The following is a 56700-nucleotide window of genomic DNA, read 5'->3' on the forward strand; positions in this document are numbered from 1 at the left end:
CCTAGGGCGTGTTTCCTTAGTCCGGGCGTGGGGGGCTGATTTGCTGCTGACATGTCCCGTCAGAGATTGCTCAGCGACGCTCAATGGGAGCAGATCGCACCGTTGATGCCGTGTTCGGACGGGGTGAAGTCACGCCCCTTTCGCGACCACCGGCAGGTGGTCGAGGGAGTGATCTACCGGTTCCGTACCGGTGTCGCTTGGCGTGACCTGCCTGAATCGTTCGGTCCGTGGCAGACGGTCTGGAAGCGGCACCACCGGTTCTCGATCGATGGCACTTGGGACAAGATCCACGCCCGGTTGCTGGCCCAGGCCGACGCAGGCGGTGACATCGACTGGATGGTCAGCGTCGACTCCACGGTCAACCGCGCCCACCAGCACGCCACCAACACCCGCCGGGTCGAGCAGCCCGTCGGCGACTCTCGCGCCGCACGTTCGGCACGAGCCGCGGCCCGCACAGGGGGCTGAATCGAGTTACACAAACCCGTGGGACGAGCCGCCCGATCATGCGATCGGACGCTCCCGTGGAGGTTTGTCGACCAAGATCCACCAGCTCGTCGACGGGCGTGGCCGACCCTTGGTCATCGCACTCACCCCAGGGCAGGCCGGCGACTCCACGATGCTGCAGCCGCTGCTGGCCCAGCTCGCCGTGCGCCGGCTCGGTCGCGGACGGCCACGCACCCGACCGGTCGCGGTCATCGGTGACAAGGCCTACTCCTCACGCAGCAACCGAACGGCACTGAGCAACCGGGGAATCAAGGCGGTGATCCCCCAACCCTCCGACCAGATCGGGCACCGCAAGCGGCGCGGTTCGGCCGGCGGCAGGCCACCGGCGTTCAACGCCATGACGTACAAGGACCGCAACGTGGTCGAGCGTTCCTTCAACGACCACAAGCAATGGCGCGGCATCGCCACCCGCTACGACAAGCTCGCTGTCACCTACCGAGGCGCCGTCGTCCTACGCGCCATCACCATCTGGCTGATGACTTAGGAGACATGCCCTAGCGGTGCGACCCGGTTCCGCTGAGCGCGCAATCCGGATCAAGCGGGAATAGGTCCCGGTGGGCCACGATCGACCCATGAGGCTGGGCAATCCGGTGGGCGACCCGGTGGGCGGATCGGAGGCTGCGCCGGCGGACGGTTCGGCGGCTGCCGACACCTTCGCCGACTTCGTCGACCACCTCGCCGAGGCGCTCGACGAGACCGACAGCGCGGAGGAGCTGGCGGCGCGGTTCCACTTCTCGCGCTTCCACTTCGACCGGATGATCCGCAGCGTCGCCGGCGAGCCGCCGCAGGCGTTCCGTCGCCGGATCCTGCTGGAGCGCGCGGCGTACCGGATGGTCACGACGCGGGCGCCGCTCATCGACATCGCGGTGGAGGCGGGCTACGGCTCGCACGAGGCCTTCACCCGCGCCTTCACCCGGGCCTACGGCGTCGCGCCGGCGGCCTGGCGCAAGGCACCCGGCCGGATCCGGATCCCCGCGCCGAGCAACGTGCACTTCCACCCACCCGGCAGCCTGCGGCTGCCCTCACGAGACAAGGTGTCCCCGATGGACCTCATGACACGCATGGTCGAGCACCACATCTGGCTGACCGGCGAGATGGTGCGACTGGCCTCCCGGCTCACCGACCAGCAGCTCGACGCGCCCATCGGGGTCGACGTCGACGACGACGAGCAGACGATCCGCTCGCTGCTGTCGCGGCTGATCGGGCAGATGGGGATGTGGAACGCCGCGGTCGCCATGCGCGACTACGACTGGTCGGTCGAGGAGCACGAGTCGCTCTCCTCGATGCGCGAGCGGCTGGCCGCCGAGGGGCCGGCGTTCCTCACCCAGGTGCGCGACGTGGTCGAGCAGGACCGGCTCGACGACACCTTCGTGGACGCGCTGTGCGAGCCCGCCGAGGTCTTCACCTACGGCGGGATGATCGCCCACGTGCTGACCTTCGCGGCGCACCGGCGGACCCTCGTCGCGCTGTCGTTCGCCAAGCACGGCGTCGAGGAGCTCGGCTGGGGCGACCCGATGGTCTGGGTCGCGACGCCGACCGCGTGATCACGGCCTGAGCGCGCGGATCGCCTCGTCGAGCTCGCGGCGGCGGGACCGGTCGACGACGGCCTCGACGACCTCGATGCCGCCATTCGGCTCTGCTGGTCGGTACTGGGCGAGCGCGTGGTCGAGCTCGGCCGCGGAGCCGACCCGCCAGTGGGGCGTGCGGGTCGCCTGGCAGAGCGCGGCGAGGTCGACGTGGTGGGGAGTGCCGAAGAGGCGCTCGAACGCGTGCGCGTGGCCCTCGCCGCCCTGCTCGAGGGTCGCAAAGATCGAGCCGCCGTCGTCGTTGGCGACCACGATCGTGAGGTCGGGTCGCGGCTCGTCCGGGCCGATCACCAGCCCGGTGGCGTCGTGCAGGAACGTCACGTCACCCATCAGCGCGAGGTTGCGGTGGCCCTCACGGCGCGCGAGCGAGGCGCCGATCGCGGTCGACACGGTGCCGTCGATGCCGGACAGCCCGCGGCTGGCGACCACCTTGCGGCGGCTCCCGACGTCGTACGCCGTCGCCATCAGGTCGAGGTCGCGGATCGGGTTGGACGCCCCCACGACCAGGTGGCCACCGGGCGGCAGCGCCCGGCTGACCGCTCCCGCGACGTGGTACGCCGTGAACCCGGCACCGTCGACGAGCGCGTCGAGCTGGCGCGACACCGAGGCGTCGGCCTCCTGCCACGCGGCGAGCCAGGCCGGGTCGTCGGCGCCCTCCACCTCGACCGCGCCGACGGGCGTGACCGGGTAGGGGCGCGTCCACGAGCGGTCGGCGTCGAGCACCTCCACGCCGGCGCGCGACAGCAGACGCTGCACCGGCCGCGACAGCGTGGGGTGGCCGAAGACCACCACCCGCTCGACCCGCTCGCCGAGCTCGGTCGCCAGCAGCAGGCGGTAGGTGCGCAGCGCCGGGCCGGTGCGCGCGCCGCTCGACGGCTCGGCCAGCAGCGGCCAGCCCGCGGCGGCCGCGAGGCTGCGGGCCCGCGGCCCGGCGTCGTCGCCGGCGACCACCACCGTGCGCGGCCCGAGGTCGAGCCGCTCCGCGGGGAGGTCCGGCGGAGACGGTCGCTGCGCGACCTCCTCGACCACCGGTGGACGCCAGCGGTCGGCCGGCACCAGCGGGTCGTCGAGCTGGACGTTGAGGTGCACGACACCCGTGAGGTCCCAGCGCCCAGGGGCCGCGACGTCGAGCGTCGGGACCTGCGGGCCGAAGAGGCCGACCTGGTCGGTGGTCTGGTTGGCGTCGGTGCCGCGCAGCCGGGCCGGCCGGTCGGCGGTGACCACGACCAGCGGCACCCGCGCGTGGTGGGACTCGAGCACGGCTGGGTGCAGGTTCGCGGCCGCGGTGCCCGAGGTGCACATCACCGCGGCCCGCGAGCCACCCTTGGTCAGGCCGAGCGCGAGGAAGCCCGCGGTCCGCTCGTCGATGCGGGTGTGCAGCCGGAGCAGCCCCGCCTCGGCCGCGTCGTACGCCGCGAACGCGAGCGGTGCGTTGCGCGAGCCCGGTGCGAGCACCACCTCGCGGACCCCGCTCGCCACGAGCGCGGAGACCGCCGCACGGGCCAGCTCCGTGGCGCTCACCGTGCTCACAGCGCGCGCACCTCGGCCAGCCGCCGCTCCCAGTGCGCCACCCGGTCGGCGGTCGCGGCGAGCAGGTCGACGGCGTGCGGGTCGACGAGGGCGGCACCGACCGGCAGGTCGCCGTCGACGGGCAGCAGCGGCTGGGCGGCGACGTCGGCGGTCAGCAGCTGCACTGTCGCCAGGCCGCACGCGTGGGGCAGCTCGGGCAGCGCGCCGGCCAGCGCGAGCCCGGCGGCGATCCCGACCGAGGTCTCCAGCGCCGACGACACGACGACCGGCAGCCCGATCTCCTCGGCGATCCGCAGGCAGGCGCGCACCCCGCCGAGCGGCTGCACCTTGAGCACCGCGATGTCGGCCGCCTCGAGGTCGCGGACCCGGTAGGGGTCGGCCGCCCGGCGGATCGACTCGTCCGCCGCGATCGGCACGTCGACCGCGCGGCGCACCGCCGCGAGCTCCTCGACGCTCGCGCAGGGCTGCTCGACGTACTCCAGCCCGCCCGCGGCCCGGTCGAGCGCGCCGATGGCGGCGACCGCGTCGTCGACCGGCCACGCGCCGTTCGCGTCGACGCGGAGCAGTCCCGAGGGCCCGAGCGCGTCGCGCACCGCCTCCACCCTGGCCTCGTCGTCGGCGAGCGTCTGGCCGGGCTCGGCGACCTTGACCTTGGCGGTGGCGCACCCGCCGTCGAGCACGATCCGGTGCGCCTGGTCGGGCCCGACCGCGGGCACCGTCACGTTCACCGGCACCGCGTCACGCACCGGCGCGGGCCAGTCGCCCGCCGCCGCCTCCTCCGCGCAGCGGAGCCAGGGCTCGGCGACCTCGGGCGGGTACTCCAGGAACGGGCTCCACTCCCCCCACCCCGCCTCGCCGCGCAGCAGCAGGCCCTCACGGACCGTGATGCCGCGGAACCGGGTGCGCAGCGGGATCGCGAACACCCGCACGTCGGCCACGGGACAAACCTAGGGCGAGCGGAGAAGGGGCGTGACCCCGAGCCGCTGCTGAGCGATGATCCCCCGGTGACGCTGCTCCGCGACCCCGTCTGGCGGGGCAGCCTCTGGGTGCAGGTCCGGCACTACGCGGCGTACGCCGTGGCGCTCGCGTTCGGCTCCGCGGCGCTCGCCGTGTCGGTGCTGTCCGGCCGACCGTTCCTCGACGCCGCGGACGTCGCGCTGGTGCGCGGCCAGCTCGACTCGGTGCCGGCCACCGCGCCCGCCGACGAGCAGGGCCGGGTCCGCGCCGCGGTGACGGACGGGTCGCCGCCGCGGGTGGAGCGCGCGGTGACCCGGTTCATGGACGACCTCGACGGTGGTGGCCCGCCGCTGGAGATCCGTCGCCCGGTGAGCTACCTCAACCCCAAGTCGCAGCTCGCGCCGTACGTCGTGAACCCGGCCACCGGCGAGCGCGCCATCGGCGTGGTCTTCCAGGCGACCGGCGCGCTCGAGTCGCTGGTGGCCGCGCCCGGCTCCCCGGCGCCGACCGGCTCGGGCCTGTGGCTGCCCGACACCGTCGCCGACACCCTCCACCTGTCGGCCGGCGACCCCGTCGGGGTCCAGCTCGCCTTCCCGGGCGGCGACCCTCCCCCGACACCGGCGACGGTGACCGGCGTCTACGAGACCGACCCCGACGGTGCACCCGAGGACCCGACCGGGCTGTGGGACCGCCTCACCGACGAGCTGCCGATCTGGCCGAGCCACCTCGTGCCGACGACGACGAGCGTGCCGCTGGTGGTGGCCGACACCGACACCTACCGGGCGCTGGTCGACGGCATCCAGGAGCTCTCGGTGTCGACCTGGGACGTGGCACCGGGGGAGCCCGCCCGCATCGCCGACCTCGCGCGGCTCCACGACTCCACCGACGAGCTGCGCGAGGAGCTGAAGGACAGCGGGTCGGACCTCCGCAAGCAGGTCAGCCACCACGGCACCAACCCCGTCACCCTCTCGACCGGGCTGTCGAGCATGGTCGTCGAGACGCGGTCGGGGCTGATCGCGACCGACGAGGGCATCACCGCGGTGCGCGTGCTCGCCGCGGGCCTCTCCTGGCTCGTCGTCGCGCTGGCCGCGGTCGCGCTGCTCGTCCGCCGCCGCGGCGAGCGCCAGGTGCTGGTCGAGCAGGGGCGCTCGTCGGCCGAGCTCACGGTGCTGAGCCTCGTCGAGTCCGTGCTGCCGGTCGGGCTCGGCCTGCTCGCGGGCTGGTGGGCGAGCCCGCCCTTCGTGGCCGCCATCGTGGGCGACGACGGCGCGGCGCCTCGGCCGCGCGACGCGGTGCTGGTCGGGCTGGTCGTACTCGCCACTGTGGCGGTGGCCTCCGGCGCGGACGCGCTGGCCCGGCAGCGCCGCGCCTCCGGCCGCACGGTCGTCTCGGCCAGTCGGATCCCGTGGCGCAGCGCGGTCCTGGCGGTGGCCGCCGCCGGCGCGGTCAGCGCCTACCGCGGAGGCCGTGGGTTCGACGCGGTCACCGCCGCCTTCCCGCTGGCCGCGGTGGCCGCCGCGGCGATCGTGGTGTCGACGGTGGCCACGACGCTGCTGGAGCGGCTCGTGCGCCGCTGGCTGCCCCGCCGGCTGGGGCCGCGGCTCGTCGTGTCGCGGCTGGCCCGCGACCCCGCCTCGGCCGCGGCGTTCCTCGCCGCCACGGTCGCCTTCGGCGCCGCGGGCTACGGGCTGCTCGTGCACGCGTCCGCCGACGACGCGACCACCGACAAGATCGCCACGGCCGTCGGCGCCAACAGCGTGTTCGGCGTGAGCGACCCGGTGCCCGCCGCCGAGCTCGCGGCCGACGTGGGAGAGTCGACCGTGGTGCTGCGGACGGTCCCCCGCATCAACGACTTCACCGGCGACCGTCTCTACGCCGTCGACGCGGCGACGTTTGCCGAGGCCGCGAACTGGTCGCCGCGGTTCTCCGGCCGCGACGTCGACGACCTGCTCCGGCAGCTCCACGGCGGCGATGGCGACGCGGTGCCCGTGCTCCTCGCCGGCGACGACGCGCACGTGCCTGCGTCGGGCACGCTCGCGCGCGGAGACGAGTTCACCGTGCCCTACCGCGTGGTCGACCGCATCGCCGGCTTCGCGGGCTCGGGCCCGAGCCAGACCGTCCTGGTCGTCGACCAGGACGCGTTGCTCGCGATGGCGCCGTCCGGCGCGATCGACACGCTCGAGGCCGAGCTGTGGAGCGCCCGCGACGCCGACACGGTCGCCCGCGCGGCCCGCGCCGCCGGGCTGACGGTGTCGCTCCAGGACACTGCCGACGAGGTGCGCGCCGAGCACGCGACGCTCGTCGCCCGGTCGTGGGTGACGCAGTACCTCCAGGCGTTCATGGGGCTCGCGCTGGCGCTCGGGCTGCTCGTGCTCGCGGGGCTGCAGCGGCGCGACCGCGAGCAGCGGCGGCTCCAGGACCGGACGCTGGCCGACCTCGGGCACTCGCGGCAGGTGGTCTCGCGCGCGGCCGGCGCGGCCCTGTCGCTGGTCGCCCTCCTCGGAGCGGCGGCGGGCGGCGCGTCGGCGTACGCCGTCACCGCGTCGCTCGCGACGCGGCTCGACCCCGAGCCGACGCTGCGCCCGCCGCTCGCGGTGACCGGCACGGGCCAGCTCGTGCTCGCCGCGGTGGCCTTCGGGGCGGCCGCGCTCGTGCTCACCCTGGCCAGCGCGGCCGCCGACCAGTGGCTCGGCAGGTCCCGGTCCGTCAACGAGCTGCTGCACGATGAGTGAGCGCGTGAGCGGCCACCCGCGCCCCCGGGTCGTCGCCACCCAGGTGGTGAAGGTCTACCGCGGCCTCACCGAGGAGGTGCAGGCGGTCCGGGGCGTCGACGTCGTCCTCGAGCCGGGCAGCCTGACCGCGGTGCTCGGACCCTCCGGCAGCGGGAAGAGCACGCTCATCCGGTTGATCGCGGGTCTCGACAGGCCCTCCGCCGGGACGGTCGCCCACGGCGACACCGTGCTCACCGAGCTCAGCACCTCGCGGCTGCGGAGGTGGCGGCGCAGGAACGTCGCCTTCGTGCACCAGCGGCCCCGCAGCAACCTCGTCGAGCACCTCACGGCGACCGACCACCTCCGGATGGCGGGCGCGAGGGACACCGACGAGGTGCTCGCCTCGCTCGGGCTCGCGGAGCAGGCGCGGCACCGGGTCGACCAGCTGTCGGGCGGCGAGCAGCAGCGGCTCGCGCTGCTCACGGCGATGGCGGCGGGCCGCTCGCTGCTGGTCGCCGACGAGCCCACCGCGCACCTCGACGACGAGCGGGCGAGCCAGGTGCTCGAGCGGCTCCGCCGGGCGGCCGAGCGCGACGGCACCACCGTCGTCTACACCACCCACGACCCGCGGATCACCGAGCAGGCCGACCGGCTGCTCCACCTCGACCACGGCGTGCTCACGACCGAGCACGACGTGCGCGCAGCGACCCGCCTGGGCGTCATCGACGCGAGCGGGCGGGTGCAGCTGCCGGCCGAGGCGCGGGCGCTGTTCCCGACCAGCAGGGTCGCGATCGAGATCGAGGACGGCCGCGTCGTGCTGCACCCGCCGGAGGGAGGTCCCGGCGATGCCTGAGCCCGCGCGGGAGCCGCTGCTCGTCGCCCGCGACGTCTCGAGGTCCTACGACGTCCGCGGCCACGACGTCCTGGCGCTGCGCCCGACCAGCCTCGAGGTGCACGCGGGCGACGTGCTCGCGGTGACCGGACCGTCCGGCACCGGGAAGAGCACCCTCGTGTCGATCCTGGCCGGCTGGGACCGGCCCACCTCCGGCACGGTCGAGGGCACCGCGCGCACCGTGTTCGTGCCCCAGCGACTCGCGCTGCTGGACACGCTGACCGTGCTCGACAACATCGCCGTCGCCGCGATGGAGCGCGCCGACGAGGTGCCGTCACTGGCCGCGGCGCTCGGTGTCGACCACCTGCTCGACAGGTTCCCGGGCGAGACCTCGCTGGGCGAGCGCCAGCGCGTCGGGCTGGCGCGCGCGCTGCACGCGAGGGCAGCGGTCACGATCCTCGACGAGCCGACCGCGCACCAGGACGGCGACCACACCCGGCTCGTGCTCGACGCCCTCGCCGCGACGACCCAGGACCGCGCGCTCGTGATCGCCACCCACGACGCGGTGGTGGTCGGCGTGGCGACCGCCGTCGTTCACCTCGAGGCGGCAGTGGCGAGCTGAACCCGGTCGACCTTGCCGTTCGCGAGCATCGGCAGCGCGTCGAGCCGCACCAGCTGGCGTGGCGCCCACGACCGGGGGTGCGCCGCGCCGACCCAGTCGCGGGCGTCGTCCAGCGCGAGCTCGCCGACCACGAAGGCGACCAGCCGCATCCCCCACTCCTCGTCGGGGACGCCGAGCACCTCGACGTCGGTGACCGCGGGGTGCTCGCGCAGCCGGCGCGCGACCGCCGGCGCGGGGACGTTGACGCCGCCCGTCACGACCATGTCGTCGAGCCGCCCGAGCACCCGGAGCCGGCCGTCCTCGTCGATCCGCGCGGCGTCCTCGGTGCGGAACCAGCCGTCGACCAGCACCCGCGCGGTCAGCGCGGGGTCACCGTCGTAGCGGTCGAACAGCGTCGGCCCCGCCACCCGCAGCCGGCCGTCGGCCTCGGTGTCGAGGCGCACGCCGTCGAGCGGGACGCCGTCGTAGACGCAGCCGCCGGCGGTCTCCGCCGAGCCGTAGGTCGCCACGACGTGGACCCCTGCGTCCGCGGCCCGCCGCCGGAGGTCGGGTTCGATCGGACCGCCGCCCAGGAGGACCGTGCGCAGCGACCGCAGCGCCTCGGCGTCGGCGGCGGAGCCGAGCATCCGGTGCAGCTGGGTCGGCACCAGCGAGGCGTACGCCGGCCGGCCGGCCTCGACGGCCGCGGCCAGCGAGGGGTGGTCGTCGAGGAGTACCGGCGGCTCGCCGGCGGCGACCGACCGGCACACGACCTGCGCGCCGGCGACGTACGACGCGGGGAGGGCGAGCAGCCAGCGGCCCTCGCCGCCGAGCCGCCGCGCGGTCGCGGCCACCGACGCGAGCACGGCCCGGCGCGACAGCACCACCCGCTTCGGCGCGCCGGTCGAGCCCGACGTCTCGACCACGAGCGGCTCGTCGTCGGAAGCGCTCACCCACGCCCCGAGAGCGGCGACGACCTCGGTCGTCGTGCCGCCCAGCTCCACGCCCTCACGCTAGTCGTTGCCGGGGGCCTGCTTGAATCGCTGCTCGTGGCAACCCCTGGTGAGTGGCTGGCAGGCGCCCGCCCGCGCACCCTGCCCGCGGCCGTCTCGCCCGTCGTCGCCGGCACCGGCGTCGCGGCGTACGCCGACGGCGCGGTGTGGTGGAAGGCCCTGCTCGCGCTGGTCGTGAGCCTGGCCCTGCAGGTCGCGGTCAACTACGCCAACGACTACTCCGACGGCATCCGCGGCACCGATGCCGACCGGGTGGGCCCGATGCGGCTCGTCGGGTCGGGCGCCGCTGCGCCCGGGGCGGTGAAGCGCGCCGCGTTCCTCGCGTTCGGGGTCGCGGGCGTCGCCGGGCTGGTGCTCGCCGCGACGACCGCCTGGTGGCTGGTCGCCGTCGGCCTGGTGTCGGTGCTCGCGGCGTGGTTCTACACCGGGGGCTCGCGCCCCTACGGCTACCTCGGGCTCGGCGAGGTCATGGTCTTCGTGTTCTTCGGCCTGGTCGCGGTGGTCGGCACGACGTACGTCCAGACCGAGACGTTCGCGTCGGGCTCCTTCCTGCCTGCGGTGTACGCCGCCGTGGGGATCGGCGCGCTGGCGTGCGCGATCCTCGTGGTCAACAACCTGCGCGACATCCCTACCGACACCGTCGCCGGCAAGCGCACGCTCGCCGTCGTGCTCGGAGCCGACCGCACCCGGGCGCTCTACCTGCTGCTCGTGCTCGCCGCCGCCGTCGCCTGCGTCGCGGTCGCCGCAGCCACCACCTGGTGGGCGCTCGCCGGGCTCGGCTTCCTGGCCCCCGCCGTCCGGGGGGTGCGCACCGTGCTGTCGGGTGCCGTCGGCCCGGCGCTGGTGCCGGTGCTGCAGTCGACCGGGCTGGCGGAGCTCGCCTGGGCGGTGCTGGTGGCGGTGCCGCTGGTCGCCGCCGGCTGACCTGCTCCGCTGGCACGACCGACGTAGGCTCGCCGCATGCTGACGCTCCTCATCATCGTGGCGATCGTGGTCGTCGGGGTCGTCGTGTGGCGCCGCCGCGTGCCGCTCCTCGCGAAGCTCCTCGGCCAGTCCGAGTCGCGGGTCCGCCAGATCAACCGCCGTCGCTGACGCTCAGGCGCCGATCAGGCGCCGATCAGGCGCTACTCGGCGTCCTCGCGCGCCTTGCGCTCCTCGAAGGCCTTGGTGGCCCGCTCGGCACGCACCTCGACGCGCTGGGCGAGGGCCTCGCGCGGCCGGTTGAGCAGGAAGTAGGAACCGATGCCGCTCACGACGAACGCGACGACCACGGCCACGAAGAGGTTCGCCTCGTCGCCGACGAGGAGCCACACCCCGACGATGACCCCGAAGGTCGCGGCGAACATCAGCAGCCGCAGGCCGGTGTAGACGACGAACTCCTTCATGGCGACAGCCTAGGCGGGGGCATTGCGGCACGCTTTCACCAGGCGAGCCCTACGCTGGGAGCGTGCTGAAGGTCCTGCTGGTGGTGGTGCTGTTCGCCGTGGCCACCTACCTCCTCATCCGGGTCATCGAGCGCCGTGGCGTTGCTCGCCCGGTGCGCCGGCGGCCCGAGCCCCGGCCGCCCCAGCGGTCCACGGCGCCGGACGACGACGAGGAGTTCCTGCGCGACCTCGACCGCAAGCGCCGGCACCCCGAGGACCCCGACGCCGGGTGACCAGCGGGCTGACCGGCGACGGCCCGGCGCCCGCGGAGGGACTGTTACCCCTTCGTAGACCACGCGAGGGTCAGGTGTGCCTTGTCCCGACCTACCGTGACTCTCGGAGCCGGTCCCACGGGGGTGGTTGGCTCCGGTGGAAGCTGGCTCGGCCGTCTTCGGGGGTTGACGTCGGAGCCGCCCACTCAGGAGCCCGCCGGACGTGTTCAGGGACACGGCCAGCGGGTTCTTCTGTGTCCGGACCCCGACGGCCTCAGCGCGGCCGGGCTCAGGAGGTCTTCGCGTGCGGGCCCTTGCCCGGGACCCGCACCCAGTCGCGGGCCTTGCCCGGCTCGACCAGCGTGCCGCCGGCGTACTGGCAGCGCACGCGGTAGCGGCCGGGGGTGACGCCCACGAAGCGCGCGACGGCCTTCCCGTTCTTCACCGTCACCGTGCGCTTGCGGCTGCCGACCTTGATCACGACGGTGCCGTCCGGCTGCGCGACGCCCGGGGCGGTGAGCTCGAAGTGGATGATCACCTTCCCGCCCTTCTTGCGCTGGGTGCGGGTGGAGCAGACCGGGACCGACCTGACCGCCCGGTCGAGGTTGATGGCCTGGCTGACCGGCGGGACGTCCGGCAGGTTGCCGGTGACGACCACGCCGACCGTCTGGCCGACGTCCTCCACGGTCAGCGCGTACGTCGGGGCGGTGGCCTCGGGGATCGCGATCCCGTTGCGGTACCACTGGTAGACGACCGTCGCCGAACGCGGCTTGAACTTGCCGTCGGTGACCGTCAGCGTCTGGCCGAGGACCGCGCTGCCCTCGATCGAGAAGGGCTTCTTCAGCTTCAGGGTCGCGGCCGTGATGACGCCGGCCGCCGACGCGCGCACCTCGCCGAGCCTGACGTAGAGGTTGCCGCCCGGGCAGGCCGTGTCGTTGGTGTCGCGGTGCCCGTCGATCACCGGCAGCGTGACGACGCGGCCCTTCGGGAACTTGTCGCTGCCCTCGGAGGTGACCTGCGTCCAGCCCTGGGGGTCGCGGCCGTAGAGCGACAGCTTCCACGCCGCGAGCCGGGCCAGCGAGTCGAGGGTCGGCTGGGTCGGCTGGACGCCGTCGAGGTTGCCGATCACGCAGAAGCCGGTGGACGAGGCGTTGAAGCCGAGGGTGTGCGCTCCCCGCACCGGCCGGTCCATGCCGCCGTACCGGCCCTCCCAGATGTTGCCGAAGGAGTCGACGAGGAAGTTGTAGGCGATGTCGGACCAGCCCAGGCTCTTCGTGTGGTAGCGGTAGAAGCTCCTGATCAGGGCCGGTACGTCGCCCTGGGCGTAGCCGTTGCCCGAGGCGCTGTGGTGCACGTGGGCCTGGAGGATCGTGCTGTTGTAGCGCGGCGGGCCGTCGCGCCACGACTCGTTGGCGCCCCACTGCGCCCGCGTGTAGACGAAGGGCACGGCGACGCCGCCGGCGGCGGCCGCCGCCCGCGAGACCGACCGGGAGGGGGTCTCGGAGAGCAGGCGCGCGTCGCTGGCGATCGGGGCGGCGTGGATGAGGGTGATGCCGAGCTCGGGCGGGAGCACACCGGAGACCTGGACCTGCACGCCGTCGGTCGGCTCGACGACCATCGGAGCGGTGCCGGCCTTGCCGATGCCCTCGCCGGTGGCGGGGTCGGGCAGGTCGCGCAGCAGCGGCGCCGTGCGCCAGGGCGACCAGCCGCCCTTGCCACGGAAGCGGACCAGGATCTTCGGCGGCCGGCCACCGTCGCGCCACGTGAACCCGACCATCGTCACCAGCGCGGTGTCGAGGACCGGCGTCTGCCAGACGTCGGCACCGATCTTCTCGAGGCCGAGGTCCTTGAGCGGCCTCTCCAGGATGCCGACCCCGGAGGTCGCGTCGACCTGCAGCAGGAGCCGCTCGCCGCCGCCCTCGTCGGAGTTGAGGGCGCGCAGGATCCCGGCGCCGGTCCCGGTGACGACCCCGGCCCCGAGAACGGTCACCGTGGCGGCACGGAGCACTTGCCGGCGTCGAGGGCGCGGCGCGCCCGAGTCGTCGTCAGAAGTCACTTCAGTCTCACCTGCCACACATGAGAACACATTCGGCCGAGCGATCCCAGTTGCACGCGCCGCGCCCGCGGCGTGAGGCGCGCCTCGTCGCAGGCGGTGAGCAGGTTCGGCAAAGCGGCCACGCGGGGCGTCCTCCCGCCGTACCGTCGTGGCATGGCCGCCGACCCCCAGCGCCAGGACCCGTCGTCGAACGACCTGTTCGGCCGTTGGCTCGCGCACCACGAGCAGCAGACCGAGCAGGGCGACGCCCCCCGCGTGGACGACATCGCCGCGGAGTCCTCGCCGCCGCCCCGGTCCTCGCGCCGGCTGCCGACGGCGGCGGTCGCCTCGTCCGCCGTCGAGCGTGACCCGATGATCGGCTCGCGGATCGCGGCGCCGTCCGGTTTCGGCGCGCGCCGCCCCTCGCCCTCCGCGTCGCAGCGGTCCGGCTCGGTCAACGAGCTGGACCGGGAGCCGCCCGCGGGCTGGGAGCCGATCGTCATGCGTTCGGTGCGCAAGAAGGTGGAGGAGTCCGAGGCGAAGCAGACCCCGAAGCCCGCCGAGCGCCGCAGCCGCCTGCAGCGTCTCAAGGCTCGCCTGGTCGACCCGCCCGAGCCGGAGGCCGAGGTCGAGGCGCCGTCGGTCCCGCTGACCCCGCCCGCGGCCCCCGTCGTGGCGCCGCCGGTCTCCGCACCCCGCGCGCCGCTGCCGACCCGCTCCCCCGCCTCGGGGCGCTCGCTCGAGGAGACGATCCGCGCCGCCGTACCGACCACCGCGCGGCCGGCCGCGCGGCACGCCGAGCCGCAGCCCGAGCCGCAGCCCGAGCCGCAGCCCGAGCCGCAGCGCGACCCGCAGTCCGCGCCGCACGCCGAGGTGCAGACACCGGTCGAGGCGCCGGTGGAGGCGGTCGAGGACCGCCACGCGGAGCCCGAGGTGGTCGCCGCGCCGACCCCGGTCCGGGCCTTCATCGAGGCGGCGCCCGTCGCGCCCGAGCCCGCTGCCTACGTCGAGCCCGAGCCGTACGTCGAGCCGTACGTCGAGCCCCGCGTCGAGCCCGGCGCCGAGGCGCCGGTCGAGCCGGAGCCGGTGGCGGAGTCCGTGGTGGACCAGGCCGAGCCGGAGTCGCTGTACATCGCCGAGCCGGGACCCGCGGTCGCGGCGCCCGAGCCGGTCGAGCTCGCCGAGCCCGAGCCCGAGCCGGAGCCAGAGCCAGAGCCCGAGCCCGTGTCCGCCCTCGAGCCCGCGCCGGCGCGCGAACCGCGGGCCCGCCGGCGACGGGAGCGGCCCCGGCCCGGTGACGCGGCGCGCGACCTGATCGCGGCCAAGGCCCGCGCCAGGGCGAGCCGGAAGCAGGCTGCCGCGCTGCCGCCCGCCCCGGTCGCGGAGCCGGTCGCGCAGCAACAGATCGAGCCACAGGTCGAGCCAACGCAGGCCGAGTCGAAGAAGGCCGCACGGCACGACGACGAGGCCGCCTCGGAGATGCCGGGCGTCTACAAGTTCACCCCCAAGCGCACGGCCCGGCGGCTCCTCACGCTCGCGCTGCTGGCCGGCCTCGGCGCGTCGGTCTACTTCGGCCGGGAGGCCTACCGGATCCAGGAGACCCAGTCGATGGGCCTCGCCGCGATCGTCGTGCTCGCCACCGCCATGGTGTGGGCGATCCGCGCCGGTGCGAGCGTGACCAGGCTGGAGGTGCACCAGGGCCAGCTCCAGGTGATCCAGCAGGGCGGCCGGTTCATCTTCGACCTCGCGAGCCCGTACACGAGGTTCGAGGTGCACGGCCGGCCCGGACGCCGTGGCTGGAAGGTGCTCTTCCCGCGTCGCGGCATGGCGCCGTTCACCGTCGACGCCTCGATGGTCGACCCCGACGACTTCATGCGGGTGCTGCGGTTCTTCCGTCCGCAGCTGGTCTCCCACTGATCCTGCCGCCCGGCGGACGCGACTAGAACCTGTTCTAGAGTTCGGTCGTGGACTACCGGATCGACGAGCTCAGCCGCGAGGAGGTCGAGGCCGAGCGCGCGGTGTACGGCCCATTCACCGAGTCGCTGCGCGGCCTGGTCGACGCCGCCATCCGCACCACCGTGCCGGCGGAGGAGATCCGCCGCGCGCAGGCCGAGGTCGAGGCGATCACCGAGCGGCTGCGTGCCGCGCCGATGCGCACGACGTACGGCGTGGACCTGCGCACCGACGGCCGCGGTCGCGCCTGGGGCAACGCGGTGGTCGGCCTGCGCAACGCGGTCGCGCCGCCGCTGACGATCGTGCAGGAGGGCCGCGGGGTGCGCTCGTCGTTCACGCTCGGCGCGGCCTACGAGGGCCCGCCCGGCAGCGTCCACGGCGGCGTCCTGGCGCTCGTTCTCGACCAGATGCTCGGCGAGGCGGCGGGCGCCGGCGGCAAGCCGGGGATGACCGCGACCCTCACGTTGAGCTACCGGCAGCGCACCGCGCTCGGCCCGCTCACCAGCGAGGCCTGGATCGAGCGGTCCGAGGGCATCAAGACGTGGGCGCGGGGTGAGATCCACAGCCCCGACGGCCTGACCGTCGAGGCCGAGGGGCTCTTCATCCTGCCGAAATGGGCTCGCGAGCGGGTTGAGTCCGGACTTCTGCCGGTCGAGTCGTTCGAATAGGCCGCACAAGGTCCCGACTCGACGCGCAGAACTCCGGACTCGACCGGCAGAAGTCCGGAGTCGACCGGCAGAAGTCCGGAGTCGACTCAGTCGGCGGGAACGCCGCGGGCGCCCGAGTCGGTGAGCCGGGCCTCCTCGACGGCGATGGCCTCGAGCTCGGCGCGCCTCTTCTCCTGTGCGGCGACCTGCTCGGCCGACGGTGGCGAGACCAGGTCGGCCGCGCCGTGGTCGAGCCGGTCGAGCGCGAGCCGGCCGAAGATCTGCTGCTCCGTGGCGGTGCGCTCCTGGCGGCCCCGGCCGACGAACGACACTGCCCAGTGCAGGACCGCCGTGACGCGGTTCTTGAAGCCGGTCAGGTAGAGGATGTGCACGCCCAGCCAGAGCAGCCACGCGATCACCCCGGTGAGCCGGAAGCGGCCGATGAGGGCGACCGCGCGGAACCGGCTGATCGTCGCGAGCGACCCCTTGTCGAAGTACTTGAACGGCTGCTGCGGCGGCTTGCCCTCGAGGCGTCGGTCGATCGCCTTGGCGGCGTACTTCGCGCCCTGGATCGCCACCTGGGCGACGCCCGGCAGGTGGTCGAGGTCGATCATGTCGCCCACGACGAACACCTCGGGGTGCCCGGGGAGCGTGAGGTCGGAGTTGACCCCGATCCGGCCGGCCCGGTCGAGCGGGGCGCCGGTCTGCTCGGAGAGCGTCCTGGTCAGGCCGTTGGCCTGCACGCCCGCGGCCCACATCTTGGTGACCGCCTCGATCCGCTCGAAGCTGCCGTCCTTGAGCTTGACCTCGAGACCGTTCTCGTCGACGTTCGTGACCATCGCGCCCAGCTTGACCTCGACACCGAGCTTCTCGAGCGCGCGCTTGGTCTTGACGCCCAGCTCGGCGCCGAACGGCGGGAGCACCTGGCCGGCGGCGTCGACGAGCACGACGCGGGCCTCGCGCGAGTTGATGGCCCGGAAGTCACGGTCGAGCGTGCGCCGGGATAGCTCGGCGATCTGGCCGGCCATCTCGACGCCCGTGGGCCCGGCGCCGATGACGACGAAGGTGAGGAGCGCGTCGACGTCCTCGCCCCGCATCGCGCCGAGCTCGGCGAGCTCGAAGGCGCCGAAGATGCGGCCGCGGAGCTCGAGCGCGTCGTCGATGCTCTTCATGCCGGGGGCGAACTCGGCGAACTGGTCGTTGCCGAAGTAGGACTGGCTCGAGCCGGCGGCGACGATCAGGGAGTCGTACGGAGTCACGGTCTCGCGCCCGAGGACGTGCGAGGTCACGGTCTGGGTGGCGAGGTCGATGTCGGTGACCTCGCCGAGCAGCACCCGGGTGTTCTTCTGCCTGGCCAGCACCTCACGGGTGGGCGGGGCGATCTCGCCCTCGGAGAGGATCCCGGTGGCGACCTGGTAGAGCAGCGGCTGGAACAGGTGGTGCGTGGTCTTCGCGATCATCGTGACGTCCACGTCGGACCGCTTGAGCGCCTTCGCGCCGAACAGGCCGCCGAACCCCGACCCGATCACCACGACCTGGTGCCGTCTCTGTGCCTGCGTCATCGGCTCCGTCATCGGCTCCGTCATCGCCTTCACCCACTCCTCGCGGCCAGATCTCCATTGTGTCGTGACGCCCTGGCCGGCGTTCGGGGGGTCCTCGCGGCCCCTCACTGGGGTAACCACTGCGCCCACGCCACGCATCCGGCACGCCGTGTGGTGTGAGACACCACGGATATCGTGGGGATATCCTGTTCGGGCAACGGATTTCGCGGCTCCACCGATCCACTCGGAGGTTTGGTCGGTCCCGCACCGGGTAGACGCCCCTCAGCTGTCCAGTACAGCCAACTGGTCAGCGCAGTCGATTCCCTCCAGGAGACCCCGTGCCGCTCAACCGGCCACCCCTCGCCTTGGGCAGGGGCGCACGCGGCGTGCAGGACGCACGCCGCTGGGTCGGCGACCTCTGCGTCGAGATCGGCAGGCCCGAGCTGTCGGAGTGTGCGCAGCTGGGCGTCTCCGAGCTGGTCACCAACGCCCTGCTCCACGGCGAGCCGCCGATCACGGTGCGGGTCCGCGGCACCGTCGAGCATCCCCGGGTCGAGGTGCGCGACTCCTCCGTCGAGGCGCCGATCCTGCCGAGCGAGCCGCTCGACCGCCCCGAGACCGACGGCCTGCTGCTGACCTTCGGGCGCGGGCTCAGCATCGTCGCGCGGTGCTCCGAGGCCTGGGGCGCGGAGATCGAGGACGACGGCAAGGTGGTGTGGTTCGCCCCCGCCGCGGACTTCGCCGACGACCTGGGCGTCCCCGGTGTGATCACCGGCTTCGCGCACCGCGCCCCCACGCCGACCCGCGACCGGGTGCGCGTCCACGTCCTCGACGCCCCGCTGGCGCTGCACCTCGGGTTCCAGCACCACTTCCGCGAGCTGCGCCGCGAGGTGCGACTGCTGGCGCTCGCCCACGAGTCCGACTACCCGCTGGCGAAGAGCCTCTCCGACGTCTTCGGCTCCCTGGAGCGCCAGCTTCGCGACGGCATGGGCATCGAGCAGATCGAGGCCGCGCTGGCCGAGGGCAAGGAGTCGACCGACCTGGTCGTGCACCTGCCGCGCGCGACGGCCTCGACGCTGACGCGCTTCCTCGAGCTGCTCGACCTCGCCGACGACTTCTGTCGCGCCCAGCGGCTGCTGTCGCTGGCCCGCAGCCCCGAGCAGCGCCGCTTCCAGATCTGGTTCCTCTCCGAGTTCGTCCGGCAGACCGACGGCGCCCCACCGGTCTCGTGGCTCGAGGTGCGGTCCAACGGCCACGCCGACGTCGCCACCTGACGCCTGGGCCTAGCCTCTGCGGGTGACCTATCTGGCCGTGGCGCTCGGGGGTGCCCTGGGCGCGGTGCTGAGATGGGCCCTCGGTGACGCCGTTCCCGACGGCGGAGGCTTCCCGTGGACGACGTTCGCCGTCAACGTCTCCGGGTCGCTGCTGCTCGCGGTGCTGCCGGCCCTGGCAGCCGTGCGCCGTCGCCACGTGCTCGCCGCCGGCCTGGGACCGGGCCTGCTCGGCGGCTACACGACGCTGTCGGCGTACTCCGAGCAGACCCGCACCCTGCTCGCCGCCGGTGACGCGGCCACCGCGCTGCTCTACCTGGTCGGCACGCTGGGCGCCTGCCTCGTCGCGGTCGCGGCCGTGAGCCTGGTCGTGCCGCGTGCGGCGGGCGACGAGTTCGCGGCCGAGGGCGGCGACGAGTGACGCCGCTGCTGGTCGCGCTGGGCGCGGCGGTCGGCGCCCCGCTCCGCTTCGCGGTCGCGAGCGCGCTCGACGCTGAGCGGTTTCCTCGCGGGACCCTGGCCGTCAACGTCGTCGGATCGTTCCTCCTCGGCCTGCTCGTCGCGGCCGGCGCGTCCGGGCACTGGGCGGCGCTGCTCGGCACCGGCTTCTGCGGCGGGTTCACGACCTACTCGGCGTTCGCGGTGCAGACCCACCGCCTGGGGTGGCGGCGCGGGGCGGCGTACGCCGTGCTGACCATCGGGCTCTCGCTCGCCGCCTGCGCACTCGGCGTGGTCGTCGCTCAGGCGTAGCCCAGCTCGTGCAGTCGGCGGTCGTCGATCCCGAAGTGGTGCGCGATCTCGTGCACGACCGTGATCCGGACCTCCTCGACGAGCTGCTCCTCGCTGTCGCAGAAGTCCAGCAACGGCCCGCGGAAGACGAAGATCCGGTCGGGCAGCTGCGGCAGCAGCGAGCCGTCGCGCTCGGTGAGCGCCACGCCGTCGTAGAGCCCGAGCAGGTCGTCGGGCTCGCCCTCGGGCGGCTCGTCCTCGACGAGCACGACCACGTTGCGCACCAGCCGGGCCAGCTCGTCGGGGATGCCGTCGAGTGCCCGGTCGACGAGCGCGTCGAACCGGTCCGCCTCCATGTCGATCGGCATGCGGTCATTGTGGCCGACGCACGAAACCCTCATCCGGACTCGGATGAGGGTGTGGTGGCGACCCCGACGGGACTCGAACCCGCGGCCTCCGCCGTGACAGGGCGGCGCGCTAACCAACTGCGCTACGGGGCCAGGCTGCTCCCGACCTCGCGGCCGTGAAGCGGTGCGACTCTAACGTACCGGGAGAGGTCGGTCCCAATCGTCGGAACGCGGGCTACTCCTCCGGCTCGGAGCGGTGCACCAGCGACGGGTCCGCCACCCGGGCCAGGGCCGCCGCCGACTCGCTCCGCGTGACGCCGTGCTCCTGAAGCACCGGCTCCAACCGGTCGTAGAGCACGTCCGCGTCGCCGATGAACCTCGGGAAGGGCAGGAAGTAGATCGGCACGTCGTGCTCCACCAGCGACCAGACGAGCTGGTAGAGCTTCACCCCGAGCTGGCGGCGCTGCTGCTTGACGTCGCGGAACCCGCGCTGCATGCCGCCCGCCTGGCGGTTGTAGTCGAGCCCCGCCGCGGCAGCGCGCTCCGACGCGCGGCGGCGGCTCTCCGCGGCGTCCTGGAGGTGGCGCATCGGGATGATGCACGCGGAGACCCGGAGCTCGCCGCTCGCGAGGTAGGGACCCAGCTTGTCGTCGAAGTACGGCGACTTCGACACGTAGGGCATCGTGACGCCGCGCCCCAGCGTCCTGCCGAGGGAGTGCTCGAGGCCACCGCGCGAGATCGGGTCGACCCGGGTCAGCGCGGTGTCGAGGTCGAACCCGGTGTCGAAGCCCAATGCCGTGAAGTACTGCACGAGCACCGTGGTGCCGGCTCGGCCCGGCCCGCCGATCAGGATGTGACCCCCGGAGGCGTCCCGCCGGTCGCGGATCTCGGACGGGGCACTCACGATTTCGATGCTATCGGTGGGTACCCCGGCGCTGGACTGCCCCGCGGTCGGCGTCAGCCTCCGAACTGCTCCAGCTGCCCGGTGGCGAAGCAGTCGTCGGTGCCGCCGAAGCCGTTCTGGCTGTAGAACGCCTCCAGCTCGACCCGAGTCACGCGGCCCGACGCCTCGCGGACGGTCGCGTGGACGACCTGGTGGGGCACCACCCCCGCGGACCCGCCGCCGCCGAACCCGAGGCGTACGAAGCTGCTGGAGCCAGCCGGCACGGACACGACGCCGACCATCGGCGGCGCCGGGTCGCTGCCGCGACGGGTCGCGATCTGCAGCCCGCCGGCCGTGCAGAGGAGCTCGACCTGGGTGCCCTGGATGTCCACGGGGTAGACCGCGGGATCACCCTCCTCGAGCGCGTACGACAGGGGCGTGGTGGTGACGCCGTTGACGGACCCCGTCACCGGCCCGGTGACCGGCCCGGTGACCGAGGACGCGGACTTCGCGGTGTCGGCGCTGCCCGCGGTGGTCGCCCGGTCGGCCACTGCGGCGCGCTGCACGCTCAGCGTGGGCGCCTGCTTCTTGATGACCTTGGCCGCGATCTTCTTGACCGCCGACCTGGTCAGCGGACCGGCAGCGCCGGCGCTCCCGGCCCAACCGACGACCAGCAGCAGCATGCAGACCAGCACCACCCGCAACGAACGCACCGAAAGACCTCCCCTGGACCGGACGACGGACGCAGATCCTGCCGGTGGCCGTGGGCGGCGTGCCTCGCCCGTTCGGGTGAGACCTCGCGAACGACCTCGAGCGGCACCAGGCCGGACTGCTCTCCAGTGGCACCCCCAACGGGATTCGAACCCGTGCTACCGCCGTGAAAGGGCGGGGTCGCTGATGACCCGCCCGCTAGACGATGGGGGCCGGACTGCTCCAGTGGCACCCCCAACGGGATTCGAACCCGTGCTACCGCCGTGAAAGGGCGGGGTCCTGGGCCGCTAGACGATGGGGGCCGGACTGCCCGGCAAGCGTAGAGGACACGATTCGGAGTCAGCGATTCCACTCCGGTAGGGTGAGCGCCGCTCGGGCAGGTAGCTCAGTTGGTACGAGCGTCCGCCTGAAAAGTGGAAGGTCGGCGGTTCGACCCCGCCCCTGCCCACGAGCATCGAGGGCCCCACCGGCGTGCCGGTGGGGCCCTTGCCGTGCCCGTCACACCCAGCCGCGCCGGACGGCCTGCATGCCGGCCTGGAAGCGGGTCTCCGCGTCGAGGAGCTCCATGAGGTGCCGCATCCGGCGGCGCAGCGTGCGGACGCCGATGCCGAGCTCGCGCGCGATCGCCTCGTCCTTGGCGCCGCTCACGAGGAGGGACAGCACCGCGCGGTCCTGCTCGGTGAGCGACGCGGGCGGCGCCGTGCCGCCCAGGGGGATCGCCCGCTCCCAGAACACCTCGAAGAGCGCCACCATGGCGTCGAGCAGGGTCGACCGGTGGATGACCGCGGTCTGCGCGAGCGCCCGGTCGAGGGTCAGGGGCAGCAGGGCGGTCCGGCGGTCGACGACCACGAGCTTGAGGGACAGCCCGGGCAGTACGCGCGCCACCTCGCCGGCCGACACCAGCGCCTCCACGTGGGCGCGGGCGCCCGGCCGCTCCAGCGACTCGGGGGCGTAGAGGGTGCGCCACCGCACGCCGCGGCGCAGAACCGGCGCCTGCTCGGGGTTGTCGGGCGGCGCGGCGTAGGGAGGACGGTCGAGGAGCAGCAGCTCCTCGCGGCAGCTCGCCTGGAGCTCCTGGAACCGCCGGGCGGCCGCCTGCTCCCCTGTCAGGATCTCGACCAGCTCGCGCGGGTCGTCGCGCCGGCTGGTCTGGTAGTCCTCGACCAGCTCCGACACGGCCGCGCGCACCTGCAGCAGGCGGTGCTCCTGCGCCTGCACCAGCGACTCCAGGGCGAGATCGGGTACGACGGCGACCACGCGCTGCGGGCGACCGGCCGTCCGGCTCACCAGCCCCAGCGACTCCAGCCTCCGCAGCGCCGCGGTGACGCTGCCCGGACGGATCCGGGCCGAGGCCGCGAGCTGGGTGCGGGTCGCGTCCGGCGTCGCGAGCAGGGCGCGGTAGACCCGCTCCTCGAGCTCGGAGACCCCCAGCGGCGCCAGCAGCCCCGGGTCGGTCTCCACCATCCACCTCGCCTCGTGGCCGCATCCGGCCGGCGACCGGTTGCGGCCACCGAACTCCATGGAGTCGGGACCCCGCGCCGTGTCAGGGTCACGGGGCACCGTCCCCCGCTCTACCCACCCTCTCGGGAGCCGAACCATGCTGCACGCCCGCCTCGTCCTCGTCACGCCCGCCGCCCTGCTCGTCGCCCTGCTCGTCGGGCTGCTCGCCACCACGGCCGGGCCCGGCGCCGCGTCGGCCGCCCAGGCGTCGGCCGGTGGCCCGGGAGCGCTGCACGGCCTGGTCGTCGACCACACGTCCGGCCAGCCCGTCGCGGGAGCGCATGTCACCCTGACCGGAGGCTCCTCCCAGCCGACCGAGGCCCAGACCGGCGAGGACGGGCGGTACGTCGTGCAGCTCGTGCCGGGCGACTACGACCTGCTCGTCACGGCGTTCGGCTACACCGACGCTCGAGACACGGTGCGGATGACCAACCGCGGCCTCCTGGCGCACCGCGCGGAGCTCGAGGTCGCGCCCGAGGTCGTGCTGCGGGGCCACGTGTCCGACGCCTCGGGCGCGGGCTGGCCCCTCTACGCGCACGTCGGGCTGCCCGGGACCTCGCTCGAGACGTTCACCGACCCGACGACCGGCGACTACCGCCTCCGCGTGCCGGGCGGGCACACCTACGACGTCGCGGTCGAGGCCGTCTACCCCGGCTACGAGACCCGGACGGATGCGGTGCGCGTCGACGGACGGACCACCCACGACGTCGGACTGGGCGCGGACGCGGCCACCTGCACGGCGCCGGGCTACACCCGGGGCGACGGAGTCCGTGCGTCGTTCGACGGCGACACGGCTCCCGAGGGCTGGATGGTGGTCGACCACTTCGGCGGCGGGGTGCTGTGGCGCTTCGACGACCCGGCCCACCGCGGCAACCTCACCGGCGGTGCCGGAGGCTTCGCGACCGTCGACAGCATCGACCAGACGACGTCGCTGCCGGACGTCTCACTGGTCTCCCCGGTCACCGACCTCAGCGCCGCCGACCACCCGGTGCTGGAGTTCGCGACCGAGCTGCTCACCGGCTTCCCGGCCATGGCCGAGGTGGAGCTGTCCGTCGACGCGGGCGCGACCTGGTCGCCCGTGTGGTCGACGCAGGCGAGCCTGCCCGGTCCGCAGACCGTGCGGGTCCCGCTCCCCGACGCGGCCGGCGCGGCCCAGGCACAGATCCGCTTCCACTACCTGCGCGGCCCCGGCCGGTGGTGGTGGCAGGTCGACGACGTCTTCCTCGGAGACGCGACCTGCGCGGCGACGCCCGGCGGGCTGGTCGTGGGAAGCACTCGCAGCTCGCTGACCGGGCGCGCACTGGACGACGTCGCGGTGGCGGTCGACGGCCCAGCCCCGTTCGCCACCACGAGCCACGCGACGCCGGACGACCCGCGGCTCGCGGACGGCTTCTACTGGCTCGTCACAGCGCCCGGGCAGCACCAGGTCACGGCGTCGGCGCCCGAGCACGCCGAGACCACCGAGGCGGTCGAGGTCGAGGCGGGCGACGTCCGTGACCTCGAGCTGCGGCTCGCGTCCGGTCGGCTCGTCGCGACGCCACGCACGATCCGGGTCGAGGTCGACCGCGGCCGGCAGGCGACCGCCCAGCTCACGGTGGTCAACACCGGTGATGCGCCGGCCACCTTCTCGCTCGAGGAGGTCGAGGGCGCACCGCCGCCCGCCACGCCACGCAGCACGACAGGAGCGGCGGTGCAGCGGGTGCCGGCGGACGTGTCGCCGCTGCCCGACCGCGGCGACGCGGGAGCCCAGCCGCCCGCACGACCCGCGCAGGCGGACGAGGCCGGCGACTGGCGCGACCTCGCGCCGTACCCCCTCGCCGTGCGCGACACGGTCGCGGGCAGCCTGGACGGGACGGTCTACTCGTTCGGCGGCTACGGTGCCGCGGCGCGCGCAGCGCTGACCTCGTCGTTCCGCTACGACGCCGAGGGCGACCACTGGGTGCCGATCGCGGACCTGCCCCAGCCTCGGCAGCAGCCGTCCGGCGCCTTCATCGACGGCAGGTTCGTCCTCGCCGGTGGCTGGGGCGCCGACGAGCACCCGGTCGCCGAGACCGTCGTCTACGACCCCGTCACGGACTCCTGGTCGACGGCCGCCCCCAACCCGGCACCACTGGCCGCGTCGGGCACCGCGGTGCTGGACGGCGAGCTCTACGTGGTCGGCGGCTGCCTCGACAACGACTGCGGGCGCACCGACGTGCTCCGCTACGACCCCGAGGCGGACGCCTGGACGCGGCTCGCCGACTACCCGCAGAACACGGCCTGGACCTCCTGCGGCGGGATCCGCGGGAAGGTCTACTGCGCGGGTGGCATCGGGACGGGCGCCGACAAGTTCGCGGTGTTCGCCTACGACCCGCAGGCCGACTCGTGGACCCGCGTCGCGGACCTGCCGCTGGACATGTGGGCCAGCGCCTACTCCGTCGTGGACGACCACCTGGTCGTCGTCGGCGGCGCGGCCGAGGACTCCTCCACGGTGACCAACGAGGGCTACTCCTACGACGCGGCCTCCGACAGCTGGTCGGCGCTCCCGCCGTCCCACCACGCGTTCCTGCGCGCCTCGGGCGCGTGTGGCTTCGTGAAGATCGGCGGCAAGCTCGAGGCCTGGGACGGCTTCCCCGACGTCGAGCTGCTGCCGGGCTACGACGACTGCCGGCCCTCCACCGACCTTCCCTGGGTGCAGGCAGGCCCCGACCGGGCCGTGGTCGGGCCGGGTGGGAGCACGCAGGTCCGGCTGGACGTCGACGCGACGGACCTCACGCCCGGCGTGCACGTGGCCTACCTGCGGGTGCGCGAGTCCACGCCGTTCGCCGTGAGGGACGTCACGATCCGCGTGGTCGTCCGGCCCTGACCCGGGCCGCTCCGTCGAATTCGGGACCTTTGGCCCTCCAGACCTGCCCGAGGGGCCCTGTCGCGCCGGTCTCCGCGACCGCAGGCTCGATGCATGGCCCCACGCTCCCCGAGGCGCCCGCCCCGCGTCGACCTCCGGGTCGTCCGCGCCGTCCAGGCGCTGTGGTTCCCCGTGGCAGGAGTGGCCACGGCCGTCGGCCTGATCGGGTCGGTGCAGGTGTACGGGCTGGTCGGCGTGGTGCTGATCTACCTCGGCGGCGCCGGCTTCGGGATGCTGATGCTGTACGCCGCGCTCGCGGACGGCGGCGAGCACGACCTGCCGGTGCCGCGGGTGGGCCTCGTCTCCTCGCTGGTGCTGCTGGTCGCGCTCGGCACGATCTCGCTGCTCCCGATCGCCGGCTGGTTCGTCCTCGCGCTCGTGGGTGCGACGTCGCCGCTGGTGACCAACCAGCTGGCGCCCTCTCCGCGTCGCCGCCGGCCGCCGACCCCCGACGTCGCCGCCGCCCGGGAGCAGGCGCGGGTGGACGCGGCGTTCGAGGAGCTCGTCGACAACTTCGAGCAGGACGGCTCCCGCGGGACCGACGGGACCCAGGGAGGCTAGGCGACGCCCGTCTCGGCGCGGCGCACGTAGGCCCAGCCGGGGCCGCGCAGCAGGAAGGACAGCCGGTCGTGCCACGTCTCGGCGGCCGCGACGTCGCGGGCGATGTCGACGAGCTCGTGGGTCGCGATGACCGCGGGGTTGAAGGAGTCGATGTTGCGGGTCAGCCCGTATACGACCGGCTCGGACTCGGCCTCGAAGGTGCCGAACAGGCGGTCCCAGATGATCAGGATGCTGCCGTGGTTGCGGTCGAGGTACTGCCGGTTGGAGCCGTGGTGCACCCGGTGGTGCGACGGGGTGTTGAGCACCCGCTCCAGCGGCCCGGTCGACCGGATCGCCTCGGTGTGGATCCAGAACTGGTAGATCAGGTTGAGGGCCCGCGCCTGCTCGATCATCGGCGGGCGGACGCCGACCAGCGCCAGGAGCGAGAACGGGATCGCGACCGTGACCGACTCCGCCACCGGCTGCCGGAGGGCGGTCGAGAGGTTGTAGCGCTCGCTGGAGTGGTGCGCGACGTGGACCGCCCACAGCCAGCGTGACTCGTGCATGGCCCGGTGGTTCCAGTAGTAGAGGAAGTCCCACCCCAGGATCGCCACCGCCCATGCCGGCCAGGCCGTGCCGAGGTCGAGCCGGCTGCGGCGGAAGAACGTCTCGGCTCCCGTGCGCGCCGCCCAGACCGTCGAGACGGTGAGCGCGGCTCCGGCGACCGCCGCCACGGCGAGACCACCCTGGATCCTCCGCGGCAGCGAGGGTGCCGCACGCCGGTCGCGCGGCACGGCGGGCGCCTGCCGCAGCCCGGCCAGCTCCTCCTGCACCTCCCGCACGTGGTCGGGCACGGTCTGCGGGTCGGGCAGCCCGCCCTCGCGCACGCGGCGACGGACCACGTCGCCGACCGTGGTCAGGACCGCCGCCGCGGCGCCGACGGCGAGCAGCGCCCGGCCGTACCTCCCCCGCCCGGGGGTGACCGGTCGCAGCACCTTCCGCGCGGCGTACGGCGCCACGAGGCTGCCGACGCCCATCGCGAGGCTCGCGAGCGTGTCCGCCGTCTGATAATCGCCGGCCCGGGTGCCGGGCTCGACCGGGTGGGCGCGCTGCCAGGCGTACTCGGCGCCCATCGCGGCGAAGTAGGCCGGGACGGCCAGGACGGTGAGGTCGACCTTCACGTGGTGTCAGCCCACGAGCTCACGGGGCACGTCCAGGCGCGGGATCCCGCCGAGGCCGCGGCGGTAGCGCACGTGCTCGGCGTACCGCTCAAGCGTGCGGTAGAGCGCCTCGTGCGCGGCCCACGGCAGCGGCTCGGCGCCCTGCCGCCAGCTCTCTCCGAACGCGATCCAGACGGCTCCCAGTCGGCGGCGTCGTCCCACTCGCCGCGACGCGCGGTGAGCATCCGCCGTCGGATCTGGAACGCCGTGCGCGGCCCGTCGGTGCAGATCGGCGCGGTCGCGACCGGCCAGAGGCGGAGGTCGAGGCTCATCAGGTGCACCTCGAGGTCGCGGAGCACCCGCGGGTCGACCAGCACGGTCGCCGCGTTCTCGTGAGGCACGCGCTCCATGACGGAACGCTCGCCCGCCGACCCTCGACTCGTCAAGCACCCCCAGCATTGGCGCGAATCCGTCGCCAACGCCCGACCGTCCTGCCACCCTGTGAGCACCGATCTCGGAGGAGGTAGGACATGAAGATGCTCATCGGTGTCCTCGTCGCGGTGTGGCTGGTCATCGGCGGGGCCGCAGCGGGACAGCGCGGCTACTTCGGCAACGACCGCGCGGTCGACTGCAAGACCGGCGCCGACACCGGGCTGACGATCCTCGCCGGCCCGCTCAACTACGCCGGGGTCAACCCGAAGGTGGACTGCCCCGCGGCGCCGCGGCCGTCGACCTGAGCCGGCGCGCGTCACGCGGTCTGCAGCGAGTCCATGTAGTCCTTGATCGTGGGTACGGCGGTCAGCCGGTCGCGGAAGAAGTTGTTGATCAGGTTGACCACCTGCACCTTCGCGGACTCGATGTCGGCCTCGCCGGCCTCGGCCGCGGCCCCGCCCGCCTTGGTCTCCTCGAGCGCGACGCGCAGCTTGAGGAGGGCGGCGACGAGCTCGTTCTCCTGCACGCCGTCGAGGGCCCGCACGACCGTGAGCACAAGCTCGTCGGTCTGCGTCTGCACGGTCTCGACGGCGATGGACGAGCCGGGCTCGGCGGCGTTCTCGAGCGTCCCGATCAGCGACCAGACCTGGTAGAGCATCGTGGTGGGCTCGTCGAACAGCTCGCGCAGGTAGGCGGCGTCGAGGTGCCGGCCGGTGAGTCGGAAGACGTTGTACATCCGCTTCGCGGCCTTGCCGTAGTTGGCGTGGTCGGCGGCGAGATACTTGCGCACCTCGCCCTCGAGGGAGTCGATGTAGTCGTCGAGCGCGTTGCCGGAGACGTGCTGCACGACCTTGGTGAACGTCGGCAGCTGCTCGGCGTCGAGGTAGACCTCCTGGAAGTACGCGTCGAGGTAGCCGTCGAGCGGCACGATCTCGCCGTTCGGTGACTCCCAGGTCACGTCGATGACGTTGCTGGCGTTGGTGAGCCGCTTCTGGTCGGGGTCGGCGACGACCCAGTCGAGCTTGCACCAGCCCGGGTCGGTCGCCACCTCCTCCCAGACCAGCGTGGTCGGCTTCCCGTCGACCTCCACGTCGATCCGGCCGGCCCTGACCTCGTCGAGCCGCCACGAGATCGGGCTGCCCTTCCTCTGCGGCTCGCCGGCCTTGACGCAGTCGAAGGGGTAGGAGCTCCACTTCGCCTCGATGAACTGGTACGTCGGTCCGCTCTCGTGGCCGAGCGCGTGCTCCCTCATCAGCCGCGCCAGCGTCGCGCACGCCTCGTCACGGGTCGGCGCCTTGATGTTGAGCCGCTGGAAGAAGTCGGCGTCGCCGGGGTGGGTCTGGATCTTCGACTGCGCGGCCGAGCCGGACAGCGCGAGGGCGCCCTCGGCGACGCCGTCGGGCCCCTTCACCTCGACGATCTCGCCGATCCGGCGGAACCTCGCGAGGTCGCGGGGGCTGAAGTCGAGCATGCTCACGCGGTGGCCGAACACGCCGTCGTCCTCGTCGATGACGATGTCGGAGGTCTCGACGCCCTTCTCCTGGGTCATCGCCGAGAGCCATCGCTCGGTGTCGGCCGCGTCGAGCTCGATCCCGAGCCGCTGCGCGGACTCGACGAGGCGTGCGACGTCGTCGCCGGCGTCTGCCCGGCCGCCTGCGGTGGAGTCGGTCATGTGGTGTCCTTCCCGGGGACCGCGGGCTCGGCGAGGAGCGCCCGGAAGAGCGCGGCCTGGTCCTGCGCGTCGGAGAGAGCGTGATGTGCGAGCGGGCGTCCTGACAAGTACCTCGGGGCGAGCACGCTCATGCTGGTCTCCGCCCAGGTCGAGCCCAGGCGGCCCATCGCGAAAGCCTTGATGTCGAGCGCGGTGTAGCCGAACGGGTTGCGCCCGACGTACCGCTCGAAGTAGTCGGCGACGAACATCCAGTCGAACGACGCGTTGAACCCGACGAAGACCGGCCGCTGGTCGGCGGGCACCACGTCGCGCACCCAGTCGGCGAAGCGTTGCATCGCCTCGGCCGGCGGCTCGCCCATCGTGGAGAGGATGTCGAGCGAAAGCTTGCTGACCTCGAGCGCCTCCGGGGTGGTCCGCTTGTCCTCGGGCTTCAGCTCGGCGTAGAAGGTGGTCTCCGGGTCGTCGACGAGGCAGGCGCCGATCGAGAGCAGCGCGTAGTCGGCGGGTGTGGCGCCGCCGGTCTCCACGTCGACCGAGATGAAGCGCTCCGCGAGGTCGCGCTCGTCCCCTCGGCCCCGGCTCACGGTGCGAGCGTCCCACAACGACGTGAGTACGCACGCTCAGACCCGCTGAGCGCCAAGAGGCTGCCGCGGGCCTGCTGCGACCCGGCCCAATGGGGTCATGATCACGACCGTCGAGGCCTGCCCCCGCTGCGGCCACGTGCTGCGTCCGGCTCCCACCGCTGCTCAGCTGTCGTCCTACCCTCCGCCGCCTCCTCCCCCTCCCCCTGTCACGTCGTACGCCGCGCCGTACCCAGCGCCCACCCCGCCGCCGTCCGGGCCGTCCGGGCCCTCCGGGCCGTCCGGGCTCAGCGCCGCCTCGGTGCCGAAGATCCTGCTCGGCCTCGGTGCGACCTGCCTGCTCGTCGCCGCGGTGATCTTCCTGGCCGTCGCCTGGTCGTGGCTCGGCGTCGGCGGTCGCACCGCCGTGCTGGTCGGCCTCACCGGTGCCACCGCGCTCGGCGGGCAGTGGCTGGCCCGGCGCGGTCTCGGCGTCGGCGCCGAGTCGCTGACCGCCGTGGCCCTGGGGCTGCTCGTGCTGGACCTCTTCGGCGCCCGCCGCGCCGGGTGGCTCGAGGCTCCTGCCGACGACTGGTTCGTGGTGGTCGTCGGCGCCTCGCTGCTGGCGATGTCGCTCGGGCTCTGTCTTCCGGCTCGCCCCGTCGTGACGGCTCAGCTGACGGCGCCCGTCGGCCTCGGGGTGGCGGCCCTCGGGCTCGCGGTCGCCACCATGCAGTGGCCGGCGACGGCCGCCGGCGCGGTGCTGGCCTGCGCCTGCCTGGTGCAGCTCGGGCGCGCGCTCGGCGCGGCGCCGCTGCTGTGGACCGCGGCCTCCTCCGGGCTGGTCGCCTTCGCCGGCCTCACCCTGTTGGCGCTGGGCGAGGCGATGACCTCGCCGACCCTCGACTGGCTGTGGCTGGAGGGACACGGCGCCTGGATGCTCGTCGTCGCGCTGCTGGTCCTGCTGCCCTGGCCGATGGCGCCCGGCCGGGACGACGTGCGGCGGCTCGTGGCCGGACTGTCCGCCGCCACCCTCACCTACACGGCCGCGCTGCCCGTCTTCGACGAGGGCGCGACCGAGGTCGCGCTGGCCGCGGCCGCGGCCACCGTCCTGTGGGCGGTCGTCTCGGCGGCGGCGCCGCCGCGGTGGTACGCCGTCCCGCGCGTGCCGCTCGCCGGCTCCGCCCTCGTGCTGCTGCCGGCGCCGCTCCTGCTGGCCGCGACCGCGCTGTCCAACCTGGTCGGCGTCGCCCCGCCGTTCACCGCTGACGCGGACGTCCGGCTGGACCCGGCCGAGCCGCTCGCCCACCCGCTGCTGCTCCCGCTCGGCGTGGCCGTGCTGGTGCTGGCGACCCTCCTGACCCTGCCGCGCTCGCGCGCGCTCCTCTGGACCTCGGGCGCCGCGCTCGCCACCGGCGGGGTGCTCGGCGCCGCGCTGCACCCCCTGCCGCTCTGGGTGTTCGTGGTCGTCCTGGGCCCGGCGGGCGTCCTCGTCTCGGCGCCCAGCGCGGTGCTCACCCTGCTGGTGCTCGGCGAGATCACCCTCCTCGCGGCGTACGTCCTCGTGCGGCGCACCGGCGACGCCGCGACGGTCGCGGGTCTCGTGCTGCCGGCATCCCTCGGCGGCTTCCTGTGGACCGGTGGCCACGTGCTCGGCGTGCCCTACGACCACGTCTCGCTCGTGGCCCTGCTCGTCCTGGGCGCGCTCGCCCTCGCGCTGCCGCGGCTCGAGGTCGAGCTGGTCGCGGGAGCGGCGGTGCTGGCCGGGTCGGTCGGCGGGGTGCCCGTCGCGAGCGACCCGTCGGTGTCGCTCGCCGTGCACCTCACCCTGGCCGGCGCGCTGGTCACGGCCTCGGCGCTGGTGCACCGCGACCACCGGCCGCTGGCCTGGCTGGGCGGCTTCCTGCTCGCCGCGGCCACGTGGGTGCGGCTCCACGACGTCGGCGTCCAGGCGCCCGAGGCCTACACGCTGCCGACGGCGCTGGCCCTCGTGGCGCTCGGGGTGCACCGGCTGCAGCGCGACATCGACGCCGACACGTCCACGCTCCTGCCGGGGCTGGCGCTGGCGACCGTGCCATCCCTGCTGTGGGCGCTCGCCGACCCGGTGTCACCGCGGGCCGCGCTGCTCGGGACCGGCTGCCTGGTGCTGCTGCTCGGCGGCGCCGGACTCCGGTGGTCGGCGCCGGTCGTCGTCGGCGGGCTGGTCGGTGCCGCGCTGGTGCTGCGCGAGCTCGCGCCGTACGCCGCCCAGACCCCGCAGTGGGTGCTGATCGGCACGGCGGGGACGCTCCTGATCGGGACCGGCATCACGTGGGAGGCGCGGCTGCGCGACCTGCGGCAGGCGGCGGGCTACCTGGAGCGGCTGCGCTGACAGACGGCGCTGACAGACGGCGCTGACAGACGGCGCTGACAGACGGCGCTGACAGACTGGCGCTGACAGACTGGCGGGGTGCTGCCCCGGTTCGAGGTCGTCGCGCGCCGGCGGCCGGTGCGGCTGGTGGTGCCCGACGGTGCCCCGCCTCGGGCGCCGTACGTCGCGACGTCGGCGCCGGGCACCCGCGAGCTGTCGCTGGCCGGCGGAGACGTCACGCTGACCGCGACCTGCGGCGATCGGGTGGCGCTGCACGTGACCGCCGGCGGCCGGACCACCACGCACCGGAGCCGGCGCAGCGGCCGCCCCGAGGCGCCGGTCGAGGCGGTCGCGCTGACGCTGACCGGGCCGCAGGTCACCGCGCTCACGCTCGAGGCCGGCGCGTGGGTGGCTCGGGCGCGCTACGACCTCACCGACCGGCACGACGTGCACGACGAGGGCTGGCTGGCGGTGTTGGCGGGCACCGGCGACGAGACCGGGCGGTTCGGGCAGGTCGGCCTCCGCGACCTCCGGGTGGTCAGCCAGGCGGACGGGTCGGCCTACGTCCGCGACGGGCGGGTGCTCCTCACGGCCACGAGCGCGGGCCCCGGTGGCTTCCCGACGGGGCACTGCTCGGTGTGGTCGCTCGACCCCTCGACGCTCGAGCTCGAGCACCGGGCCGACCTGTTCCACCGCCGCGACCCGGGCGGAGTCTACGGCGACCACGCGGCGCACCTGCACCGCGACGGCGACCGGTGGCTGCTCGCCTCGAGCACGTGGGGCGACTTCGACCGCGTGAAGCGACCGGTCGGCGCCACGATCGCCGAGTCGACCGCCGACCTGACCCGCGGCGTGCACGTGCTCGACAGCCGTCCGCTGGCGCTGCCGACGGAGGGGTTCCGGTCGGTCGGGGTCTGGGACCCGCACCTCGCCCGCGACGGCGACGGCTGGCTGGTCGGCTACGTCAGCGCCACGAAGTACTTCCGGTTCCACCCCGCGCTCGCCGCCGGGCCCTCGCTCGACGCGCTCACGCTGCGCGCGGTCGCCTCCGGTCACCGCGAGACCGAGGGCACCACGCTCGCCCGCGTCGGCGGCGAGTGGCGGGTGCTGGCCAGCGACAAGCGGCGCCGGCGCTACCCCGTGCTGGACCTCGACCTGCGCGACGTCGCGACCCTCGACGCGGCGTACCCGACCAACATCCCGTGGCCGACGCTCGTCGACCTCGACGGCGAGCAGCTGCTGGTCGGCTTCAACGGTGCGGCGTACGGCGGGCGGCTCGTCGGCTACGGCAGCCACGGCGAGGTCGTGCTGCAGCGGGCCACCCAACCGATGCGCCGCGCGTCCCGTCAGGGAGGTGAGAGCACACCCCATCCTCGGAGGAACTGATGAAGCCCAGGACCTGGATCACCGGCAGGGCCGGGACGGTCGTGACCGTCGCGGCCGTCGCCGCGCTCGCCGGCACCGGCGCCTCGGTCGCCGCCGGCCACATCACCTCGGCCCAGATCAAGGACGGCACGATCCAGACCGCCGACCTGACCAAGAACAACTTCGCGAGGTTCACCTCGACCGAGAACGTCGTCTCGGCCACCACGCCCGTCAGCGCCGACCCGGCGTTCGCCGGCGCGCGGATCGTCGCGGTCGGCGCCACGGGCACCACGCCGCTCGCGACGCTGGTGCTCGACAAGGGCACCTGGAAGATCAACGGCACCGCGCAGTTCTGGCACAAGGGCCCGGCGCCCGTCACCGACCCGGACTACGGCATGGTGACGGTCCCCGGTCTCCAGGACGGGTTCTCGACCCACTGGACCGCCGACGTGCCCGACGGCGGCAACAACGCCGCACAGGTCTCCTTCAACGGGACCATCAAGATCACCGCCAACGGCACGCCCATCGTGATCACGGGTGCGTTCACCGGCGGCAACGCCGGCCAGGCCGGTGTCTCCGTGCAGGCCACGCAGTACGAGTACGTGAAGCTCTTCCACGGCGGGAAGCCCGGCTGACCGTCGCGCCACATGGGGGACGACCGACTCTCTTCCCCGAGCTCGACCGAGTCGGTCACGCGGGCCGCGCCGCCTCGTCAGGCGCGGCCCGTTCCCGTGCCCGCGACGCGTGTCACCATGACGTGGGCCGGCCACGGCCCGTCAGTGCCCCGGCAGCCCGATCGGGTTGACGGGCGGGAGCGCGGTGCGGGCCGCGGCGGCCAGCGGAGCGGCGAGCTCGGCGAACCTCTCGGCGGCTCCGGCGCCGGCTCTCGTCCACGGCTCCTGGGCGAGCTCGTCGGTCAGCTCCTCGGCTCGGCCGAGCAGGTCGACGCCGGCCGGCGTGATGCGACCCTCGGCGTCGAGCAGGCCGCGGTCGGCCAGGGCGTCCGCGCACGCCGCCCACTCCTCGTCGGTCCAGCCGCGGTTGGGTTGGAGGGCCTCGCGCTCGAGGTCGTGAGCAGACCGCAGCACCATCGTCGAGAGCCCGTCAAGGCCGACGGCGAGCTGGGCGAGCACGTGGCCGTCACCGCGCAGCTCGCGCAGGACCGTCGCGCCCTGCCAGAGGACCGCGAGCGGTTCGTCCGGCCACGGCAGCGCCGCGTTGGCGGCGCCGAGCGCGCGCCCGGACGTGGGGGCCTCGACCGCGACCGACCGCAGCAGGGTCGCGGCCTCGCCGACGCGCTTCTCGTCGTACTGCCCTTGCTGCCCGTCGTGCTGCCCGCCGAGCAGCCGCGAGAGCGCCGCGACCGATCCCTCGAGCCGCGCCGCGAGGGCCTGCTCCGGTGTCGCCAGGTCCCACACCGACGGGATCGCACGCTCGACCATCCGCGGGGCGAAGTTGGCGTAGAGCGCGGTGGTGACCGCCGCGGGCGCCCGGCCCAGCGGCGCGGAGCGGCTCGCGAAGTAGCCGCGCCAGAAGCCGCGCAGCCCGGCACCCTCGAACGCCGCACGGCCCTCGGGCGCGAAGTAGGTCACCGCGTGGAGCGGCTCGAACAGCGTCCACATCCGGCGGGCCGGCGTCACGAGGCGTCCACCTGGGTCGCGGTCGATGACAGCCACGCGACGAGCATGTCACCCGGGTCTGCGAGAAGTGGAGCCGCACGCTCGCGGCGCTCTACTCTGGGGGTGACCCGCGCCACCCCTGCGGGTCGTCCACGCAGCCATCCAATGCACGCCACACCACCCCCGTGGCCATAGAGGAAGAGCGGACCACACATGTCCCTGAGCGACAGGCTGGACGTATTCGACGCCGGGCACGACCACGAGCAGGTCGTCTTCGCCAACGACCCGGCGAGCGGCCTCCGCGCGATCGTCGCGATCCACTCCACGGCCCTCGGCCCCGCCCTCGGCGGCACCCGCTTCTTCCCCTACGCGACCACCGGTGACGCGCTCGCCGACGTGCTCGACCTCTCGCGCGGCATGTCCTACAAGGCGGCGCTCGCCGGCCTCGACCTCGGCGGCGGCAAGGCCGTGATCATCGGCGACCCCGCCCAGGTGCGCGCCCGCGGCGGCGCCGAGGCGCTGTTCCGCGCCTACGGCCGGTTCGTGCAGTCGCTCGGCGGCCGCTACTACACCGCGTGCGACGTCGGCACCTTCTCCCCCGACATGGACGACATCGCCCGCGAGTGCTCCTACGTCACCGGCCGGACGGTCGCGCACGGCGGCGCGGGCGACAGCTCGGTGCTCACGGCGTACGGCGTGTTCCAGGGCATGCGCGCGGCCGCGCAGTTCACGTGGGGCACCCAGAGCCTCGAGGGCCGGACCGTCGGCGTCGCCGGCGTCGGCAAGGTCGGCCACCACCTGGTGACCCACCTGGTCGAGGACGGCGCCTCGGTCGTCGTCACCGACGTCAACCCGGCCGCGGTCGACCGCGTGCGTGAGGAGCATCCGGCGGTGCGCGTCGCCGCGGGCGCCGACGAGCTGGTCGCGAGCGAGCTCGACGTCTACGCGCCGTGCGCGATGGGCGGCGCCCTGACCGACGAGGTCGTCGAGGTGCTGAGCGCGAAGATCGTCTGCGGCGCCGCCAACAACCAGCTGGCGCACGCCGGCATCGAGAAGGCGCTCGAGGAGCGCGGGATCCTCTACGCGCCCGACTACTGCGTCAACTCCGGCGGCCTGATCCAGGTCGCCGACGAGCTCGAGCCGACCGGCTTCAGCTTCGACCGCGCCCAGCAGCGCGCGACGGCGATCTACGACACGACCTACAGCGTGTTCGAGCTCGCCAAGTCCGACGGCGTACCGCCCGCGATCGCCGCCGACCGCCTGGCCGAGCGTCGCATGCACGACGTGGGCCGGCTGCGTGGGATCTGGCTCGGCTGAGCCGCTCGGCGGTCACACGAGTCGCTCCAGCCACATGTTTCACCGGCAGGCAGAGGTGACGCGAGGAGTCAGTCGCGCGAGGGGCCGGCGTAGTCCGACCACTTCTCGAGGACCTCGGGGTCGACGTCCTCTGGAGAGTCACCGCTCTCCTTGTGGAGCTCACTGGCCAACGCACCGAAGTCCGTCTCGTGAGTGCGGTACTTCAGGTCGCGAGCGACCTTCGTCTGCTTGGCTTTTGCACGGCCGCGCCCCATAGGGTCAGCCCCCTCGCACACTCGGCCGGGGCAACGGTGGCTCCCGGACTGTCTCAATGAGTTCTCGTGTCGCCAACGCTACCTGCTGCTTGGGTGTTCCCGCACACCCGCGCCCTGAAATCCTCGTAAAACCGTAGGAAATACCCCGACCGGGGGTGAGGTCGTTACCGGAACCTCACCAGCCGGGGTGCTGACCGACCAGCTCCACGGTCCCCCCGGCGCCCGAGGCGGCGGTGACCTCGCCGGCCACCCAGGCGTGGATGCCGTGGCCGTCGAGCAGCGCGATCGCGGCGTCGATGACGCCCGGGTCGAGCAGCGCGACCATGCCGACGCCGCAGTTGAGCGTGGCCTCGAGGTCGGGCTGGGGGACGTCGCCGAGCCTGCGGACCAGGTCGAAGACCGGCGCGGGCGTCCAGGTGCCGCGCTCGAGGGTGGCGTGCAGCTCCTCGGGCAGCACCCGGGCCAGGTTGGCCGCGAGGCCGCCGCCGGTCACGTGCGCCATCGCGTGGACGCCGTCGCGCCGCGCGAGCTCGAGGCACGCCTTGGCGTAGATCCGGGTGGGGGTCAGCAGCTCCTCGCCCAGCGTCCGGCCCAGCTCGGGGACGTCGCGGTCGTAGGCCCAGCCCGCCTTCGCGACCACGTGCCGCACGAGCGAGTAGCCGTTGGAGTGCAGCCCGCTCGACGCCATCGCCAGCACCGCGTCACCGGGGCGCACGCGCGCGGGCCCGAGCAGGTCGTCGGCCTCGACGACGCCGGTGGTGGCGCCGGCGACGTCGTAGTCGTCGGGGCCGAGCAGCCCAGGGTGCTCCGCGGTCTCGCCGCCGACCAGCGCGCAGCCGGCCTCGACGCACGCCTCGGCGATGCCCTTCACGATGGCCGCGATCCGCTCGGGCACCACCCGGCCGCACGCGATGTAGTCGGTCATGAACAGCGGCTCGGCGCCGCACACCACGAGGTCGTCGACGACCATGCCGACCAGGTCGAAGCCGATCGTGTCGTGCACGTCCATGGCCTGGGCGATCGCGACCTTGGTGCCGACGCCGTCGGTCGAGGTGGCCAGCAGCGGACGGCGGTACGACGTGAGCGCACCGGCGTCGAAGAGCCCTGCGAAGCCGCCGATCCCGCCGATCACCTCCGGGCGGCGGGCCTTGTCGACCCAGACCTTCATCAGCTCGACGGCCTTGTCGGCGGACTCGATGGAGACGCCGGCCTCGGCGTATGCGTCCGTCACGGTGTGGTGTCCCCTACGGGTTGTTGAGCACGGGGAGCGCCTTGCCCAGGGTGGGCGACGCCAGTGTCGCCTCGAGCAGGTGCTTGCCGAGCAGGCTCTCGTCGGGCAGCGGGATGGGGTACTCGCCGGTGAAGCACGCCCGGCACAGCTGCTCCTCGGGCTGCCGGGTCGCCTGGATCATCCCCTCGAGCGAGATGTAGCCGAGGCTGTCGGCGCCGATGCTCGCGCGGATCTCCTCCTCGTCGAGGCCGTTGGCGATCAGCTCGGCACGGGTCGCGAAGTCGATGCCGTAGAAGCACGGCCACTTCACCGGCGGCGACGAGATCCGCACGTGCACCTCGAGGGCGCCGGCCTCGCGGAGCATCCGTACCTGCGCGCGCTGGGTGTTGCCGCGCACGATCGAGTCGTCGACGACGACGAGCTTCTTGCCGCGGACCATGTGCTCCAGCGCGTTGAGCTTGAGCCGGATGCCGAGCTGGCGCAGCGTCTGGCTGGGCTGGATGAACGTGCGCCCGACGTAGGCGTTCTTGACGAACCCCTGGCCGAACGGGATGCCGCTCTCCTCGGCGTAGCCCGCCGCGGCGGGAGTGCCCGACTCGGGCACCGGCATCACGAGGTCGGCGTCGACCGGGAACTGCCGGGCCAGCTCGCGGCCCATCTCGACGCGCGCGGCGTGCACGGACCGGCCGGCGATGGTCGCGTCGGGCCGGGCGAGGTAGACGTACTCGAACACGCAGCCCTTGCGCGCCGGCTCCGCGAACCTGTGCGTGCGCAGGCCGTGCTCGTCGATGGCGACGAGCTCGCCGGGCTCGATCTCGCGCACCACGCTGGCGCCGATCGTGGCGAGCGCGGCGTCCTCGGAGGCGACGACCCAGCCGCGGTCGAGGCGGCCGAGCACGAGGGGACGGATGCCCTGCGGGTCGCGGGCGGCGTAGAGGGTGTCCTCGTTCATCCACACGAACGAGAACGCGCCGCGCAGCATCGGCAGCACCTCGAGCGCGCGCTGCTCCAGCGACGTGTCGGGGTGGTGGGCCAGGAGCGCGGTGACCAGCCCGGTGTCGTTGGTGGAGGCCTCCACGTCACGCGTGTGCAGCGGCAGCTCGCCGTCGGGGTCGGGCAGCTGCTCGACAAGGTCGCGCAGCTCGTGGGTGTTGATCAGGTTGCCGTTGTGGCCGAGCGCGATCGAGCCGTCGGCGGTGGGCCGGAACGTCGGCTGGGCGTTCTGCCAGGTGCTGGCGCCGGTCGTCGAGTAGCGCGCGTGCCCGATCGCGAGGTGGCCCTTGAGCGAGTCGAGCGTGGTCTCGTCGAAGACCTGCGACACCAGCCCCATGTCCTTGTAGACCAGGATCTGGCGGCCGTTGCTGACCGCGATGCCGGCCGACTCCTGGCCGCGGTGCTGGAGCGCGTAGAGCCCGAAGTAGGTGAGCTTGGCGACGTCCTCGCCCGGCGCCCACACGCCGAAGACCCCGCACGCGTCCTGCGGCCCCCTCTCACCGGGGTCGAGGTCGTGGTTGAGGCGACCGTCGCCCCCGCGTCGGCTCGGTGCAGAGCGGCCGCCGGTGCTGAGGTAGGGCACGTCCTCATCGTACGGTCGCCCGCCTGCGGGGCGTGCATCGACGCTCGGCGCCTTGCCCGTTCGGCGGACAGGGCGTTCGGGCACGTCCTAACCTGAAGACGCTGCTCCCTCATGCCCACGACCGAGGATCCCCATGTCCAACGAGCCCCGAGCCGAGTCGGCGCACGACCTGGGCTCGGTGGCGCTCGAGGAGCACGGGGACCGCCTGGCCCCCGGGGACCAGCCGACCGGCGTCCTGACCGTCGACGAGTCGACGAGCTGGGCCGACGGCACCACGCACGAGGCGCTGCTCGTCATCGCCGAGGGGATCACCCAGCTGGCCGGGTTCGACGTCGCGGCGGTGAGCGTCGTGCGCGACTCCCAGCACATGCAGGTGATGGCCGTGGCCGGCAGCGACGAGGCGCGCGACATCCTGCTCGGCACCTTCACCCCCATCACCCGCCTGATGGAGGAGCTCGAGCACGCCGAGGACTGGGGGATGTTCCAGTTCGTCCCCCACGAGAGCCTCGACCCCGAGTCCGAGAGCTGGGGCTGGGTGCCCGACTTCGAGCCGGCGTCCGGGCCCGACGCGTGGCACCCGATGGACCTCCTCGTCGCACCGCTCTACGGACCGAACGGCGAGCTGCGCGGCACGCTGTCGATCGACTGCCCGTCCGACGGCAGGCGGCCCGACGAGGCGCACCGCCGCATCCTCAACCGGTACGCCGAGCAGGCGGCCCGCGCCCTCTACATCGCGGTCGAGCGCGAGGCGTTCGCCGAGCAGGTCCGCGTGCTGTCCGCGACCCGCGAGGTGGTGCGCAACGCCGCGCGCGAGCGCAACATCGGCGTGATGCTCGACAAGATCCAGCCGAGCCTCATCGAGGGGTTCCGCTCGATCGGCAGCTGGATCCACACCTTCGACGAGGACGGCCACGGGCTGGGCGCGATCTACGCCGGCGACGGCGCGCGGGTCGAGATGCCCGAGCACCTCATCACGATCGCCGAGCGCGCCGCGGCCGACTCGTGGCGGGCCCAGCAGGTCGGTCTCGTGTCGCGGCACCAGCCCTACAGCCCCCGCAACGCGAAGGTGTCCGAGGAGGAGTTCCAGGAGATCCTGCGCTTCCTCGAGGGGATCGGCGTCGGCTCGCTGCTGTTCGTGCCCATGGGCGCGGGGCGCGAGTGCCTGGGCAGCCTGGTGCTCACCCGGGCCCTGGGCGACTCGGAGTGGACGCCGGCCGAGGTCGACGCGGCGCTCGAGGTGGGCCGTGACCTGGGCCGGGCCGTGCTCAACGCCCGCGCGCTCGACCGCGAGCGCGAGCTGGTCCGCGAGCTCAAGGCGCTCGACGACTACAAGACCAAGCTGATCGCCACCCTGTCCCACGAGCTGAAGAGCCCGCTGGCCGCGATGCTGGCGAACATCGAGTTCCTCCAGGAGACCGTGGAGCTCGACACCGGCGCGCTCGCGGTGCTCGCGGCCGTCGACCGCGGCGCCGTGCGCCTGGTGCGGGTGGTCGAGGACCTCCTGCTGCTCGCCAAGGTGGGCGACCCGCACCTGCCGCTGCTGACCCGGCCGGTCAACCTGCCCGACGTGGTGGAGGACGTCGTCAACCTCGCCGCGATCGCCGACCAGCGCCGGGTCAAGCTGTCCGTCGACGGCGAGCCCGCCCAGATGATCGCGGCCGGCGACCCGGCCGAGCTCGACATCCTGGTCACCAACCTGCTCAGCAACGCCATCAAGTACTCCGGCTCCGACTCCATCGTCACGATCACGCTCTCGCGCGACGAGGCGTGGATCGTGCTCAGCTGCGAGGACCAGGGCATCGGCATCGCTCCGGCCGACCGCACGCAGCTGTTCCGCGAGTTCTTCCGCTCCGAGCTCCCCGAGGTCAAGGCGCAGCCCGGCACCGGGCTCGGGCTCACCATCGTCGACCGGATCGTGACCCGGCACCTCGGCCGCATCGAGGTCGAGTCGGTGCTCGGCCACGGCAGCACGTTCCGGGTCTTCCTCCCGGCCGCCTGAACGGTCCCGTTCCGGCTGTTCGCACCCGCGCCGGCGCGTGCGCAGGTACCTTCCCCGTCATGCGCAAGCTGAGCCTTCTCCTCGTCGCCGTCCTCTCGACCTCCACCGTCGCGACGGTGGTCTCCGCTCCTGCCCAGGCCAAGCCTCCGACGCCGCGGGCCGAGCTGGTCACCAAGAAGGTCACCGCCTCCTTGGTCTCCGGCAAGGTCACCGCGGGCGCGACGGTGAAGAACAAGGGCAACAAGCGCGCCAAGGCGAGCAGCCTCGCCTTCTACCTGTCGTCCGACACCAGGCTCGACGGCGGCGACAGCCCGCTCGGCTCCGTGCAGCTCGGCAGGATCAAGGCCAAGAAGTCGCAGCCGGTCACCGCGACCTTCACGGTTTCCGCCACCGTCGCCCTCGGCACCTACCACGTCGTCGCGTGCGCCGACGCCGGCAAGGCGGTCAAGGAGCGCAAGGAGACCAACAACTGCAAGGGGTCCACGGGGACCGTCGTGGTCAACGGCGAGACGACCGGGCCGCTCACGGTCTCGGCGGCCGCCGGCCCCGGTGGCACCGTCGCCGCCAGCGGCGTCACCGGTGGCACGTGCGCGGGCACGGTCTGCACCTTCCCGACCTCGGGCACCGGCACCGTGACGTTCACCCCGACCGCCTCGGCGGGCTACCGCTTCGGCTCGTGGGGCGGCGCGACCTGCACCGGCTACACCACCGGCGCCGACGGCGAGATCACCTTCACCAACCCGACCGGCCACAAGGCGTGCACCGCGACCTTCGTCGAGCAGGTCACGGTCACCTACGCCGTCTCGCCCGTCCAGCTCCTGCTGGTCGGCAGCGTCGCCGGGGCCGCGAGCAACGGCACCTGCACCAACGACCCGCTGACCGGCGGGGGGTCGTGCGTCGTCGACGCGGGCGTCGGCACGGTCACGCTGACCGCCTCACCGCTCCTCCTCCCGACGTTCAAGGGCTGGACCGGCGGCTGCACGGGCCTCACCAACCCGTTCGTGCTGACCGCCCCGGCCGCCGACGTGACCTGCACGGCGACGTTCGGCCTCATCTGAGGCCGGACCGACCCGGTCCGGTCAGGCGGGTGCGCGGCCGCGCACCCGCTCGGGGAGCAGCCGCGCCAGCGCCGCCGCCTGCCCGCGGATCTCGGGCACGGCGGTGGTCTCCCACAGCGTGCCCTTGCGGGGCGGGCCGACGACGTGGAGCCCGGGCACGACCTGACCCGACACGTCGAGCACCTCACCACCGGGCGTGCAGGCGACCCCCAGCAGCAGCGGGTCGGGCACCAGCACGCCGCGCGCGACCAGGGCCCGCAGCAGCGGGTCGGTGCTGCGGGAGACGTCGGTCATCGGCCCGGTGCAGTTGACCACGGCGTCCGCGAACAGCGTGTCCGGCAGGGCCGGCAGGCCGACCTCGCAGCGCGGCCCGTGGTCGGTCACGGTCGCGAGCCCGTCGGCGAGGACGTCCAGCCGGCCCTCCTCGCGGTAGGCGTCCAACCGGGCGGCGATCCCGGTGGCCATCCGGTGGCGGCGCACCTCCCACTCCCGGGCGTACGTCGAGAGGAACCGCCGTCGCTCGGCGAGGTCGAGGCGCTGCCAGAGCCCCTGGGTGGGCGCCCGGAGGCCGTCGACGACCGGGCGCCAGTCGACGCCCTGGCGACGGGCAGCGGCGACCTGGTCGCGCACCAGCGCGGCGAGCTGGTCGGCGGTGACCGGCCCGGTCGGGACCGGGCTCAGCCAGGCGGTGGAGCTCTGCTCGACGTGGGCGGCGGGCAGGAGACCGTGCCTGCTGACCATCACCACGCGCCGGCCGGGGGCGCTGTCGAGGAGGGTGATCGCGGCGTCGACGGCCGTGAGGCCGGTGCCGACGAGGACGACCACGGCGTCGCCCGGGAGCGCGGTCAGCCGGTCGAGGTCCCACGGGTCGGGAAGGTGCCAGCGGGCCTCCGGCAGCCGGGTGCCGGCGACGGACAGCGGCGCAGGCCGCTGGTTGCCGTGCGCGAGCACCACGCTGGCGGCCCGCGTGACGCGACCGCCCGACGTGTGCAGCTCGAAGCCGCCGTCGCCCGGCACCACGTCGACCACCCGCTCGGCCCGGAACGACAGCCGGTCGTCACGCAGCCGCTCGAGCGTCTCGCGGAGGTAGACGGCATAGTCGCGGCGCGGCAGGAACGCCTGCGCGTCCGGCTCCCGCCCGGTCCGGCGCGCCCACTCGACCAGGTCGGAGGGGATGTCCGGGAACGCGCTCATGTGCCGCGACCGCACGTTGAGCAGGTGCCGCCGGTCGGTGGTGCCGTAGGCGAGCCCCTTGCCGAGCTCGCCGCTCGCGTCGTGGACCGTGACCCTGAGGTCGTGGGCCCGCGAGGCCATCAGGTGGATCGCCGTCAGCGTCCCGCTGGCGCCGCCCCCGACGACCGCGACGTCGCTGCGCACCGACCCCGCCTCCCACCGCGACGAGATCGGTGGGACGGCGTCGCTGACCTCGGGACGAAGCATCCCGTAACTGTAGTAGGTGACTCGTGTTTATGCACAACGACCCGCGAGGGTCCTCAGCGGGCCGCGAGGTTGCGGAGCAGGAGCGTCTCGGCGAGGACCACGCGCTCGAACTCGGCGAGGTGGAGGCCCTCGTTGGCGCCGTGGGCGCGGGTGTCGGGGTCCTCGACGCCGGTGACCAGCACGCTGGCCTCGGGGAAGGCCTCGAGGAACTCGGCGATGAACGGGATCGAGCCGCCGACGCCCATGTCGATGGGGGCGACGCCGTCCCAGGCCTCCTCGAACGCCGCCCGAGCGGCGTCGTAGGCCGGGCCGGTGGCGTCGATCCGGGTCGGCTCGCCGGTATCGACCACGGTGAACGTGAGCTGAGCACCCCACGGGACGTGGGCCTCGCAGTGGCGGCGCAGGCACTCGACGGCGTTGGCCGTGGTGTCGCCGGGTGCGATGCGGAGGCTGAGCTTGGCGCGGGCGACCGGCACCAGCGTGTTGGACGCACCGTCGACCTTGGGCGCGTCGAGGCCGGTGACGCTGAGAGCCGGGCGGGTCCACAGCCGCTCGACCACCGGGCCGTCGCCGATCCACTCGACCGAGCCGTGCGCGCCCGACTCCGCGCGCAGCCGCTCCTCGGGATACTCCACGTCGGCGGCCGGCCCCTGGAACAGCCCCTCGACCGCCACGTTGCCGGCGTCGTCGTAGAGGCTGGAGATCACCCGGCTCAGGGTCATGATCGCGTCGGGCACCAGCCCGCCCCACATGCCGGAGTGGACGCCGTGCCCGAGGGTGCGCACCTCGATGTCCGCACGCACCAGGCCGCGCAGCGACGTGGTCAGCGCGGGCTCGCCGATGTCCCAGTTGCCGGAGTCGGCGATCACGATGACGTCGGCGCGCAGCTTGTCCTGGTGCTCCTTCAGCAGCGCCGGCAGCGTGTCGGAGCCGACCTCCTCCTCGCCCTCGACGAACATCACCACGTTGACCGGCAGGTCGTCGCCGTACGCGCGGATCGCGCCGAGGTGGGTGACGATCCCGGCCTTGTCGTCGGCGGCCCCGCGCCCGTAGAGGCGCTCGCCGCGCTCGGTCGGCTCGAACGGCGGCGAGTCCCAGTCGGCCGGGTCGTTCTCGGGCTGCACGTCGTGGTGCGCGTAGAGCAGCACCGTGGGCGCGCCCTCGGGGCCGGCCTTGCGCGCGATCACGGCCGGGGCGCCGCCGTCGGCGCTCACGATGTCGACCTCGACGAACCCCTCGGCGCGGAACAGGTCGGCGACCGCGTCGGCGCTGCGCCACACCTCGCCGGTGCGGGCCGGGTCGGCGCTCACCGACTGGATCCGGACCAGGTCCTCGAGGTCGGAGCGGAGGGCGGGCATCAGGTCGCGCACCGTCGCGCGGAGGTCGTCGGTCATGACACGACCCTAGGACCCGCTCGACGCGGCGTCCCGGCCGACCGGGACAGCAGCACCTGAACCCCGGGCCGTCCCGGACCCGATAATGACCCGGTGCTGCAGAGGAGCCCGGCCGCGGTGGCCACCACCAGCGTCGGCTGGCGTCTCGTGGCGCTCGGCGTCGCCTTCGTCTCGTGGGCGGCCGCGGGTGGGGCGGTGGTGCTGCTCGCGGTCAACCGCGAGGCGCCGGCCGAGCTGGCCTACTGGCTCATGGACGTCCTGTCCGCCGTGGTCTACGGCGCCGTCGTCGTCGTGATGCTCCCCCGCGTCCGGCACCCGGTCGCGTGGATCATGGTGCTGGTCGCGCTGGGGTGCGGGTTGTCGGGGTTCGCCTCGGAGTACGCCGTGCTCGCGCACGACCGCGACCTGCCCGCGGGCGACGCGGTCGCCGTGGTCGGCAGCTGGGTCTGGACCCCCGGCACCTACGCCTCGATGGCGGTGATGCCCTGGCTGGTCCGGCCGGCGCGGTGGGCCCGCCCGGTGGTCGTGGCCGGCGTGGTCGCCGTCGCGCTCGCGACGCTCCGCGTGGCGACCTATCCCTACCAGGGGATCGACAACCCGCTCGCCGTCCGGGTGGAGCCCTGGAAGGTGTTCCTCCAGCACCTGCACCTGCACGCGGACCGGTGCGTCACCGTGCTCGGCCTCGCGGGCGCGGTCTGGCTCGGGTGGCAGTGGCTCCGCGCCCGCGACGACCGCGGCCGGGGACTCGGCTGGCTATGCGTCGGCGTGCTGTTCCTGACCGCGGCGTTCGCCCCGATCGTGTTCGTGCGCTTCGACGGCGGCGCCGCCGAGCTCGTCTACGAGGTCTCGGGCGTCAGCCTGATCATCGCCCAGGCCTTCCTGCCCGTCGCGCTGCTCGTGGTGGTGCTGCGCCAGCGGCTCTGGGGCATCGACCTCGCCGTGAGCCGGGTGACCGTCTGGGCGCTGCTCACCGGCGCCGTCGTCGTCGGGTACGCCGGCCTGGCGTGGCTGGGCGGCAGGCTCCTGCCCGGCTCGGAGGAGGTCGCGGGCCTGGTCGCGGTCGGGGTGGTCGTCGCGCTCGGGCAGCCGCTGCGCTGGTTCCTCCAGGGCCGCGTCGACCGGCTGGTCTACGGCGACGGCACCGACCCGGTGCGCCTGCTGGGCGCACTCGAGCCGGCGCCCGACCACGCGCGCACCCGGCTCGACGCCCTGGTCGCGGCGCTCCGGTCGGACCTGCGCCTGGGCGGGGTCGAGGTGCGCAGCCTCGACCAGCAGGTCCGCGCCGGCTCCGGGGCCCTGGACCGGGTCGAGGCCGACCTGCCCCTGCTCGTCGACGGCCGCCCGCTCGGCAGGCTGCTGGTCTCACCCGTCGACGGGCAGCGGCTCGACGCCCGCACCCGCCACCAGCTCGACCAGCTCCGCGGCGTGCTCGGCGTCGCGCTCGAGCTCGAGGTCGTCAACCGGCGCCTCGAGGCCGCGAGCAGCCGCCTGGTCGAGGTGCGGATGGAGGAGCGCCGGATGCTGCGCCGCGACCTCCACGACGGGATGGGCCCGGCCCTGGCCGGCGTCGGCCTCGGCCTCGCCGCCGCCCAGCGTCGCCTCCTCCACGACCCCGAGGGTGCCGCCGCCCTGCTGGCCGAGCTCGAGGCGGAGGTCGAGCGCCGCACGGACGACGTCCGGCTCCTGGCGCGATCGCTGCTCCCCTTCCAGCTCGACGACGGCGAGCTCGGCCCGGCGCTCGAGGTGATGGCCAGGCGGTTCGCCGGGTCGGGGCTGGACGTGCGCGTGCGGTGCCGGGGCGCCGACGGGCTGGACACCCGCGAGCAGCTCGCGATCTACCACGTCGCCGCCGAGGCCGTCTTCAACGCCTACCGGCACGCGCGTGCCGACTCCGTCTCGGTCGAGGTCGCCGGCACGGCCTCGGGCCCGACCGTCCTCCTCGTGACCGACGACGGTGTCGGGATCAGCGGCACGCCGCGCCGCGGCGTCGGCCTGTCCTCGATGCGCGAGCGCGCCGAGGAGCTCGGAGGCACGGTCCACGTCGGCCCCGCACCCGCGGGCACCGGCACCGTCGTACGGATGGAGCTGCCATGACCCAGCCCGTGACCGGCTCCCCGATCAGGGTCGTCGTCGTGGACGACCACCCGGTGTTCCGCATCGGCATGGTCGCGCTGCTCGGCGAGATCCCCGGCCTCCTCGTGGTCGGCGAGGCGGCCGCGCAGGAGCAGGCGGTCGAGGTGGTGCTCGCCGAGCGCCCGGACGTCGTGGTGATGGACCTCGACCTCGGCGGCGGCTCGGGCATCGCAGCGACCCGCGAGATCCTGCGCGAGGCGCCGGAGGTCGGTGTGCTGGTCGTGACGATGTTCGGCGACGACGACGCGCTGTTCGGCGCCGTGCGCGCCGGCGCCCGCGGCTACCTGGTCAAGGGCTCGACCCCTGACGAGGTCGAGCGCGCGGTGCGGGCCGTCGCCGACGGCGCGGTGATGCTCGGGCCGCAGGTCGCCGCGCGGGCCCTCGGCTTCCTCTCGAGCTCGCGGGCCAGCCTCGGCGGATCGTTCGCCGAGCTCACCGAGCGGGAGCGCGACGTGCTCGCACTGCTGGCCCGCGGCCACAACAACGCCGCCATCGCGCGGTCGCTGGTGCTGTCGAGCAAGACCGTGCGCAACTACGTCTACTCGATCTTCACCAAGCTGCAGGTGAGCGATCGCGCCTCGCTCGTGGTCAAGGCCCGCGAGGCCGGCATCGGGCTGGAGCGCCCCGAGGCCTGACCCCGGTCCCGGGACGGGAGTCCCAGATCGGGCGGGCGGCGCGGCCCGTCGGATCGAGGCTCGCGGTCTCTGCCGCCCGGGCCGCCGCGCGGCCGACGGTGGTGGTGTCCGGCAGGGTGCCGGACCGGCCCACCGGCCGACACCTGCAGAGGTGACTTCGCATGACCACATCGCTCGTGACCGAGGAGCTGGCGCCCGCCAGGTCGCCGGGTCCACGGCTCACCACGTGGCCGCTCTGGGGCCTCCCCGCCGGAGCGCTCGGCTTCGTCGCCACCGTCTTCCTCAACGACCGTCCCGCGGCCGAGACCAGCGGCAGCGGCTACACCGTGACCCCCGCCGACATGGCGGACCTGGACCCGGGGAGGTACCACCTCGCGGTGGTGCTCGGCTACCTCTCGGTCGGCTGCCTGATCGTCCTCGCGGCCCAGTGGCGGCGACGGGTGGAGAGCCAGTTCGACTGGTCCACCGCGGCCCCGGTCGTCAGCGGCGGCCTCCTCGCGTCAGCGGGGGCGCTGACCCTGGCCTACGGCTGGATGGGTGCGCTCTCGCGCTACCTGCCCAGCGCGCCCGAGGGCACGTCGTTCGACGAGCGCGGGACGTTCGTCTACTTCATGCTCAACGACTTCAGTCCCTACATCGGCTGGTACGGCGTGCTCGTCGCGGGCGCCGCCCTCACCTGGATGGCCTGGCGTGAGCGCCTGGTCAGCCGCGGTCTCGGCACCCTCACCGCGGCGGTGTCCGTGCTCGTCCTGGCCTTCGTGTTCGTCACCGGCGTGCCCGGCATCCCGGCCCTCGCGGCCGCCGAGCTCGTCGTCGTCTCGCTGTGGCTGGCCCTCGGCCGCAGCCCCATCCTGCAAGGAGAGAACCGTGCGTAAGACAGTCCTCGCGGCGGCCGTGCTGGCCGTCACCGGCGCCTCGCTGGCGCTGCCGGCCACCGTGGCCTCCGCCGACCAAGCGCGTCCCGCCGCCCCCACGGGCGACGCGGCCGCGCCGATCCTGCTCGTGACCCTGCCCACCAGCCCCTGGGAGGGGTGGTACGCCGAGAGCGTCGACGTGCACGTCACCGCGGGCGGCGGCATCGCCGTGCCGCCGCCGACCATCACGTCGCTGACCTACCGGCTCACCGGCGCCGCGTCGGGCACCGGCTCGCTCCCGTTCTCCGGCGTGACCGGCGGCGGCGACATCCACGTGTCGACGCCCGGGCTGACGCAGGTCACGGTGACCGCGGTCAACAGCCGGGGCGAGGAGTCCGAGGTCACCAAGACGGTCGGCGTCGACGGCCAGATCCCGCGCGTCATCTTCCAGGGGAAGATGGGCACCGAGCAGCCGGTCTTCGAGCTCGGCGAGGAGGACTACTTCCACTACGCCTGCGCCGACGACTTCACCGGCGTCAAGACGTGCGAGGGCCCGGCCCAGGGATCGCGGATCGACACCACGTCGCTCGGCAGCCACGAGGTCGACGTCGTGGCCGTCGACAACGTCGGCAACGGCGCGCTCATCATCCGCCGGTACGACGTCGTCCCGGTGGGTGCGAAGGACCTGCGCTTCGACGGGGCGCCCATCGTCGCCGGGACCGCGGTCGTGGGCCAGCGGCTCACCGCGACCGCGCCCGCCGTGCACGGACCCTCGGGGCCGGTCGCGGCCACCGTCGGCTACGTCTGGAAGCGCGACGGCGCGCCGATCCCCGGCGCGACCGCCGCGTCGTACGGCCTCGGCCCGGCGGACGCCGGGCACTCGGTCTCGGTGACCGTGACCGGCGCGGCGAGCGGCTACCGGAGCGCGGAGGCCTCCAGCCCGGCCGTCGCCGTCGTCCCGGCCCGACCGGCCGTGACGGCCTCGATGAAGGCGAAGGGCAAGGGCAGGGTGGCCATCACCGCGCAGGTCGTCGCAGCCGGCCTCGACACCACCGGCCCGGTCACCGTGACCCGCGGCGGAAAGGTCGTCGGCCGGGGCGTCGTGCACGACGGCAAGGTCGTGGTCACGCTCAAGAAGCAGCCGCGCAAGAAGGTCACTTACGTCGTCAGCTACGGCGGCGGCGCGGGCCTGACGCCGGCGCAGGTCAAGGTCCGGGGCAAGGTCCGCTGACCACGAGGCTCCGGGTGGCGCTCCTCAGGGCTTGCGGAAGATGACGGCCTGGTAGGTGCGCCGCCCGGGGTCGCTCGGGACCACGAAGAGCGTGGTCGGCTTGAAGCCGGGCCGCCGGAACACGTAGGAGCCCTGCTCGGGCCCGGCGGCCCCCGCGCGGAAGGTGAGACCGAAGGCGCGCGGGTCACGCCGCTTCCCGTTCGCGAGGTTGTCGACGGCGGTGAGCCGCATCCGCCAGTGCCGCCCGGCGCCCTCCATCCGGAACGACTTGCGGCGCAGCACGGCGAACCGGCTGCGCTGGTAGAGGTCGCGGCGGGTGGTGGCCGCGGCGAAGACCTCGGGAGCGACGAGGACCGGGGCGAGCGCGGCGCCGATCACGGTCGCACGCAGCAGGTTGCGGCGGGTGGTGCTGGTCATCGGGCCCTCCTGGCCTCGGACGGGTCTAGCATCGGCAGGTGGCCGAGCCGGTGTGGCTCACCTTCGACCTCTTCGAGGGCCGGGTGGGCGAGGAGTTCGTGGTGTCGGCGTACGACGGGCCGTCGGTCCGCACCGAGCTGGTCGAGGCGGTCGAGAGCGACCGGCCCGGCGGCGCCGGTCCTGACGGCGCGCCGAGGTCGCAGTTCTCGCTGGTCTTCCGCGGGCCGGTGGGGCCGGTGCTGCCCCAGGCCACGCACCGCGTCGAGCACGCCGAGCTCGACCCGATGGACGTCTTCCTGGTGCCGGTCGGGAGCGGACCCGACGGCGTGCAGTACCAAGCGGTCTTCGCCTGAGCGCGCGTGGCCGGTCACCCCGACCACTCCATCCGCAGGTAGACGCCGACCTCCTCGGCGACCCGGAAGCCGAGCCGGTCGTAGAGCGCGCGGGCGGGGTTGTGCACCTCGACGTGGATGCTGACGATGCGGCCCTCCGCGGCCGCCGCCTCCTGGAGCGCCGTGACCAGCGCGGTGCCGATGCCCTGCCCGCGGAACTCCGGCAGCAGTGCGACGTCCACGATCCTGAGGTCGCCGGGCCGGCGGTCGACGTACAGCCGGCCGGCGGGCCGGCCCGCCACCTCGACGACCGAGAACGAGCCCTCGGGGTTGGTGCGGTGGTAGTCCTCGTCCTGGGCCGCGAACTGCATCTCGACGAAGGCCTCGCGCGCGCCGGGTGGCCAGGCGACCTGGTCGAGCTCGTCGGCGCGCGTCGACGCGTAGACCGCGAGGAGCAGCTCGCGGTCCGCGTCGGTCGTGGGGCGGAGCGTGACCTCCGCCGTCGGCGTCATCGCTCACTCACCTGGGTGGGAAGACGCCCTGGAGCGCGATGTTGAACGAGAGCGTCAGGTAGGGCTGCATGTTGTTGTGCGGCTGGCTGCTGCCGGCCGGGGACAGGGCCTCAGCCGCGAGGGGGGTGAGCGGCTGGCCGGCCGGGGCCTTGTAGGCGTTGGCGTTCTGCGAGCGGGCCAGGCTGCGGGCGGGCGTGGGGCTCTGGACATCCGCGAAGTCGGGGTTGGCGTTGACCGTGTGCGAGTGCGCCGGCATCTCGGTGCTGAGCAGCGTCACCGTCTCGGTGCCTCCGGCCTCGCCGAGAGCTCGGTTGCTCAGCCCGGGCCCCTGGCCGGGCTGCATCACGGCCCGGCCCTGGAGGTCGGGCAGCCCGAAGTTGCTCAGGCCGTTGCCGCCGTACGTCGTCCCCAGGAGCGAGAAGAGCGCGGTGTTCTGCGAGATCGGGAGCAGCTGCCCGTTGCACAGCGCCCACCCCCTGGGGGCGAACTGGAAGGCGAAGATCCGGATCTCCGCCACGAAGGGATCGGCCACGCGGCGGCTCCTAGGTCGGGCTCGGGAAGATCCCGAACAGGGAGATGATGTGGTTGATGCAGAGGTAGGGCTGCAGGTTGTCGTGCGGCTGGCTGCCCCCGGCCGTGCCCATCGACGAGGCGGCGAGCGCGGCGGTGGCGGTGTCCTCGATGTAGAGGTCGGCGGCCGTCGACTGCGCGAGCACGTTGTTGGCCGGCGAGGACTGCGTGGCCACCCCGGTCGACACGAGCATCGCGTGGCGGTGGCTCGGGATCTGCGTGGTCGTGAGGGTCACGGTCTCCACGCCGCCGCTGGAGCCGATCGGGTAGTTCCCGGGGATCGGCGTGTCCTTGTGCACCCCCAACCGGCCGCGGAGGTCCGGCACGTTGAACGTCGACTGGCCGTCGCCGCCGTACGTCGTCCCGATCAGCTGGAAGAGCGTCTCGTACTCGGAGATCGCCAGGGGCTGGCCGTTGCAGAAGGCCCAGCCCGCCGGCGCGAAGTTGCCGGCGAAGATCCTCACCTCACCCACGTAGGGCTGTGCCATCTGCTGCTCCTCTAGTTCGGGCTCGGGAAGATGCCGGCCGAGATCGCGATGCAGTAGTTCAGGGTCAGGTACGGCTGCAGGTTCTGGTGCGGCTGGCTGCCACCCACCGCGCCCACCGTGGAGGGGTGCAGGGTGGTCAGCCCGGACGGCGATCCGTAGAGCTGGCTCGGCGAGTCGGCGAGCAGGTTGCCCGGCGCCACCGGCGTGTCGCCGGTGGCCGTGGTCGCGTGCACGACGTGGGTGTGCTGCGGGAGCTCGGCGACGGTGAGCGTGTGCGCCTCCTGCCCGGCGCGCTCGCCCATGGTGTGGAAGTCGCTCTGGTGGATCGGGACCCGCCCCCGCAGGTCGGGCAGGGCGAACGTCGTCTGGCCGTTGCCGCCGTACATGGTGCCGAGCAGGGAGAACAGCGCCTGGTTCTGGTTGATCGGAAGGATCTGGCCGTCACAGGCGGCCCAGCCCTTGGGCGCGAAGTTGAACGACATCAGGCGGATCTCGCCGAGGAAGGGTTCAGCCATGGTGGCTCCTGGTCTCGTCTCTGCCGCCGGTCACGGGCAGTTCCCGGAGGTGAAGCCGGCACCCGCGTGGTCGGCGCTCGTCGTGGCGGCGTTGTTCTGGCCGGCGAGGAAGGCCTGCACGGCCGCGTCGTCGGTCGCCGAGCCTGCGTAGCCCTCGAGCAGGAAGTGGGTGCCGGCGAACCGCTGCCGGACCCGGATCCCGAACAGACCCACGGCCGAGGTCGTGGCGGTGTTGCCGAACATGTCCGCGCAGACCGTGGTCGTGTCGGTGCTGACGGCTCCCGCGTCGAGGCGGATGGCGTCGCCGGCCAAGGCGTGGTTGAGGTTGACCACGTTGTTGGTCACCGTCGCGTTGATCCGGCTGCTGCCGTCGCGAGCGATGATCTCGATGCCCCGGTTGGCGACCTGCGAGACGTTGTTGCCGGTGACGAGCGTGGTGAGGGTGGCCGTCCCGTTGCTGGTGATGCGGATGCCCGGGCCGGTCGTGGAGTTGCTGTTGGTCAGCGTGTTGCCGAGCAGGGTGCCGGTCATCGTCGAGGTGGCCGCGGCGGCCAGGTTGACGTTGATCGGCGAGGCGCTGCCGCCGGTCCCGGCCGGGACGTTGAGCCCGTCGACGGTCGTGTTGCGCACGTCGTAGGTGAAGGAACCCGAGGAGTTGTGGGCGAGGTTCACCCCGATGTTGTTGTCGTCGAAGACGCTCGCGGCCGTCCCGCTGTCGTTGACCTCGACGGTCATGGTGCCCGTGAGGTTGGTGACGGCCTGGAGGCCGTTGGCCCGGTTGCGCAGGAACGACGAGCCGAGCACGTCGGCGTTGATGCTGCCGCCGTCGGCCTGGAGGAGCAGCCCGTTGTTGCCGGGCGAGACCGTGTCGGTGTCGCGGAAGATGCTGTCGGTGACGTTGAGCTGGCTCAGCGTCCCGCTGGTGTTGACGATCCGCGCGTTGTCCTCCGGGGAGTGCGCGACCAGGGTCCGCACGATGCCGGCCGTGCCGGCGAGGTTGGTCAGGTGCAGGCCGGCCTCGTCGGTGGCCGCGTCGTCGCCGTTGTTGTCCACGACCGAGTCGGCGATCTGGAAGTCCGTCACGGAGGCACCCCGGACGCCGTTGCCGAGGTTGTCGACGACCTTCACCCGGTTCAGCGAGACGTGCTGGGTCGAGGTGAGCGAGATGCCGTCGCCGGTGCTGCTCTGGATGGTGCCGCCGCTGCAGGCGTCGGCGACCGCGGCGCAGGCACCGCCGTTGCCGGTGACGCTCAGCCCGCCGGACGGGCCGGTGTTGCTGAGCACGATGCCGTTGGCGGCGCCGTTGCTGGAGACGCTGCGGAAGGTCAGCCCCGGGCCGCCGATCTCGGTGCCTCCCGACACTCGCAGCGCGGTGCCGGTGGTGGTGGTGAGGGTGTTGGTCCCGGTCGTCGCCACGGTGCCGGTGGCGCCGGTGACGCTGAAGGCGGGCGCGGATCCCGAGCTGATCGTGACGTTGCTGAACGCGAGCGCCGCGGCGTTCGCCTGCACGGCGATCCCCGCACCCGAGCCGCCGCTGTGGCCGACGGAGTCGACGACGATCGTGCCGCCGATCCCGTCGAGCAGCACGGCGGTGCCGGTCGTGGTGGCCACCGAGGTCTCGGCGACCGCGACGCCGTTGGTCGCCCCGGCGGGGTCGGTGAGGCCAGTGGCGGCGCCGGTGCTGATGGCGACGCCGCGCAGCGCCGCGTCGGTGGCCAGCGTCACGGTCCCGGCGAGCGCTGGTCGGGTGCCGCCGAGGGAGGGGCGGCTGTCGAGGGTGCCGTTCGCGGGCACGGTGACGCCGAGGAGCGCGTCGAAGCTCCCGGTGGCGCCCTGGCCGACCAGCACCTCGCTGGCCGGGAACGTGTGCCCTGCGCCGTAGCTCCCGCTGAAGAGGAACACGCGGTCACCGGTGCCGCGGCCGGCAGGCAGCGCGCCGAGCCCGACCAGAGGCTTGGTCCGGCTTCCGGTGCAGGCCGCCGCGCAGCCCGCTGCGTCGGTGTCGTCGACGAACCAGCGGTCCGGGCCGGAGACGTTCACGGTCTGGGTCTGCTGCGCACTGCACTGCTGGGGGTCGCCGGCGTTGTCGTCGCAGACCTGGAACGCGAAGGTGACCGCCCCGGCGCCGGAGAGACCGCCCGGCGGCTCGACGTAGAAGGAGCCGTCGGCACCGCTGAGCAGGGTGACGGTGGCGGTGGCCGGGCTCACCGAGCCCGGCACCAGCTGCACGGTCAGGTCGCCGATGGGGTCGTCGGGGTCGGTGGCGCCCTCCTTGAGGTCGCCGCTGTCGCTCGCGCTGATGGTCAGACCGATGCCCGAGCTGGTCGTCACCGTGTGCCCGGTCGCCGACGGCGCGTCGTTCACCGAGGTCACGGTGATCGCGACGGTGTCGGTGTCGGCGGCGCTCAGCGCGTCGGTGCTGGTGATCGTCAGCAGCGCGGGGCCGTTGTAGTCGGCGGCCGGGGTGTACGTCGCACCGCTGAGTGCGGCGTTGAGGTTCGCCAGGGTGCCGCTCAGGGTGACGGAGGCGGTGCCGTTGCCGGTCACGGTCAGCCCGGCCGTCCCCGACAGCGTGAACGTGCCATGGGTGACGGTGACCGCGACGTCCAGCGAGCCGTGGTCGCCGTCGGTGACGCTGATGACCTTGCCCGCGCCGAAGGTCAGCACCGTGTCCTCGTCGATCGTCTGCGCGCCGGGCACCGTGTTGACCGGCGGCAGGTTGAGCGGCACCACGTGCACCGTGGCGGTGGCCGTCGCGGAGGCGAGGTCGCCGTCGTCGACGACCACGGTGATGATCCGGTCGGTCGTGCTGGGCACGGCCTTGGTGTTGTCGTAGCGGATCGAGGCGACCACGGCCGCGTAGCTGGCCTTCGACGCGGTGCCGGTGAACGACAGCGTGCCGGTGGCCGGCACGTAGGTGCCGCCGGCGATGCCGCTGCCGGGCGGGATCGTCGCTGAGAGCGACTCGAGCGCGTCGCCGTCGGGCCGGTTGGTGAGCACGACCGTGAGCGACTCGAGGTTGGCGTCGTCGACGTCGGTCACCGCGGCGTCGGGCGCGACCAGCACGCCGTTGCCGGTGTGCGGCGAGGTCTCGCTGAACGTCGCGGTGGAGCCAGAGCCGCCCGCGGTCGTGTCGAGGTCGACGACCGGCGCGTCGTTGACGCAGGTGACGTCG

The 56700-nt window shown here is 73.7% G+C and carries 52 protein-coding genes, 4 tRNA genes and 1 pseudogene (1 of these 57 only partly in view); 28 read left to right on the plus strand and 29 right to left on the minus strand.

Features of this window, described 5'->3' with window-relative positions; genetic code table 11:
- Positions 1-51: 51 nt before the first annotated feature.
- A pseudogene (locus G514_RS0118455) lies at positions 52-988 on the plus strand (IS5 family transposase).
- Positions 989-1076: 88 nt separating this feature from the next.
- Positions 1077-2048 (plus strand): helix-turn-helix domain-containing protein, encoded by a 972-nt coding sequence (locus G514_RS27705; protein ID WP_084152227.1) that lies wholly within the window; start codon positions 1077-1079, stop codon positions 2046-2048.
- Here the strand turns inward: G514_RS27705 and menD are convergent, their stop codons facing one another.
- Entirely contained in the window at positions 2049-3620 is a 1572-nt protein-coding gene (gene menD, locus G514_RS0118465) for a 2-succinyl-5-enolpyruvyl-6-hydroxy-3-cyclohexene-1-carboxylate synthase (RefSeq protein ID WP_028652957.1), read from the minus strand.
- Positions 3617-4549, minus strand: coding sequence for an o-succinylbenzoate synthase (locus G514_RS0118470; protein WP_157545060.1), 933 nt, complete (start codon positions 4547-4549; stop codon positions 3617-3619). Before G514_RS0118470 ends, menD begins: the two co-directional genes overlap by 4 nt.
- 75 nt (positions 4550-4624) lie before the next feature.
- On the opposite strand from G514_RS0118470, the gene G514_RS0118475 reads away from it, so the two are divergent.
- The 3 genes from G514_RS0118475 to G514_RS27710 are packed head-to-tail and all read left to right on the plus strand — an operon-like array spanning position 4625 to position 8742.
- Positions 4625-7309 (plus strand): hypothetical protein, encoded by a 2685-nt coding sequence (locus tag G514_RS0118475; RefSeq protein ID WP_028652959.1) that lies wholly within the window; start codon positions 4625-4627, stop codon positions 7307-7309.
- A complete protein-coding gene (locus tag G514_RS0118480) occupies positions 7302-8141 on the plus strand; it encodes an ABC transporter ATP-binding protein (protein WP_084152228.1) in 840 nt (279 codons plus the stop codon). Before G514_RS0118475 ends, G514_RS0118480 begins: the two co-directional genes overlap by 8 nt.
- Positions 8134-8742 (plus strand): ATP-binding cassette domain-containing protein, encoded by a 609-nt coding sequence (locus G514_RS27710; RefSeq protein ID WP_036565531.1) that lies wholly within the window; start codon positions 8134-8136, stop codon positions 8740-8742. Before G514_RS0118480 ends, G514_RS27710 begins: the two co-directional genes overlap by 8 nt.
- On the opposite strand, the gene G514_RS0118490 is transcribed toward G514_RS27710, so the two are convergent.
- Positions 8715-9725 (minus strand): AMP-binding protein, encoded by a 1011-nt coding sequence (locus G514_RS0118490; RefSeq protein ID WP_028652961.1) that lies wholly within the window; start codon positions 9723-9725, stop codon positions 8715-8717. The genes G514_RS27710 and G514_RS0118490 overlap by 28 nt on opposite strands.
- A gap of 45 nt (positions 9726-9770) precedes the next feature.
- Between G514_RS0118490 and G514_RS0118495 the strand changes: the two genes are divergently transcribed.
- Together G514_RS0118495 and G514_RS31320 are read left to right on the plus strand one after the other, a co-directional pair.
- Positions 9771-10658: a 1,4-dihydroxy-2-naphthoate polyprenyltransferase gene (locus G514_RS0118495; protein WP_028652962.1), complete on the plus strand. Its 888-nt coding sequence runs from the start codon at positions 9771-9773 to the stop codon at positions 10656-10658.
- Positions 10659-10694: 36 nt separating this feature from the next.
- Positions 10695-10826, plus strand: a complete 132-nt coding sequence (locus tag G514_RS31320) for a hypothetical protein (RefSeq protein WP_281167635.1) — start codon at positions 10695-10697, stop codon at positions 10824-10826.
- A 32-nt stretch (positions 10827-10858) separates the two neighbouring features.
- Here G514_RS31320 and G514_RS0118505 read toward each other — a convergent pair whose 3' ends face one another.
- Entirely contained in the window at positions 10859-11119 is a 261-nt protein-coding gene (locus G514_RS0118505; RefSeq protein WP_028652963.1) for a DUF4229 domain-containing protein, read from the minus strand.
- Between the two features lie 62 nt (positions 11120-11181).
- On the opposite strand from G514_RS0118505, the gene G514_RS0118510 reads away from it, so the two are divergent.
- Positions 11182-11391 (plus strand): hypothetical protein, encoded by a 210-nt coding sequence (locus G514_RS0118510; protein WP_028652964.1) that lies wholly within the window; start codon positions 11182-11184, stop codon positions 11389-11391.
- Positions 11392-11659: 268 nt separating this feature from the next.
- On the opposite strand, the gene G514_RS29485 is transcribed toward G514_RS0118510, so the two are convergent.
- Entirely contained in the window at positions 11660-13360 is a 1701-nt protein-coding gene (locus tag G514_RS29485; RefSeq protein ID WP_157545001.1) for an N-acetylmuramoyl-L-alanine amidase, read from the minus strand.
- A 219-nt stretch (positions 13361-13579) separates the two neighbouring features.
- On the opposite strand from G514_RS29485, the gene G514_RS0118520 reads away from it, so the two are divergent.
- Together G514_RS0118520 and G514_RS0118525 are read left to right on the plus strand one after the other, a co-directional pair.
- Complete coding sequence (locus tag G514_RS0118520; RefSeq protein WP_028652965.1) at positions 13580-15322, plus strand: hypothetical protein; 1743 nt, start codon at positions 13580-13582, stop codon at positions 15320-15322.
- 47 nt (positions 15323-15369) lie between these two features.
- Complete coding sequence (locus G514_RS0118525; protein WP_028652966.1) at positions 15370-16026, plus strand: PaaI family thioesterase; 657 nt, start codon at positions 15370-15372, stop codon at positions 16024-16026.
- An 86-nt stretch (positions 16027-16112) separates the two neighbouring features.
- On the opposite strand, the gene G514_RS0118530 is transcribed toward G514_RS0118525, so the two are convergent.
- Positions 16113-17591 (minus strand): NAD(P)/FAD-dependent oxidoreductase, encoded by a 1479-nt coding sequence (locus G514_RS0118530; RefSeq protein WP_084152251.1) that lies wholly within the window; start codon positions 17589-17591, stop codon positions 16113-16115.
- 341 nt (positions 17592-17932) lie between these two features.
- Here G514_RS0118530 and G514_RS27720 point away from each other — a divergent pair, with 341 nt between their 5' ends.
- From G514_RS27720 to G514_RS0118545, 3 genes are read left to right on the plus strand one after another with little or no spacing between them, the layout of a single operon-like run.
- Positions 17933-18820, plus strand: coding sequence for an ATP-binding protein (locus G514_RS27720; RefSeq protein ID WP_245582269.1), 888 nt, complete (start codon positions 17933-17935; stop codon positions 18818-18820).
- A gap of 22 nt (positions 18821-18842) precedes the next feature.
- On the plus strand, positions 18843-19238 hold the full coding sequence (locus G514_RS27725) for a fluoride efflux transporter FluC (RefSeq protein ID WP_051247763.1): 396 nt from the start codon (positions 18843-18845) through the stop codon (positions 19236-19238).
- The gene (locus G514_RS0118545; protein WP_028652968.1) at positions 19235-19567 is read left to right on the plus strand and encodes a fluoride efflux transporter FluC; all 333 of its coding nucleotides are present in this window, start codon (positions 19235-19237) and stop codon (positions 19565-19567) included. The genes G514_RS27725 and G514_RS0118545 overlap by 4 nt, the downstream gene beginning before the upstream one ends.
- Here G514_RS0118545 and G514_RS0118550 read toward each other — a convergent pair.
- From G514_RS0118550 to G514_RS0118575, 6 genes are all read right to left on the minus strand, one after another.
- The gene (locus G514_RS0118550) at positions 19558-19914 is read right to left on the minus strand and encodes a metallopeptidase family protein (RefSeq protein WP_169576500.1); all 357 of its coding nucleotides are present in this window, start codon (positions 19912-19914) and stop codon (positions 19558-19560) included. The two genes, G514_RS0118545 and G514_RS0118550, sit on opposite strands and share 10 nt — an antisense overlap.
- Before the next feature lie 55 nt (positions 19915-19969).
- Positions 19970-20046, minus strand: a tRNA-Asp gene (locus G514_RS0118555).
- Positions 20047-20128: 82 nt separating this feature from the next.
- Entirely contained in the window at positions 20129-20797 is a 669-nt protein-coding gene (locus tag G514_RS27730; protein WP_051247765.1) for a hypothetical protein, read from the minus strand.
- Between the two features lie 53 nt (positions 20798-20850).
- Positions 20851-21489 (minus strand): hypothetical protein, encoded by a 639-nt coding sequence (locus tag G514_RS0118565; RefSeq protein ID WP_157545003.1) that lies wholly within the window; start codon positions 21487-21489, stop codon positions 20851-20853.
- A gap of 127 nt (positions 21490-21616) precedes the next feature.
- Positions 21617-21700 (minus strand) — tRNA-Glu (locus G514_RS0118570).
- A gap of 13 nt (positions 21701-21713) precedes the next feature.
- Positions 21714-21789, minus strand: a tRNA-Glu gene (locus tag G514_RS0118575).
- Positions 21790-21861: 72 nt separating this feature from the next.
- Between G514_RS0118575 and G514_RS0118580 the strand changes: the two genes are divergently transcribed.
- Positions 21862-21935, plus strand: a tRNA-Phe gene (locus G514_RS0118580).
- 50 nt (positions 21936-21985) lie between these two features.
- On the opposite strand, the gene G514_RS30475 is transcribed toward G514_RS0118580, so the two are convergent.
- Positions 21986-22951, minus strand: coding sequence for a helix-turn-helix transcriptional regulator (locus G514_RS30475; RefSeq protein WP_169576503.1), 966 nt, complete (start codon positions 22949-22951; stop codon positions 21986-21988).
- Positions 22952-23084: 133 nt separating this feature from the next.
- Here G514_RS30475 and G514_RS27735 point away from each other — a divergent pair, with 133 nt between their 5' ends.
- Both G514_RS27735 and G514_RS0118595 read left to right on the plus strand, forming a co-directional pair.
- Positions 23085-25832: a carboxypeptidase regulatory-like domain-containing protein gene (locus G514_RS27735; RefSeq protein ID WP_051247769.1), complete on the plus strand. Its 2748-nt coding sequence runs from the start codon at positions 23085-23087 to the stop codon at positions 25830-25832.
- Positions 25833-25925: 93 nt separating this feature from the next.
- A complete protein-coding gene (locus G514_RS0118595) occupies positions 25926-26432 on the plus strand; it encodes a hypothetical protein (protein ID WP_028652972.1) in 507 nt (168 codons plus the stop codon).
- On the opposite strand, the gene G514_RS0118600 is transcribed toward G514_RS0118595, so the two are convergent.
- Both G514_RS0118600 and G514_RS31200 read right to left on the minus strand, forming a co-directional pair.
- Positions 26429-27592, minus strand: coding sequence for a sterol desaturase family protein (locus G514_RS0118600; protein WP_028652973.1), 1164 nt, complete (start codon positions 27590-27592; stop codon positions 26429-26431). The two genes, G514_RS0118595 and G514_RS0118600, sit on opposite strands and share 4 nt — an antisense overlap.
- A gap of 6 nt (positions 27593-27598) precedes the next feature.
- Entirely contained in the window at positions 27599-27793 is a 195-nt protein-coding gene (locus G514_RS31200; protein WP_245582270.1) for a hypothetical protein, read from the minus strand.
- Between the two features lie 308 nt (positions 27794-28101).
- Between G514_RS31200 and G514_RS0118610 the strand changes: the two genes are divergently transcribed.
- Positions 28102-28308, plus strand: coding sequence for a hypothetical protein (locus G514_RS0118610; RefSeq protein WP_028652974.1), 207 nt, complete (start codon positions 28102-28104; stop codon positions 28306-28308).
- Between the two features lie 11 nt (positions 28309-28319).
- Here G514_RS0118610 and G514_RS27745 read toward each other — a convergent pair whose 3' ends face one another.
- Together G514_RS27745 and G514_RS0118620 are read right to left on the minus strand one after the other, a co-directional pair.
- Entirely contained in the window at positions 28320-29675 is a 1356-nt protein-coding gene (locus G514_RS27745; protein ID WP_051247771.1) for a hypothetical protein, read from the minus strand.
- Entirely contained in the window at positions 29672-30259 is a 588-nt protein-coding gene (locus G514_RS0118620; protein ID WP_051247772.1) for a 3'-5' exonuclease, read from the minus strand. The genes G514_RS27745 and G514_RS0118620 overlap by 4 nt, the downstream gene beginning before the upstream one ends.
- Positions 30260-30356: 97 nt before the next feature.
- Between G514_RS0118620 and G514_RS0118625 the strand changes: the two genes are divergently transcribed.
- The 3 genes from G514_RS0118625 (at position 30357) to G514_RS0118635 (ending at position 34585) form a co-directional block, all read left to right on the plus strand.
- On the plus strand, positions 30357-32606 hold the full coding sequence (locus tag G514_RS0118625; RefSeq protein ID WP_157545007.1) for an SCO7613 C-terminal domain-containing membrane protein: 2250 nt from the start codon (positions 30357-30359) through the stop codon (positions 32604-32606).
- Between the two features lie 78 nt (positions 32607-32684).
- Positions 32685-33971: a hypothetical protein gene (locus G514_RS27750; protein WP_051247774.1), complete on the plus strand. Its 1287-nt coding sequence runs from the start codon at positions 32685-32687 to the stop codon at positions 33969-33971.
- On the plus strand, positions 33971-34585 hold the full coding sequence (locus tag G514_RS0118635; RefSeq protein ID WP_028652977.1) for a hypothetical protein: 615 nt from the start codon (positions 33971-33973) through the stop codon (positions 34583-34585). The genes G514_RS27750 and G514_RS0118635 overlap by 1 nt, the downstream gene beginning before the upstream one ends.
- A 141-nt stretch (positions 34586-34726) precedes the next feature.
- Here G514_RS0118635 and G514_RS0118640 read toward each other — a convergent pair whose 3' ends face one another.
- A complete protein-coding gene (locus G514_RS0118640; RefSeq protein ID WP_211222189.1) occupies positions 34727-35626 on the minus strand; it encodes an SCO6745 family protein in 900 nt (299 codons plus the stop codon).
- Between the two features lie 156 nt (positions 35627-35782).
- Here G514_RS0118640 and G514_RS0118645 point away from each other — a divergent pair, with 156 nt between their 5' ends.
- On the plus strand, positions 35783-36886 hold the full coding sequence (locus G514_RS0118645; RefSeq protein WP_036565534.1) for a Leu/Phe/Val dehydrogenase: 1104 nt from the start codon (positions 35783-35785) through the stop codon (positions 36884-36886).
- 68 nt (positions 36887-36954) lie between these two features.
- On the opposite strand, the gene G514_RS0118650 is transcribed toward G514_RS0118645, so the two are convergent.
- The 3 genes from G514_RS0118650 to purF form a co-directional block, all read right to left on the minus strand.
- Entirely contained in the window at positions 36955-37140 is a 186-nt protein-coding gene (locus G514_RS0118650; protein WP_028652980.1) for a DUF3073 domain-containing protein, read from the minus strand.
- Positions 37141-37315: 175 nt separating this feature from the next.
- Positions 37316-38371: a phosphoribosylformylglycinamidine cyclo-ligase gene (gene purM, locus G514_RS0118655; protein WP_028652981.1), complete on the minus strand. Its 1056-nt coding sequence runs from the start codon at positions 38369-38371 to the stop codon at positions 37316-37318.
- Between the two features lie 13 nt (positions 38372-38384).
- Positions 38385-39947 carry an amidophosphoribosyltransferase gene (purF, locus tag G514_RS0118660; protein WP_028652982.1) on the minus strand — a complete coding sequence of 521 codons (1563 nt, stop codon included), beginning with the start codon at positions 39945-39947 and terminating at the stop codon, positions 38385-38387.
- Positions 39948-40080: 133 nt separating this feature from the next.
- Here purF and G514_RS29490 point away from each other — a divergent pair, with 133 nt between their 5' ends.
- Both G514_RS29490 and G514_RS0118680 read left to right on the plus strand, forming a co-directional pair.
- Positions 40081-41946 (plus strand): GAF domain-containing sensor histidine kinase, encoded by a 1866-nt coding sequence (locus G514_RS29490; protein WP_051247776.1) that lies wholly within the window; start codon positions 40081-40083, stop codon positions 41944-41946.
- 59 nt (positions 41947-42005) lie between these two features.
- Complete coding sequence (locus tag G514_RS0118680; RefSeq protein ID WP_028652983.1) at positions 42006-43004, plus strand: CARDB domain-containing protein; 999 nt, start codon at positions 42006-42008, stop codon at positions 43002-43004.
- A gap of 21 nt (positions 43005-43025) precedes the next feature.
- Here G514_RS0118680 and G514_RS27760 read toward each other — a convergent pair whose 3' ends face one another.
- Together G514_RS27760 and G514_RS0118690 are read right to left on the minus strand one after the other, a co-directional pair.
- Complete coding sequence (locus G514_RS27760; protein ID WP_051247778.1) at positions 43026-44444, minus strand: FAD/NAD(P)-binding protein; 1419 nt, start codon at positions 44442-44444, stop codon at positions 43026-43028.
- 53 nt (positions 44445-44497) lie between these two features.
- The gene (locus G514_RS0118690; RefSeq protein ID WP_028652984.1) at positions 44498-45838 is read right to left on the minus strand and encodes a dipeptidase; all 1341 of its coding nucleotides are present in this window, start codon (positions 45836-45838) and stop codon (positions 44498-44500) included.
- Between the two features lie 93 nt (positions 45839-45931).
- On the opposite strand from G514_RS0118690, the gene G514_RS0118695 reads away from it, so the two are divergent.
- The 4 genes from G514_RS0118695 (at position 45932) to G514_RS0118710 (ending at position 50691) form a co-directional block, all read left to right on the plus strand.
- Entirely contained in the window at positions 45932-47932 is a 2001-nt protein-coding gene (locus tag G514_RS0118695; RefSeq protein WP_028652985.1) for a sensor histidine kinase, read from the plus strand.
- Complete coding sequence (locus G514_RS0118700) at positions 47929-48606, plus strand: response regulator (protein ID WP_028652986.1); 678 nt, start codon at positions 47929-47931, stop codon at positions 48604-48606. The genes G514_RS0118695 and G514_RS0118700 overlap by 4 nt, the downstream gene beginning before the upstream one ends.
- Positions 48607-48767: 161 nt before the next feature.
- Positions 48768-49481 carry a hypothetical protein gene (locus G514_RS0118705; protein WP_028652987.1) on the plus strand — a complete coding sequence of 238 codons (714 nt, stop codon included), beginning with the start codon at positions 48768-48770 and terminating at the stop codon, positions 49479-49481.
- Positions 49474-50691 carry a hypothetical protein gene (locus tag G514_RS0118710; RefSeq protein ID WP_157545008.1) on the plus strand — a complete coding sequence of 406 codons (1218 nt, stop codon included), beginning with the start codon at positions 49474-49476 and terminating at the stop codon, positions 50689-50691. Before G514_RS0118705 ends, G514_RS0118710 begins: the two co-directional genes overlap by 8 nt.
- A gap of 24 nt (positions 50692-50715) precedes the next feature.
- On the opposite strand, the gene G514_RS0118715 is transcribed toward G514_RS0118710, so the two are convergent.
- Positions 50716-51108 (minus strand): DUF6916 family protein, encoded by a 393-nt coding sequence (locus tag G514_RS0118715; RefSeq protein ID WP_028652989.1) that lies wholly within the window; start codon positions 51106-51108, stop codon positions 50716-50718.
- Positions 51109-51146: 38 nt separating this feature from the next.
- Between G514_RS0118715 and G514_RS0118720 the strand changes: the two genes are divergently transcribed.
- On the plus strand, positions 51147-51461 hold the full coding sequence (locus G514_RS0118720; protein ID WP_028652990.1) for a DUF6916 family protein: 315 nt from the start codon (positions 51147-51149) through the stop codon (positions 51459-51461).
- A 14-nt stretch (positions 51462-51475) separates the two neighbouring features.
- Here the strand turns inward: G514_RS0118720 and G514_RS0118725 are convergent, their stop codons facing one another.
- The 5 genes in view from G514_RS0118725 to G514_RS29495 are tightly spaced (at most 30 nt apart) and all read right to left on the minus strand, a layout consistent with a single transcriptional unit that may run on beyond the window.
- Complete coding sequence (locus G514_RS0118725; protein WP_028652991.1) at positions 51476-51952, minus strand: GNAT family N-acetyltransferase; 477 nt, start codon at positions 51950-51952, stop codon at positions 51476-51478.
- A gap of 7 nt (positions 51953-51959) precedes the next feature.
- Positions 51960-52484 (minus strand): phage tail protein, encoded by a 525-nt coding sequence (locus G514_RS0118730; protein WP_028652992.1) that lies wholly within the window; start codon positions 52482-52484, stop codon positions 51960-51962.
- A gap of 10 nt (positions 52485-52494) precedes the next feature.
- Complete coding sequence (locus tag G514_RS0118735; RefSeq protein WP_028652993.1) at positions 52495-53010, minus strand: phage tail protein; 516 nt, start codon at positions 53008-53010, stop codon at positions 52495-52497.
- Between the two features lie 11 nt (positions 53011-53021).
- Positions 53022-53525: a phage tail protein gene (locus G514_RS0118740; RefSeq protein ID WP_028652994.1), complete on the minus strand. Its 504-nt coding sequence runs from the start codon at positions 53523-53525 to the stop codon at positions 53022-53024.
- Between the two features lie 30 nt (positions 53526-53555).
- Positions 53556-56700, minus strand: the 3' portion of a protein-coding gene (locus G514_RS29495) for a beta strand repeat-containing protein (protein ID WP_051247781.1). 1808 nt of this gene lie beyond the right edge of the window; only the last 3145 of its 4953 coding nucleotides appear in the window; its start codon lies beyond the right edge, outside the window; it ends in the stop codon at positions 53556-53558.

The sequence above is a fragment of the Nocardioides halotolerans DSM 19273 genome, assembly GCF_000422805.1.
Taxonomy (GTDB): Bacteria; Actinomycetota; Actinomycetes; order Propionibacteriales; family Nocardioidaceae; genus Nocardioides; species Nocardioides halotolerans.

Bases quoted from the DNA above. Each gene is read 5' to 3' on its own strand.
- G514_RS0118690 (WP_028652984.1), bottom strand. From the start codon at position 45,838: ATGACCGACGACCTCCGCGCGACGGTGCGCGACCTGATGCCCGCCCTC.
- G514_RS0118700 (WP_028652986.1), top strand. From the start codon at position 47,929: ATGACCCAGCCCGTGACCGGCTCCCCGATCAGGGTCGTCGTCGTGGAC.
- G514_RS0118635 (WP_028652977.1), top strand. From the start codon at position 33,971: ATGAAGCCCAGGACCTGGATCACCGGCAGGGCCGGGACGGTCGTGACC.
- G514_RS0118550 (WP_169576500.1), bottom strand. From the start codon at position 19,914: ATGCCGATCGACATGGAGGCGGACCGGTTCGACGCGCTCGTCGACCGG.
- G514_RS31320 (WP_281167635.1), top strand. From the start codon at position 10,695: ATGCTGACGCTCCTCATCATCGTGGCGATCGTGGTCGTCGGGGTCGTC.
- G514_RS29490 (WP_051247776.1), top strand. From the start codon at position 40,081: ATGTCCAACGAGCCCCGAGCCGAGTCGGCGCACGACCTGGGCTCGGTG.
- G514_RS27745 (WP_051247771.1), bottom strand. From the start codon at position 29,675: ATGACCGACTCCACCGCAGGCGGCCGGGCAGACGCCGGCGACGACGTC.
- G514_RS0118680 (WP_028652983.1), top strand. From the start codon at position 42,006: ATGCGCAAGCTGAGCCTTCTCCTCGTCGCCGTCCTCTCGACCTCCACC.
- G514_RS27710 (WP_036565531.1), top strand. From the start codon at position 8,134: ATGCCTGAGCCCGCGCGGGAGCCGCTGCTCGTCGCCCGCGACGTCTCG.
- G514_RS27760 (WP_051247778.1), bottom strand. From the start codon at position 44,444: ATGCTTCGTCCCGAGGTCAGCGACGCCGTCCCACCGATCTCGTCGCGG.
- G514_RS0118520 (WP_028652965.1), top strand. From the start codon at position 13,580: ATGGCCGCCGACCCCCAGCGCCAGGACCCGTCGTCGAACGACCTGTTC.
- G514_RS0118740 (WP_028652994.1), bottom strand. From the start codon at position 53,525: ATGGCTGAACCCTTCCTCGGCGAGATCCGCCTGATGTCGTTCAACTTC.
- G514_RS0118530 (WP_084152251.1), bottom strand. From the start codon at position 17,591: ATGACGGAGCCGATGACGGAGCCGATGACGCAGGCACAGAGACGGCAC.
- G514_RS0118645 (WP_036565534.1), top strand. From the start codon at position 35,783: ATGTCCCTGAGCGACAGGCTGGACGTATTCGACGCCGGGCACGACCAC.
- G514_RS30475 (WP_169576503.1), bottom strand. From the start codon at position 22,951: ATGGTGGAGACCGACCCGGGGCTGCTGGCGCCGCTGGGGGTCTCCGAG.
- G514_RS0118725 (WP_028652991.1), bottom strand. From the start codon at position 51,952: ATGACGCCGACGGCGGAGGTCACGCTCCGCCCCACGACCGACGCGGAC.
- G514_RS27735 (WP_051247769.1), top strand. From the start codon at position 23,085: ATGCTGCACGCCCGCCTCGTCCTCGTCACGCCCGCCGCCCTGCTCGTC.
- G514_RS0118705 (WP_028652987.1), top strand. From the start codon at position 48,768: ATGACCACATCGCTCGTGACCGAGGAGCTGGCGCCCGCCAGGTCGCCG.
- G514_RS0118610 (WP_028652974.1), top strand. From the start codon at position 28,102: ATGAAGATGCTCATCGGTGTCCTCGTCGCGGTGTGGCTGGTCATCGGC.
- G514_RS0118625 (WP_157545007.1), top strand. From the start codon at position 30,357: ATGATCACGACCGTCGAGGCCTGCCCCCGCTGCGGCCACGTGCTGCGT.
- G514_RS0118650 (WP_028652980.1), bottom strand. From the start codon at position 37,140: ATGGGGCGCGGCCGTGCAAAAGCCAAGCAGACGAAGGTCGCTCGCGAC.
- G514_RS0118735 (WP_028652993.1), bottom strand. From the start codon at position 53,010: ATGGCACAGCCCTACGTGGGTGAGGTGAGGATCTTCGCCGGCAACTTC.
- G514_RS0118715 (WP_028652989.1), bottom strand. From the start codon at position 51,108: ATGACCAGCACCACCCGCCGCAACCTGCTGCGTGCGACCGTGATCGGC.
- G514_RS0118480 (WP_084152228.1), top strand. From the start codon at position 7,302: ATGAGTGAGCGCGTGAGCGGCCACCCGCGCCCCCGGGTCGTCGCCACC.
- G514_RS0118595 (WP_028652972.1), top strand. From the start codon at position 25,926: ATGGCCCCACGCTCCCCGAGGCGCCCGCCCCGCGTCGACCTCCGGGTC.
- G514_RS0118505 (WP_028652963.1), bottom strand. From the start codon at position 11,119: ATGAAGGAGTTCGTCGTCTACACCGGCCTGCGGCTGCTGATGTTCGCC.
- G514_RS27705 (WP_084152227.1), top strand. From the start codon at position 1,077: ATGAGGCTGGGCAATCCGGTGGGCGACCCGGTGGGCGGATCGGAGGCT.